Origin of the sequence: Lacrimispora sp., from assembly GCF_046972725.1 — a bacterium.
Taxonomy (GTDB): Bacteria; Bacillota; Clostridia; order Lachnospirales; family Lachnospiraceae; genus Lacrimispora.
This window is the reverse complement of record NZ_JBKVXF010000007.1, coordinates 114,397-172,067: the sequence shown is the minus strand read 5'-3', so window position 1 is coordinate 172,067 and position 57,671 is coordinate 114,397. Positions and strand designations below refer to the sequence as shown.

Genomic DNA, 57,671 nt, shown 5'->3' with positions numbered 1-57,671 from the left:
TATGGAGAAGCCGATGTGATGGTAGCCGGAGGTGCGGAAGCCAGTATCACTCCCATTGGAGTCGCTGGTTTTACAGCTCTTACAGCACTTTCAACGGCAGAAGATCCTCTGCGTGCTTCCATTCCCTTTGATAAGGACAGAAGCGGTTTTGTAATGGGCGAGGGTGCCGGTGTGGTTATTTTAGAAGAGCTTGAGCATGCCCTGAAAAGAGGAGCCACGATCTATGGGGAAGTTGCAGGATATGGAACTACCTGTGATGCATATCACATCACGTCTCCGGCAGAAGACGGAAGCGGTGCGGCAAGAGCCATGGTTGAAGCAATAAAGGATGGGGGTATCACTCCGGAGGATGTGGATTATGTCAATGCCCACGGTACCAGCACCCATCACAATGATTTATTCGAGACTCTGGCAATCAAAGCTGCTTTGGGAGATCATGCGAAGAAGGTCAAAATTAATTCAACCAAATCCATGGTGGGCCATCTTCTTGGAGGAGCCGGAGGTGTGGAATTTATTGTTTGTGTAAAATCCATTGAAGAGGGATTTATTCATGCCACTGCCGGACTTTTAGAAGAAGGCGAAGGCTGCGATCTGGATTATACAAAGGGCGAGGGAGTTGCCTGTGATGTGAAATATGCCATCAGCAATTCACTTGGGTTTGGCGGGCATAATGCCAGCATTCTTGTGAAGAAATATCAGGCTTAGGAGGCAGTCAATGGAAATCAATGATATCATAAGGCTGATGCAGGCTGTTTCAGAACATGACCTGACCAGCTTTCGGTTGGAAGAGGGAGATGTAAAGCTCTCCATAAAGAAGGAAAAAGAGATTGTGACCGTAACCGGTAATACGGGCGCAGCAGCCCAGGTGACAACCGGCGGGCTCTGTCAGCAGGACGCAAAACCGGAAGGGGCGGCAGACGGAAGAATAGAAGGTCCGGAAGCGGAGATATGCTCGGATAAGGTGATCTTTTCTCCGTTGGTAGGAACCTTTTATAACGCATCGACTCCTGACGGGGAGCCTTTTGTAAAAGCAGGGGATTGTGTGAAAAAGGGCCAGGTCCTTGGAATCATCGAAGCCATGAAGCTGATGAATGAGATTGAATGTGATTACGACGGTGTGGTGGAAGCGGTTCTGGTCGGAAATGAAAGTGTGGTAGAGTACGGCCAGCCTCTGTTCCGAATCCGGTAAATGAATGTGAAAACCAGGAGAGGTCCAGAAGGGTTGGCCTCTCTTTTCAAACATAAGGAGAGATTATGATGTTGGGAATCAAAGAAATTCAGGAAATCATACCTCACAGACATCCGTTTTTGCTCGTGGACTGCATCGAGGAGTTTGTGCCGGGGGAAAAAGCAGCCGGGTATAAATGTGTGACGTACGATGAGTCCTTTTTTAGGGGGCATTTTCCGGAGGAGCCGGTTATGCCGGGAGTACTTATTATCGAGGCGCTGGCTCAGGTAGGAGCTGTTGCAATTTTAAGCCTGGAGGAAAATAAGGGGAAGATCGCTTTTTTCGGTGGAATCGACAAAGCGAAATTCAGGCGTAAGGTCATTCCTGGTGATAAGCTGAAACTGGAATGTGAGATTATCAAGCGCAAAGGACCTGTGGGCATTGGAAAAGCGGTTGCTACTGTGGATGGAAAAGTTGCAGCCAGCGCAGAACTGACATTTATGATTGGATAGGTGCATGGGATGTTTGATAAAATTTTAATTGCCAACCGGGGTGAGATTGCAGTGCGTATCATCAGAGCCTGCCGGGAAATGGGCATTAAAACGGTTGCTGTATACTCTGAGGCAGACCGTGAGAGCCTCCATACCCTGTTAGCGGATGAAGCCATCTGTATCGGCCCGGCGACCTCTACCCAGAGTTATCTGAATATGGAACGTATTCTTACGGCAACGGTTGCCATGAAAGCGGATGCCATTCATCCGGGATTTGGCTTTCTGTCGGAGAATGCCAGGTTTGCAGAACTTTGTGAAAAATGTAACATTACTTTTATCGGTCCTTCTGCGGAAATTATCAATAAGATGGGAAATAAATCAGAAGCCAGAAAGACCATGATGGAAGCCGGTGTTCCGGTGGTTCCGGGGGGAAAAGAAGCGGTACGCCAGGTCAAAGAGGCGAAAGCCATGGCAGAAAAGATCGGTTTTCCGGTGATGATCAAGGCTTCCTCCGGAGGCGGAGGAAAAGGAATGAGAATCTCCAGAGGGCCAGAGGATTTTGAAGCAAATTTTCAAAATGCACAGATGGAGTCTGTAAAGGGATTTTCCGATGATACCATGTACATCGAAAAATATATTGAGAGACCCCGTCATATTGAATTTCAGATCATGGCGGATAAATTCGGCAATGTAGTCCATCTTGGGGAACGTGACTGTTCCATTCAGAGACGTCATCAGAAGGTGCTTGAGGAATCTCCCTCTGCGGCCATCTCAGGGGAACTCCGCCATCAGATGGGGGAGGTGGCAGTCCGGGCTGCAAAGGCAGTTGGCTATGAAAATGCCGGTACCATTGAGTTTCTTCTTGATTTGCATAAGAACTTTTATTTTATGGAGATGAATACCCGGGTCCAGGTAGAGCATCCGGTGACGGAAATGGTCACGGGCCTTGACATTATTAAGGAGCAGATCCGCGTTGCAGCAGGAGAACCTTTAAGTGTGAAACAAAAAGATATCTGCATTTCCGGTCATGCCATTGAATGCAGGATCAATGCGGAGAATCCGGCAAAGAATTTTATGCCTTGTCCGGGACTGATTAAGAATGTTCATGTTCCGGGAGGAAATGGTGTCCGCATTGATACCCACATTTACAACGATTATAAGGTTCCTGCCAATTATGATTCCATGCTGATGAAGCTCATTGTTCATGGAAAGGACCGTATGGAGGCCATCTCTAAGATGAGAAGTGCTCTTGGAGAACTGATTATTGAAGGGATCGAGACCAACGTGGATTTCCAGTTTGATATTTTAAGTCATGAGGCTTACCGCAATGGAGATGTGGATACGGACTTTATCCCGAAATATTTTCCGGATTATGTGCGGTAAGCAAATAAAGGAGTGTGTCTTATGTTAAGAAACATGTTTAAGAAGACCTATACAGTGCTCGACAGCAAATATAAAACTCCGGATAAAGCAGAGGAACCAAACATCCCGGCAGGGCTTTGGAAAAAGTGCAACAAATGCAGCCAGCCTGTTTATGCGGAGGATGTAAGAAGTAATTTTTACGTCTGCCCGAAGTGCAGCGGATATTTCCGGCTTCATGCATTTCAGAGAATTGAAATGACTGCAGATCCCGGAACCTTTATGGAATGGGATAAGGAAATCGAATTTCAAAATCCATTGGATTTTCCCGGATATGAGAAAAAGGTAGCGGCGACCCAGGAAAAAACCGGGCTTTCCGAGGCTATTATTACCGGGCTCTGTGAAATCGGAGGACAGAAAGCAGTACTTGGGGTGATGGATGCCCGTTTTATCATGAGCAGCATGGGCCGTGCGGTGGGAGAAAAGATCACAAGAGCAGTGGAAGAAGCAACGAGACAGAAGCTGCCGGTGGTACTTTTTGCCTGTTCCGGCGGAGCCAGGATGCAGGAGGGGATCGTATCTCTCATGCAGATGGCCAAGACCTCGGCGGCGTTAAAGCGTCATCATGAGGCTGGCCAGCTCTATATCAGCGTACTTACGGATCCGACCACAGGCGGTGTTACTGCCAGCTTTGCCATGCTTGGGGATGTAATCCTTGCGGAGCCGGGAGCTTTAATCGGTTTTGCCGGTCCCCGTGTCATTGAGCAGACCATCGGTCAAAAGCTGCCGGAAGGTTTTCAAAGATCAGAGTTTCTTCTTGAACATGGTTTTATTGATAAGATCGTTCCCAGAAATGAAATGAAGGAAACCTTATCCCGGATAATAAGATTCCACAACCCTGACACGCAGAAGGACTTTTATGTGGATAACCAGCCGACGGCAGAAGAGGAGGGTGGAAAAAAGAAGCATTTCCGCCTGAAGAAGAACAAAAGAAGTGCCTGGGATACGGTTCTTTTATCCAGACGGGGAGACCGTCCGGTGGCATCGGATTATATTCATGAGATTTTTGATGATTTTATGGAATTTTCCGGGGACCGTTATTATAAAGATGACGGGGCCATCGTGGGAGGTATTGCCACTTTTCATGGGATGCCGGTTACGGTCATCGGACAGGAAAAGGGGAAAAATACAAAAGATAACATTAAACGCAATTTTGGAATGCCTTCTCCGGAAGGATACAGAAAAGCTTTGCGGCTCATGAAACAGGCAGAAGCCTTTCACAGGCCGGTTGTCTGCTTTGTGGATACACCGGGTGCATTCTGCGGTCTGGAGGCAGAGGAACGGGGACAGGGAGAAGCCATTGCCAGGAATCTGTTTGAAATGGCAGGATTAACGGTGCCGGTCTTATCCATTGTGATCGGAGAAGGCGGCAGCGGAGGCGCCCTTGCCATGGCGGTAGGCAATGAAGTTTGGATGATGGAAAATGCCATCTACTCCATTCTCTCCCCCGAAGGTTTTGCATCCATCCTTTATAAGGACAGTAAAAAGGCGAGTGATGCTGCCAGAGTCATGAAGATCACGGCAAAGGATTTGCTGGATCTTTTCCTGATAGAACGGATCATTCCGGAGGAAGAGCCTGTGACCGGAGAAAATATTTCCGTTGTTGCAGAGGAAATGGATAAGGCAATGGGAGAATTTTTTATCAAATACCTTGCCATGAGTAAAGAAGAGCTTGTAAATCAGCGATATGAAAGATTTAGGAGAATGTAATGGGAACATTAAAACCTTTGGTAATAGGAGATCTTGTGGCAAGGAATCCGGTGATCCAGGGCGGGATGGGAGTGGGCATAAGCCTTTCCTCTTTAGCTGGAGCAGTGGCAAAGTCCGGAGGGATCGGAATTATTTCAACGGCCCAGATTGGTTTCCGGGAACCGGATTTTATGAAAAATCCCCTGGAAGCAAATTTGCGGGCCATTGGTACGGAAATGAAAAAGGCAAGAGAGATCGCACAGGATGGAATCGTTGGATTTAATATCATGGTTGCGACAAAGAATTATGCAAGTTATGTGAAACATGCGGTAAAGGCCGGGGCGGATCTTATTATATCCGGAGCCGGACTTCCGGTAAGCCTGCCGTTGTATGTGGCAGAGGCTGCAGAAGAGGCCGGAATCAAGCTAAAGACGAAGATAGCGTCCATTGTTTCAACGGTAAAATCCGCTATGGTTATCTGTAAACTGTGGGACAGAAAGTATCATCAGGCCCCGGATCTGATTGTAATAGAAGGTCCTCTGGCCGGTGGTCATCTGGGCTTTTCAAAGGAAGATTTAACGGAATTCGGTGCAGATTCCGAGGATGTAGACCGCACCTATCAGCGGGAAAAATATGAAGAAGAAATCAAAGGAATCATAAGTCTGGCAAAGGGATATGGAGAAAAATACAATAAGGTCATTCCGGTGGTGACTGCTGGAGGTATTTATACCCATGAAGATGTGATGCATCAGATCGGCCTTGGGGCGGATGGGGTCCAGGTTGCGACCCGTTTTGTGACCACCTATGAATGCGATGCTCCAATGGAATATAAGCAGGCTTATATCAATGCCAGAAAAGAGGATATTATAATTACCAAAAGCCCCGTAGGAATGCCAGGAAGAGCCATTGTGAATCCGTTCTTAAAGGATGTAGGCAAGGTTCCGTTTAAACTGGAGCATTGCTATCAGTGTCTGGAAAAATGTGATCATAAAACCATTCCTTACTGCATTACCAAGGCTCTGGTAGACTCTGCACAAGGGCGGACTGACCAGGGGCTGCTGTTTTGCGGAAGCAATGCCTACCGGGCGGAAAAGCTGGAGTCCGTGGATTCCGTCATGAGAGAGCTGGTTGGAGAAGTATAAGAATTAATTTCATAAAATTGGCTGCAAAAAAGAGAGGTGCTTAATGTCCTCTCTTTTTTGTATGCAGAGGGATATGTAAATTGTGTTTAAAAAGTGAAAAATATTGAATTTATTTTTATTAAAAACAACGGAAAAAGTATGTTAAAAATTTCATTTATAAGAATAAAATAAGGTGATTTCTTCATATAAAAAAGAACAGAGAGATTTAACCGGCTGGGTTTTAATATAAGGTGGGCGCAGTTGACCGGAGCCTTCCGGGCCGGATAATAAAGAACAGGGAGGATTAAGCAAATGGAATTCAAACGCTTACCGGGTCTTACACCGGATGGAACCATCTACCGTAATGACAATATGGGAACTTTGGAGGCTCTGATCCCTTCAGGCTCTTATCCGTTTGTCCTGGCGCCGTCTCTTTTGGAGCTTCCGGGAGGCGATCTTTTGTGTGCGTGGTCTGCCGGATCTTATGAAGGAAGTGCCGATGAGAGTATTTTTTGTGCGCGCCTTAAAAAGGGGGAGGATCACTGGAAAAAGCCTGTTAAGGTTTCCAGGGATTCCAGACGCAGTGAGCAGAATCCGTCTCTGTTTCTTGGTCCGGATAATACGATATGGATTGTCTATACGGCCCAGTCAGAGAAGGCTTCCAAAACGGGCAGTGCGAATCACACTTCCATAATCCGCTATCAGAAAAGCTTTGACGGAGGGCGGACCTGGGAAGAAGCAAGAGGAATGTTTCCGGATGCAGGAAGTCTGTGCAGCCAGCCTATAAAAATTCTTCAAAACGGAAGACTTATCTTTTCCAACTGGATTTCAAAGGAATTAAAGACAGGGCTGACAGGAGAACCGACGGTTTTCCGGATTTCTGATGACGAAGGAGCCACCTGGAAAACGGTATTTGTACCGGAAAGCCAGGGGCGCATACAGGCCAATGTAGTAGAATTGGAGCAGGGCCACCTGATTGCTTTTATGAGGAGCCGTTTTGCTGACTTCATTTATCAAAGTGAATCCTTTGACTGGGGAAGCAGCTGGTCTTCTCCGGTTCAGACGATTCTGCCCAATAACAACTCCGGAATCAGCGCAGTCCGCTTAGCCAGCGGACGGATTGCAATTGCCTGTAACGGGCACGAGTGTCCGGTAACTGTAGCCTTATCCGGAGATGGCGGGATTACATGGCCTTACGTGCGCAACATGGAGTTCGGAGAAGGATTTAGTGGTGAGAGGAACCGGTACAGCAACGGTCAGTATGAAAATCCGTTTCTTCTGCAAGGGGAAGATGAAGAGATCCATCTGGTTTTTACCTATAAAGGGCATACATGTATAAAATACATACGTTTTACGGAAAATGATATTATTGGAGACGATAAAGCCGAAGGAAAATGATTGGTATTAAGATTATGTATTAAGAAGAAATTAGTATATTAAGGCGCCGGATACTGCTCTGGCGTCTTTTTTTTGAAAAATATAAAGAGAAAATATAAAAAAATGATAACATTTGATATCATTTTATAAAAAAGATTTACATTGTTATCATTTTGCTTTATAATAAGTCTTAAGGAAGGTGTGAGGATTATGATAGGGAAGCGTATTAAGACTCTCCGGGAGGAGAGACACTTAAGTCAGGAAAGGCTGGCGGCGGAATTAGGGGTCAGCCGAATGACAGTCAATAACTATGAAAATGAAAAGCGGGCACCGGATATTGATTTTGCCAGACATGTGGCGGATTATTTTGGAGTGACTGTGGAATTTCTTATGGGGGGAACGGAATACCGGTATAAGCGGGATGAGATCATTGCTCTTAAAAGATCGGAAACCCTGTTCCGTATCATGGAAAAACTGCCCCAGCCGGAGATTCAGGAGATGGTTTCCTCTCTGATTGAGACACTGGAAAAGTCGGTGGAGCTTGATATGGCTGATGACGTTGTGCATGTGATGAACCATTGCTGTGTGCAGGTTCGCAGATTGCTTTATAACTACGAGAATCTGAAAAGTGATATCGAAGCACCGGTAAAAGAGCTGAAAAAGCTTTCAGTACCGGAGGAATCCATCCGGCAGGTGGTGAGCTATAAGCCGAGGGTCGTCTATGATGCTGTATTCCATGCAACAAAACGGATCGAAGAGGAAGTGAACCGCTGCGGGGAAACCATGGAGCGGAGGCTTGAAAAGCTAGTTGAAGAAAAACTTAAGGAACCAGTAAATGAAACATCTTGACTTGAAAGGAGGCGGATAGAGTGGAAAATTGGTATGAAGCTAATATAGCGAAAACACTTGAACACTTTAACACCAACCAGAACACAGGATTATCAGAACAGGAGGCCGCAAGCCGGCAAACCAAATATGGAAAGAATGAATTTGAGCAGCAGGAAAAAACCAGCCTGATCAAAGATATTCTGCATCAGCTTAAGGATATTTCTACAATTATCCTGCTATTAGCTGCCCTTCTTTCCTTATGCATGGCAATAAAGGATGGTCACGGATTTATTGAACCTGTTGTAATCGTTTCAATTGTCATATTAAACCTGATACTGGCAATCACTCAGGAGCGAAGTGCGGAAAAGGCCTTAGAGGCCCTGACCAGCTTAAACTCTCCCAGATGTATCGTTTTGCGGGACGGCGTGCAAAAGGAGATTGATACTTCCGAGCTGGTTCCCGGAGATGTGATCCTTCTGCAGCTTGGAAGTATTGTTCCTGCCGATGCCCGTCTGATCGCCAGCACCAATCTGCAGGTGGATGAATCAGCACTGACGGGTGAGAGTGAGCCATCTGAGAAAAATTCCGAGCTTGTGCTTCAGGGAAGTGTCCCTCTGGGAGATCAGTTTAACATGGTATTCTCCGGCTGTCATGTAATCTCAGGTCATGGAGTCGGTGTTGTTACGGCAACCGGAATGCACAGTGAGATGGGAAAAATTGCAGGATACTTAAACAATTCACAGAAAATCAAAACACCTTTGCAGCGGCGTCTGGAACGGGTTGCAAAGTCCATCAGCATGGTGGCAATCATTGCCGCCATAGTACTTCTTGTTATCGGTCTTTTGCAGGGGGAAGAGTTCTGGTCGATGGTAACCCTTGCAGCGACTCTTGCGGTAGCAGCAGTGCCCGAAACCTTAAACCTGATCGTAACCTTATCTCTTTCCCAGGGCGTTAAGAACATGGTTCATAAAAATGCCCTGATCCGTAAGATCTCTGCGGTAGAAACTCTTGGCAATACCTCGGTCATCTGCTCGGATAAGACGGGTACCCTGACACAGAATCAAATGACCATTGAAAAACTCTGGATTCCGGGACAGGAACCGTTTGATGCCGTGAATGAGTTTGGAGAAGAACAAAAGGAGCTGCTGTCTAAATTTGCTCTTGCAAGCAACGCTTCTGTCCAGACCGAAGAGGATGGCACATTAACCATTATGGGCAATCCTACAGAGAAAGCGATTATGCGGCTTCTGCATGAAAAGGGCTTATCCAAAGAAATCATTTCCAGCCAGTATAAAATGGTGGGAGAAATTCCGTTTTCTTCTGAACGTAAGATGATGACCATTGTTTTAGAGGATATTTCCGGAGGGTACCTGATTTTGACAAAGGGTGCTCTTGACCGGCTTCCATTACAGCCATTTGATGAAGCAATGGAAGAAGAGGTTGACCGTGTGCATGAGCTTTTTGCCAAGGAAGCGCTGCGGGTGCTTGCCCTTGGATTCCGAAGGACAGAAAAAGCACCATCCCTTGATAAACCGGAGGAAGTGGAACGGGATCTGTCTTTATTCGGACTGATCGGTCTGATTGATCCGGCCCGTCCGGAGGCTGCGCAGGCGGTGGCACGTGCAAAGAAGGCAGGCATCCGAACCATCATGATCACCGGAGACCATGCAGTTACGGCAAGCGCCATCGCTAAAAACATCGGAATCCTTGGGGAGAATGAAAAAGTTCTTACGGGGCCGCAGCTGAAAGATATTTCAGATGAAGAGCTTTGCAGGGATATCCACCACTATTCTGTCTATGCCCGTGTCTCCCCGGAAGATAAGATCCGTATCGTGGAAGCATGGCAGGAGAACGGAGAAGTGGTATCCATGACCGGTGACGGTGTGAATGATACTCCTGCACTGAAGGCAGCGGACGTGGGAGTAGCCATGGGACGAAGCGGAACGGAAGTGGCAAAAAGTGCTTCTGATATGGTGCTGACGGATGATAACTTTGCCACCATTATTGATGCGGTTTCTGAAGGACGTAATGTTTATTCTAATATCAGAAAGACCATTTATTTCCTTCTTGTCTGCAATATTTCCGAAATTGTTATTATGCTGGTGGCCCAGTTAAGAGGCTGGGGTATGCCGGTAACTCCGATTATGCTGCTTTTAGTGAACGTACTTGGAGATGGTATTCCCGGTCTTTACTTAGCAAGGGAACGATCAGATCCCCGTCTGATGGACCGTGAACCCATAAGAAGAGAGGAAGGCTTTTTAAGCGGCGGCCTGTTACCCGTAATCATCCAGCAGACCATCGCCTGCTCTGTAGTTGTTTTGATCGGCTATTTTATCGGTGCTTTCCGTCCGCTTCCCGGAATGCCGGAACCATCTCAGGCCATTGGCCAGACGGTTGCATTCCTGGTTCTGGGCTGGACTTCTATCCTTCACTTATATACGGTCCGCAGCAGAAAATCTATCTTTAAGAGAACCCTTAGAGATAATCCACCTGTCGTTTACAGTACCCTTGCCATGATTGTTGTATTCAGTCTTTTGGTGGCATTCCCATCTGTGGGAAGAATCTTTGATCTGACTGCCATTGGAACCTCTCACTGGCTGCTTGCAGCAGGACTTTCAATAATACCTACGGTAGTGGCTGAAATCGGTAAGCTTATCGATAACCAGACAAATATCAGAGAACTCCGTGAATACAGGAATCGTATCATTCGTCATAAAATCAAAAAAGACGATAGTTTTTAAATAAATTTTCTTAAATGTTCCGGCCCTTAATCAGGGCCGGATTTTTTCGTATCGGGCAGTATGTCCTGTGCGAGAAGTAAGATTTATAATACATAAGGCTGAGGCGTAGAGAATAAGATAAACCAAAGACGAAGAAAATGGAATGGCGGATGTTAAATTATCTTTGGGCGTTTATGATTCTGGCAGGAATTCTGTGGGGAGCATTCCATGGGAACTTGAGTGCGGTAACAGACGGAGCTTTAAATTCAGCAAAAGAAGCAGTTATGTTAAGCATTACAATGCTGGGAATCATGTCATTTTGGACCGGAATCATGGAGATCGGGCAAAAATCAGGTCTTATTGAACGGCTGTCAAAGAAGATGGGGCCTGTGCTGCATTATCTTTTCCCCAGGATTCCCAAAAACCATAAATCCCTGACCTATATTGCGACCAATATCATAGCCAATATTCTGGGGTTAGGCTGGGCGGCGACTCCAGCGGGATTAAAAGCTATGGAATCTTTGAAGGAACTGGAGGATGACAGGCGAAAGGAGGAGAGCCAGGGGAGAATTACCGGAAAAAGAAAAGCTGTGGCAGAGGGAACTGCAAACAATGAGATGTGCAACTTTCTCATTATTAATACTTCCTCTTTACAGCTGATTCCTGTTACAATGATTGCTTACAGAAGCCAGTACGGAAGTGTGAATCCTACGGCGATTGTGGGGCCGGCACTGTTGGCGACCCTGGTCTCCACTGTGGTGGGGGTAGCGGCCTGTAAGCTGCTGGACCGCTAGAAAACAAAAAACAAGGGGGTGTCGCAAAATCACTAAAAGGAAGTGATGGAGTGGCACCCTCATTCTGTGCAGGTAAAATAAGGAAAGCTTTTTTTGGATTTTTTCCAGTTCCTGGCCTACTTTAATCGTCCGTTTGATTTCATTTTGTTTTTTATGCCGTATTCAAAGGGAAACAGATAACGTCGTCTATTGAGTATGTATACTATAGATTGGAAATAAAGATATGAGTATGATCGAGGGGTATTAGATATAAAACTGTATTTGGGGAGACAAAAATCCATTGCATATGTTTACTATATTTATAAAAAGTGTAAATGCAGATACTTTTTCTGAAAAGGATTTTAATAATAAGGTCAATTCAAGGGAAGAAATTTCCAGATATGCCTGCCGTAGAATAAAAAGGTTAAGATTAATTTAATGAAAAGTCTCAAAGAGTTTCAATAAATGTGTGGTGTTGAACCAAATGAAGCCGGTTCTGCTTTCACATATCTAACAAGATTTAATTCCTTTCAGTACATAAATCACTCCCCTGTGGTATTAAATTCAATATAAAAATGCTTGATATTTATATTAATTAAATTAAAGCACAGGTAAAAACATCTAAATATACTTATTTAAAGAGATTTGATAAAGTATTAATATCAAACAGGGAGGGGATTGGTAAAACTATGAATTATGAAGATGAATTTCAAATGAAGGAACAGAAATACCGTAGCAGTACTTTGACAAACGGGCTCGGCAGATCAGGACAGAGAGCATTGCTGTACGCAACCGGCATGGATGAGGAGGATATGAAGAAGCCGTTTGTAGCAGTCATCGGATCTTTTAGCGAAATGGTTCCGGGACATACCCATTTGCGGGAATTAGCGGATTATGTAAAGCAGGGAGTCATTGAGGCTGGCGGTGTTCCCAGGCTTTCCGAGACTATTGCCATTTGTGACGGACTCTGCCAGGGACACGAGGGGATGCGTTATCCACTTCCAAGCAGGGACTTGATTGCAGATTCCGTGGAGATGGTAGCAGAGGCTCACCATTTTGATGCTATGGTTTTGCTGGCGGGCTGCGATAAGATTATTCCAGGCATGTTGATGGCTGCGGCGAGGCTTGATATTCCCACGGTTATTGTGACGGGCGGGCCCATGCTGCCAGGAAATGTGAGTGGAAATCCTCTGTTTTGCTCCTGCGAATTAAGGGAATACCCGGGACGAGTGGAAGCTGGCACGTGTTCGGTGGAGGAGATAAAGCGGGTCGAAAAGATCACACTTCCCACAGCTGGCAGCTGTGCACATCTGGGGACTGCAAATTCTATGTGTATGCTGACTGAGGCACTTGGTATGTCTTTGCCAGGGTCAGGTACAGCTTCAGCAGTATCAAATAAAAGAAAGCGCATTGCCAAGGCATCGGGAAGAGCGGTACTTCAGCTTTTAAAGGACGGAATTACACCAAGAAAAATCCTTACAAGAGAAACCTTTTTAAACGGAATCGTCGCTGCAATGGCAACAGGCTCTTCCACGAACCTGGTGCTGCATCTGATGGCTATTGCCCACGAGGCTGGGGTGGAATTAAGACTGGAGGACTTTGATAAAATTAGCAGAGAGGTACCTTTTATTTGTAATCTGTTACCTTCAGGGAAATATCCGATTGTCTCTCTGGATGATAATGGCGGTGTACTTGGAGTTCTGAAAACTGTAAAATATGCACTGAATACGGAAAGCCTTACCGTGTCAGGCAGAACATTGGAAGAACTGGTGGATGAGGCGGAAGTGATATATGGAGATGTAATCAGAACTTTGAAACATCCTCAAAAGCCAGAAGGCGGTATTGCCGTATTAAGGGGAACGCTTGCGCCCGATGGAGCAGTGGTAAAGCAATCGGGCGTGGAGGAATCCATGTATAAGTTCTGTGGCAGAGCCAGGGTCTTTGATTCCATGGAAGAGGCTGATAAGGCGATCAGCCAAGACACCATTGAAAAAGGCACAGTGATTGTGGTCAGATATGAAGGCCCCAAAGGAGGGCCCGGAATGAGAGAGATGTTGTCCACAACAGCATTACTCATGGGAAGAGGAATGGATAAGGACTGTGCGTTGGTAACAGACGGAAGGTTTTCGGGGGCAACTCATGGTCCGTGTATCGGTCATATATCACCGGAAGCGGCTGCAGGAGGGCCCATCGCTTTTGTACAGGATGGTGATATGATTGAAATTGACATCACTGAAAGAAGATTGGAACTGAAAGTAAGCGATGAGGAACTGGAACGGAGGAAAAATGGATGGAAGCCGTTAGTGAAACCAATGAAGACCGCACTAAAAAAGTATTCGGCGTTGGTAGGCTCTGCGGATAAGGGGGCAATTGTTGATATTAAAAATCTAATGTAGGGGAGCCGATGTTGCATATTGCGAATGCCTGTAAATTCTTGATTTTTGAAAATACAGGTGTTATAGTAAGGAGGAAAGTATTTTTTCTACCCATCATAGTGACTCAGCTTATGAGTGATACAGCAACTGCGAATATTTTTAGGCTCTTGGAATTGGGCGGGTATGCAGATTGAAGTGAAGCCCCCATCCTGATATGTGAAGCAGGCTGAAAACAACTTATGACAGGGTTGCGGCGATATTGGAGTAACATACGTAAAAATATGGTCTAAGAAGGGCAAAATGAATCTGAAAGAGTTGGAATATATTATAGCGCTCAATGAGGAACAAAATTTTACGAGAGCAGCGGAAAAACTTTATATAACGCCTTCTGCATTGACACAGCGGATCACGAAGTTGGAAGAAGAGATCGGTATCCCGCTTTTTATCAGATCGAGAAAAGGGGTTGAGCCAACGGAGGCGGGGAAAATATATATTCAGGCGACCCGCAAGATGCTTCAGCTGAAAAAGGATACGTATAAGGAACTGCATGATCTGGCGAGCCTGAACATCGGAACGCTGTCAATCGGAATCCCCCCGGAGCGCGGATCGGCTATTTTTTCTGATATATATCCCAAATTTCATGAGAAGTATCCCAGCATTAGCATAATCCTCAAAGAAACCGGCGTATATAATCAACAAAAAATGATAGAGGAAGGCAATCTGGATATTGGTTTTATGACTCTCAGCAGTGAGCAGCAATCGGATGACGAATATATGCTTATCCGCAGGGAGGAAATTCTGGTTGCAATACCGGAAACATTTCCGGTGGAGCATTATCTGAGAAATGATTTTTATACCAGGTATCCAGTGATATCCCTCAGTGATCTTCGGTATGAGCCGTTTGCTGTGATGAGCAAATCCTCTACGTTGAGAGAATTGCAGGAACTCATTTTTAGACGTAATCATATGGAGCCCCAGATATTGTTTGAGACGTCGAGGCAGAATTCGTTTCTTGACATGGTAGCCTGTAAGATGTGTTGCGCTTTGGTAAGTGAAAATTATGTATATTCTCCTCATGCAAAAAATGTGAGGTTTGTTTCTTTGAAGGAACATCCCACCTGGAATATTATGGCTTGCTACAGAAAGGGCAGCTATCTTTCGGAAGCTGAAGAGTATCTGATCAGGCTTTTTGCGGAAAGTCTGAACAGGGATGAGGATCAAAAGGAACGGATGGGCATTTGATAACAATTGTCAATCGTGTAACAGTATAACATAAAGAGGGTGTCGCAAAATTACTAACATAAAGTGATGGAGTGACACCCTCCTTCTTTTTTTAAGTATAAAAAGGGGGCGATTGCTCCAATAGATTATCTATCTATTTTTGCAACAGCCCCCTGTTTTTTATGAATCCTGCTAATTTAAGTTAGAAATTAAAGGAACAGTTGACAATGGTTGCGCCTTTAATGACATCTTTCTTTTTACCGCCGTTGGAGATGCAGCCATTAAAGTTATGTTTGCCGGAAGCCGGTGCTTTTGGGAAATTGAAGTTCACGTTATTGTTCGTACCGGTACAGTTCTTTAATGTAACAGCCCCTGTATTGTTATTCTGGTCATAACCTCTTGCTTTGTTGCCGATCGCAACGCAGCCTTCCAGATAATGGTTGTCAGCGGTAAAATTCCCTCCTACTTTAAAGCCCTGGCCGTTTCCGCTGTTCTTGCCGTTATAGGAAGCTTCTGAGTTATATATCTTTACCGCATTTCCGGCAGAGTAAAAATCAAAACCGTCATCGGAATTATTTAAAGCGGTGCAGTTTTCAAATACATTGCCAGGTCCAATGCTTAATTTGGCAGCAAAACCGTCTGCATTCTCACCATCGGTCTTGGGATCATAGTTCCAGGTGGAGGTGACCTTTATAATGCGGTTATTGGAGGCACCATTGCTCATCTGAAGGCCCGTATCCCTGCATTTAGTGATAAAGCAGTCTTTGATCTGATTGTTGCTTCCGCTGATGTAGATGCCGTTGTCTCCGGCATTCTGAATATTAAGACCTTCCAGGTACCAGTAATTACCGGAAATCTGGAAGCCCCGGGAGCTGTCTGCATAGGGCTGGCCGGAGAAGTCAATCACAGGCTTTTGGTCGTTGTAATTTAAGATTTTAATGGGAGAACTGGAGCTGCCGTTTTCTTTCAATTTAAAGGTGGATGATGATTTGTAGGTACCTCCCATGAGGTAGATGGTGGTGCCGGCCTTTGCTTTGTCAAGGGCTTTGTCAATGGTCTTAAAGGGCTTGTCTTTTGACTGGCCGTTGTTGGAATCGTTTCCGCTTGTGGAAACATAATACGTTGTGGTTGCTGCGTTTGCCGGCAGTGGACTGAAATACCCCGAACCAGCTACCAGAAAACAAGCTGCCATGATACTGATGATTCTTTTTCCTCTTCTCATATAATAACCCCTTTCTATATATCTAGATACCGGGACAGTTATTTGCTCCGGAATTTCTAGCAGAAACATAAGTGGAGACCATACAGGTCTTAAGGAATATCTTTTGTGCTGTTTGTGCAATGTTTATAGTTTCATACTATAATAATTGGAAAGTATTGTCAATAATTATTTAGATAATTTACATTCACATTCTCTTTTGGAATAATGTTAGTGGATTGTGCTTAAAATAAACAAAAAAAGGGCCGCAGAAATAACTGTTGTATACAGTATTCCTGCAGCCCACGGCTCATTGAATCTACGGTCTATCAGTGAACGCCCTGCTTGTATTCCTTTAATGCCATGGATAGCTGATCCGGGCAGGAGGTGGGTCTAAAGCCGCATTGAATTCCCTCCAGACGTCTAATGGCCTCGTCAACATCCATTCCTTCCACCAGCCGGGATACGCCCTGGGTATTGCCGGAACAGCCGCCGACGAACTGAACCTTAACGACTTTATTGTCTTCTACTTCAAAGCTGATTTCTTTTGAGCAAACGCCGCGTGTTTTATAATTCATGATTGGTACCTCCAACTCCTGAAACATCTTCTTGTGAACAAGTTAAATTATAGTCAAACCTTTCAGAGGTGTCAATAGCGCTTTTCAAACCTGGAGAAAGACGCTATAATAAGGGAAGATGTGATCATAAAGGAGGAAATTTATGTTAGGAATAATCGGAGCTATGGATGTAGAAGTGGCGGAAGTAAAAAAGACCATGGAACATGTGACCGTGGAGACCATTGCAAATATGGAATTTTATAGAGGCGTTTTAAAAGGAAAGGAAGCAGTAGTAGTCCGTTCCGGGATCGGAAAGGTCAATGCAGCCATCTGCACCCAGATTCTGGCAGACCATTACCGGGTAAGCGGGGTGATCAACACCGGAATTGCCGGTTCCCTGAAAAATGAAATCAATATTGGGGATATCGTTCTGTCTACGGATGCGGTGCAGCATGATATGGATGCCACTGGCTTTGGATATCCGGTGGGACAGATCCCTCAGATGAAAGAATTCTCTTTTCCGGCCGATGAGACCTTGCGGAAACTGGCTTATGACTGCTGTAAAAAAGTGAATCCTGAGATCGGAGTTTTTATCGGAAGGGTAGTTTCGGGGGATCAGTTTATATCTGACAGGGTTAAAAAAGACTGGATTTCCAAAACATTTGGCGGAGCCTGCACCGAAATGGAGGGGGCTGCCATCGCTCAGGCGGCATACTTAAACCACATACCATTTCTTATTATCCGAGCTATCTCAGATAAGGCGGATGACAGCGCAAATATGGACTACAGCGAGTTTGAAGCAAAGGCAGTAAAGCATTCTGTGAACCTTATTTTAGCCATAGCAGAACAGTATTCATATTAAGTTCAGAATCGAATCATGGCAGGATTTGACGAACGATTCTAGGCTCTCTCATCTTCCCAAAGCCGGTCCGGGTGTTTATAATAAACCTATCACCCGGAGAGGCCGGGCAAGAAAGGGGAGCTATTATTATGCTGGAAATTTTACAGACAGGCAAAGCGTTATACGTGCTGGCAGCTTTTTGCGGCATCGGAGTTATTACCAGATGGCTGACACGTAACCTCTACAAAAGATTAATTAAAGAATCCAATAACATGACATTGACCAAAAACAAATGTCTCCGATCCTTCAAACAAAAAACAGAATCAACCTATCAGATGAACCAGGGAATTCCAAGAATCAAGCCGTACCTGGAACGGCAGATGTATGAGTTTAAATATATGGGGATTACTCTCCACGGCTGGAACATATTCGCCAATCAGATGACACTCTGGTGCTTTCTCGCAGGAGGCGGTGCAGCGTTTGCTTCCTATTGGTTCCGTACCGATCCATATTACATAGTATTATACGGTTCCGTGGGAATCATGGCCGGACTGTTTACCATTCTGGTGGATCACGGGGCGGGTATTTCGGAGAAGCGGCAGCAACTGTTTGCTGTTCTTGATGATTATCTGGAAAATGTTCTCATCTACCGGCTGGATCAGGCCAGGGATGAGTTTGATGGAGTCTCCGGTCCCCATTTGGAACCCCGTGAAAATATAAGAGCTATTTATCCCGCCGCATCAAGAGGCACAGCAGAAATTGAAGAAGCGCCTGATAAAAAATCGGAGCGGCGCAGTGCAAGACAGAGGCTGAAAGCAGAACGGCCGGAAAAGCCTTTAAGAAACCGGATTCAGTCCCAGCAGGCCGAGGAGTACCCGGATGAAGCGGATGTGAAATCCGAACGGGCCGAAAAGAGGGCGTCTCCGGAGGCCGTCGGTTCCAGGAGGGATGTGGATTACTTAAAACGGAGTCTGGAGCAGATTGCAGCAAGCCGGGAAAAAGAACGGAGCAGCCGGGCGGGAGAAGACTGGCTGAAGGATTTGAATCCGGAAGAATTAAAGCTGATCGGTGAGATTCTCCAGGAATATCTGACCTGAACCTTTGGGAGTCAGAAGAAAATCATGTCGCAATCAGCCGAATTATATGATATAATTTTCCTTAACAGGCAGTCAGCAACTTAAGCAAACAGAAAAAAGGAGAATATAAGCAATGGGAAATATAGTTTTTGATTATTCCAAGGCGTCCGGCTTTGTTTCAGCAGAAGAAATGGAGAATATGAAAGCCTCAGTAATGTGTGCAAGAGACACCCTGGTGAACAAGTCTGGTGCAGGCAATGATTTTCTGGGTTGGATCGACCTTCCGACGGATTATGATAAGGAAGAGTTTCATAGAATAAAGACAGCTGCAGAGAAGATTCAAAAAGACTCTGACGTACTGTTAGTCGTTGGCATTGGCGGTTCCTATCTCGGTGCAAGGGCAGCCATTGAATTTTTATCCCATAGTTTCTATAATATATTGCCGAAAGGATTACGTAAAACACCGGAGATTTACTTTGTGGGCAACAGCATCAGCAGCAAATACATCCATGATTTAAGGGATGTGCTGGAAGGAAAGGACTTCTCCGTTAATATTATATCAAAATCAGGAACCACCACGGAACCAGCGATCGCGTTCCGCGTATTTAAGGATATGCTGATAGAAAAATATGGCCGTGAGGAGGCAAATAAAAGGATTTATGCCACCACGGACAAAGCAAAAGGCGCGCTTAAGAATCTGGCGGATCAGGAAGGGTATGAAACCTTTGTGGTACCCGATGATGTTGGCGGACGTTTCTCCGTACTTACTGCAGTTGGGCTTCTTCCCATCGCAGTATCCGGCGCAGATATCGAAAAGCTGATGGAAGGCGCACAGGCAGCCAGAACGGCAGCCCTTGAAACTCCATACGAATCAAACGGAGCACTTCAATATGCAGCAGTACGCAACATTCTTCTCCGTAAAGGCAAGACGGTTGAGATCGTTGCCAATTATGAGCCAAGCCTGCATTACGTTTCTGAATGGTGGAAGCAGTTATTCGGGGAGAGTGAAGGAAAAGACCAAAAAGGAATCCTCCCGGCAGCGGTGGATTTAACCACAGACCTTCACTCTATGGGACAGTTTATTCAGGATGGTGCCCGGATTATGTTTGAAACTGTTTTAAATGTGGTGGAATCTCCCGCAGAGATTCTTCTTAAGGCGGAAGAAGTTGATACCGACGGTATGAACTATCTGGCAGGGAAAAGCGTTGACTTTGTCAATAAGAGTGCCATGAACGGAACCATTTTAGCCCACAGTGACGGGAATGTGCCAAATCTGCTCGTTGGAATTCCAAAGCAGGATGAATACAGCTTGGGACAGCTGTTCTACTTCTTTGAATTCGCATGCGGGGTCAGCGGATATATTTTAGGTGTGAATCCATTTAATCAGCCTGGTGTGGAAAGCTATAAGAAGAACATGTTCGCTCTGCTGGGAAAACCAGGTTATGAAAAGGAAAGAGAAGAACTGTTAAAGAGATTATAAGTTTTTAAAATAAAATGCCGGCGTTTTGTCCTGGATATGTGAAAATCCTGGTCAGGGCGCCGGTTACTTTTTTGTTAATAAATCAAGGAATATTTAACAAAACTTAATTAGGAAACGGCATCTGGTTATAGTATACTGATAAGGTAGTAAAAAGAAATGTCTATATTTAGGAGGAAGCTATGAAAAAAAGTTTAACAATTTTCCTTGCTGCAGCAATGGCGCTTACAATGACCGCCTGTGCAGGAGGAGCGGACGCAAAGGCCACTTACGACAACGCAACCAAGAAAACCTCGGAATTGACATCCATGGATGTGACATCTGCAGTTAATATGCAGATGACGCAAGGGGAAAACAAGACCGATATGAAGATGGATTTAGACATGAAGATAGCAGATATCAACACAGATAAGATGAAATATCTGGCTGAGGGAACTACTTCTGTTATGGGACAGAACATTGATCTTTCCATGTATTATGAAGATGGATATTATTATATGGATTCCATGGGACAGAAAATCAAATATGCCATGGATCTTGATGAGATGATGAAGCAGATCAAGCAGGGCACAGAAAGCTCCAGCGTGGATTCTTCCTATTTGAAAGATATCACAGCAAAAGAAGATGGAGATAATAAAGTACTCGTCTTTACGGTGGATGCTGAGAAGATGGATGCCTATGTAAAGGATTTAATGGCCCAGGTGGGAACTGATTTAGAGGGTGTTACCTACACCATTAAAGAAGCAAAGGGAGAGGCAACTGTTAATAAAGATGGATATTTCTCATCCCAGAAGATCAGTTTAAGCTTAGATATGACCTCTCAGGGCGAGACGGTATCCTTGGTTATGGATACGGATTCTACCTACAACAATCCGGGCCAGACCGTAGAAGTGACCGCACCGGACTTAAATGGCTATACTGAAGTTGACCCGGCCACTCTGCAGGCCCAGTAACAGGCCGTAAGCATTTACAGAATAAAAAAGGCTCTTCCAAGGCAAGAATATTGCATGGAAGAGTTTTTTTATTCTTCAATTACCTGAATTTCCAGAAAATCAAACTCAATGTGCTCGATGAAATTATCCTGGTTAAATCTGGCCTTGGAGTGCTTTTGAAACTCCTGGACAGTGGCATCAAGCCATAAGGGTTTTCCCAAATCAAACTGGTAGCAGATGTCCTCCAGTGCGTGAAAAACCATGTTTGTTCTGGAAAGGCTGTAATCTGATATGCAGATAACGGTGTCTTTCATGATTTTCGTGTCTTTGATTATTTTTGCCCACATGCGAAACATAATGAATTTTCCCTTCTAAAGTAAGCGGTTAATAACATCGGTCTGGTGATGCAACGATTATATCACCGGCAAAGGATGATGCGCAAGCAGGAAAATGACGGTCATTGTAAAACCATGAAAAATATGATAGAATCGTGGTAGGAAAAACCCAAGGAGGAACACTTAAGATGGCACAACCCATAACGGATCAGGTTGGTTTTCTTGGAGAGGCCTGCAGAGCTGTCCAGGAGTTATCGGCAAGCAGAAATCTGCTGGATAAGTTCCATCAGGAAAAGAAACGTCTGGAAAAGGAGCTGGAGGCAGAAAAAAAGGCTGTGGCAGACGCCATTAACCTTACGGTCAAAAAGCGAATGGAAGAGATCGAAAGCACCTATGATAAGGAAATTGCCAGGGAACAGGACTCTTTAAAGCGGATGAGGAGCAAACGGGAAAAGGCAAAAAACCAGGGGATCAAGGAGCGGATCGAAGAGGAAACGGCAGAATTAAAGGAAAATAACAGGGAGTTAAGACGGCAGATGAAGGATCTTTTCCGGCAGGAGGGAGTTCCCGGATTTTGCAGCAGCAGGCTGTATTATGCGCTGTATATGCCTGACAGCTTTAAGGAATGGATGCTTTTGCTTGTTTTTATTTTGTTATGTTTTCTTGCCATTCCCTGCGGAGTCTATTTCCTGATTCCTCAGAGAACCCCTTATTATTTGGCTGGAATCTATTTTTTTACCATCCTTATCTTTGGCGGCAGTTACGTCCTTATCAATAACCGGACCAAGGTAAGGCATCAGAATGCGCTGAGAAAAGGCAGATCCATCAGGGATTTTATTAAATCCAACGACCGGAAGATAAAGGTTATCATTCGTTCCGTTAAGAGGGACCGTAATGAAGCGGTTTATAACCTGGAAAAATATGATGATGAGATCGCCCGTATGGAACAGGACTTAATGGATATAACCGAAAAAAAGCGGGAAGCATTAAATACGTTTGACAAGGTCACAAAGACCATCATATCCGATGAGATCGCAAGCAGCAGCAGGGAAAGGCTTGACAGGCTTTTAAAGGAATATGAAGAGGCCTCCGCCAATGTGAAGGAGGCTGAGGTCCGGGTGAAGGAACAGACTCTTTTTATCAACGATAATTACGCTTCTTATGTGGGCAGGGAGTATATGGCTCCGGAACGGCTTGATGAGCTGGCTGATATGATCCGAATGGGGAAGGCTTCTACCATAAGTGAGGCCAAGGCTATTTATAAGAGTCTTAAGGAATAGAATGAAGGTGCAGAAAGAACACGCAGAGACGGGTTTTTCCTGCGCCTGTTTTTTTCGTGATTTTCCCGAACGGTGTGGTGAATAATTCCATAAACTGCGGCTTATAATAGAACAGAGAAAATAAGGACAGCAAGGCAGGATATTATGAAATTATGGGAAAGAATTGCGATCCGGGGAAACCGGGACGTTTTTTATTATGACACAAAGCATACCTTTGAAGCAGAGGACTTTGCTTCCAGACTTTACGATATGATAAGTACGGAGCTGGAGAGTAAAAAAGCAGCTGGAGTACTTTTTTTGTGCATCGGTACCGACCGTTCCACGGGAGACAGCCTTGGGCCCTTAATCGGTTACAAGCTAAAAGACAAAGGACTGGAGCATCTGGAGGTCGTGGGGACCCTGGAGCGTCCGGTCCATGCGATGAATCTAGAGACGTATCAGACTATTTTACGGATTCGTTATCCGAATTATGTAGTGGTTGCAGTGGATGCTTCTGTTGGAAATATGGAGCATATCGGCTACGTGACCCTGGGAAGGGGCGCATTAAAGCCGGGCCTTGGGGTGAGTAAGGAACTGCGGGCCGTAGGGGATATTTTTATTACCGGAATCGTAGGAAGCTGTGGAAACTATGATCCGCTTATGCTGCAGAGCATAAGGCTTTCTGTTGTAATGCGTATGGCTGACTGCATCAGCCACAGTATTTATCTTGTCGAAAAGTTATGGGAAAACACGTCCATGCTTTGACATGATTTTCGCCTGTTGTATGCTATGATTCATTGGATTAAAAAAATAGCGGGGTGAGCCAATGGGTGAATTATACAATCCCTACCCGAAGCTGCCAAAGAATATCAGGCAGATCGGGGAGCGGGATCAGATCGTAAAGTTATATGTAGAGGATTATGTAAACACGTATTTGAAACGCCTGTATCCTGTAGGAGGACAAGGACTGCGGGTAGGCTTATTGCTTGGCAGTATGGAAATGAACGACGGAACGCCTTATATCTTTATTGACGGAGCTTTGGAGATGGAGGGTGTGACGGATTCCGGCGGAAGGGTGGCTTTTACAGAGCTTTCCTGGAAAAAAGCCTATCAGAACATGGAACAGCTTTTTCCAAAGAGATCCATTCAGGGCTGGTTTTTATGTGGCAGTCCCGGAGATGATCTGACGCCTTTAAATTATTGGAAACAGCATATCCAGTATTTTGAGGGCCCCAATAAACTGATGTATCTAAGCAACGGAGTGGAAGGAGATGAAACGGTCTACATAACGTCGGAGGACGGATTTTACAGGCTTCAGGGCTACAGCATTTATTATGAGCGAAACCAGATGATGCAGGATTACATGGTTCTGCGAAAAGATGTAAAACGTATCGAAACCGATACAAATGATAAGGTAATTGAAGAATTCCGCAAGCGAATGGACGAGCGCAAAGAGGAAGTTACGGACAGGCATCAGACCACCGGGCTCCTTAGAGGCATGTGTACTGCCATGGCAGTCGTCATATTAGCTGGCGGAATTGTTCTGTTTAACAACTTTGAACAGATGCAGAGCATGGAAAGTGTCATTGTTTCCGCCATTCCGGCAAAGGCAGAACAGCTTTTAGGAGGAAGCCGGAAAAAGAGCGGCAAGGAAGAATCAAAAGTTGTGGTGGAGGATGCAGAAGCAGGTATTTCTCCAACGACTGCGGTGAATAAGGAAACCATGTCGAAAACCGTACCGGAAACGAAACCTGGGGAGAGCCAGGCATCGGCAAAAACACCTGCAAACCAGGAATCCTCAGGGACGGAGGCGCAGACAAGCGCGGCTTCTGCGGAGACAAAAGGCACGGAGGCACAGACAAGCGTGGCTTCTGCGGAGACCAATGGCACCAGGGAGCAGACAAGTGCGGCTTCTGCAGAGACCAATGGCACCAAAGAGCAGACAAGCGCGGCTTCTGCAGAAACCGGACAGGCTCCGGCAGAGACCAGCCAGGCACCGGCGGAAACAGAAGCAGCCGCGTCATCGGGACAGCGGGTCCATGTGGTGCAGGAAGGGGAGACGCTATACGGGATCAGCATAGCAGAATACCATACGGTGAATAAGCTGAAGGAAATCTGTGAGCTTAATGGATTGGAGGATGAGAATAAGATCGTAGCAGGCCAGAAATTACTGCTTCCGTAGAAAAAAATAATGCGTTTCTTCTGAAAATGATGTATACTACAACTATATATGGGCACTTTTAGGAGAAAACTGCATGAGCGAATTGAACTCTATGAACAGAGAGATTAAAAAAAACCAGCTGAGGCGGCAGATTGTTCCAGCTTCTGTGGACAAGAGTGAGTCCAGCGAAGAAATCATAAAGAAAGCCCGCGTCAAGGTGAGAAAAAAGAGGCTCAGGATTTTCCTTATTCTGTTTTTGGTGCTTGCAGCAGGGGGAATCGGTGCATTTCAATATTTCAGACTCTATCATTATACCAGGTACGGGGTCGTCTGGGCAAAGGAGATGAATGAGGGAAGCTATGAAGGATACATGGATTTTGGCTCCAATGTACTGAAATACAGCAAGGATGGTGCCTCTTATCTGGATTCTCAGGGAAAAGAAGTATGGATTCAAAGCTATGAGATGAAATCTCCGAAGGCTTATGTGAGCGGAGATTATGCAGCCATTGTGGACCAGCAGGGGAATTCCATTTATATTTTTGACAAGGCGGGAAATACAGGGGTGGCAACTACGGTTCTTCCGATCGTGAAGGCATCAGTATCCTCTTTTGGAGTAGTAGCTGCCATATTAGAGGATTCCACGTCCAATTATATATACTTTTTTAAACAGGATGGATCGGCTCTTGATGTAAAGATCAAAGCGCTTTTAGGGAATTCCGGCTATCCTGTGGATATCAGTTTATCTCCTGACGGTACCCAGCTGATAGGGGCTTATGCCTATTTAAAGAATGGCACGTTAAACGGTAGAGTCGCGTTCCATAACTTCGCTGAAATCGGAAAAAGCATTCCGGACAGGCTGGTGGGCGGCTTTGATGAGCCGTATGATGGGGCGCTTGTGGCCCAGGTCCGGTTTCTTGACGATACATATTCCTGTGCATTTGCAGACAACAGCGTTTCGTTTTATTCCACAAAGAACGCCTTGTCTCCGGAGCTTTTAAAGCAGATTCCGGTACCGGAGGATATTAAAAGCGTATGTTATTCCAGTAAATATGTAGGACTTATCGTGGACAACCCGGAAGGGGAGAACCCATACCGGCTGGACATTTATAAAGCCAATGGGGATCACGTTTTTTCCAGGGACTTCCAATATCAGTATACCCATGCGGATATTGACGGAGATCATGTATTTTTGTATAATGAAGATTCGTGCAGAGTCTATAATATGTCCGGCAGGCTTAAATTTTCCGGTACATTCGATTTTTCGGTATCTAAGATCCGTAACGGCAGGTTTCCTAATACTCTGATCGTGACGGGTCCTCAAAATATGAAAGAAATCAGATTACAAATAGGAGGGCAATACCAATGAGCAACGTCGAAACCATGTCAATTAACGCAATCCGCATCCTGTCCGCAGATGCGATTCAGAAAGCCAATTCCGGGCATCCGGGGCTTCCCTTAGGCTGTGCGTCCGCCGCTTATGAATTATGGGCGAACCACTTAAATCACAATCCGGCAGATCCGGACTGGGCAAACAGAGACCGCTTTATTTTATCCGGGGGTCATGGTTCCATGCTTTTGTATTCTCTTCTCCATTTGTTTGGATACGGAAATTTATCCAAAGAGGATTTGATGAATTTCAGACAGTTAGGCTCTAAGACACCGGGACATCCGGAGTACGGCCATACTGTAGGGGTTGAGGCGACCACAGGACCTCTTGGTGCGGGTATGGGAATGGCAGTTGGTATGGCCATTGCAGAGAGTCATCTGGCATCTGTATTCAATAAAGAGAATTTTCCGGTTGTGGATCACTACACCTATGTGCTGGGCGGAGACGGCTGTATGATGGAGGGAATCTCTTCCGAAGTATTTTCTCTTGCAGGAACACTTTCACTTGGAAAACTGATCGTTCTTTATGATTCCAACCAGATATCCATTGAGGGAAGCACAGATATCGCATTTACAGAGGACGTTCAAAAACGTATGGAGGCTTTCCATTTCCAGACCATAACCGTAGAAGACGGCAATGACTTAAATGCTATCGCACGTGCCATTGAAGAAGCCAAGGCAGACACAGAGCATCCTTCCTTTATCACCATCAAGACCCAGATCGGTTACGGCTGCCCGGCAAAACAGGGAAAAGCCAGTGCCCATGGAGAGCCTTTGGGGGCAGATAATATCACTGCATTAAAGGAGAACTTAGGCTGGCCATCCACAGAACCGTTTTTTGTTCCGGAAGAGGTATACAGCCATTACCGCAAGCTGGCTGAGGAAAAAGCGGAGGTGGAAGCTGCCTGGAAGGTAATGTTTGCAGCTTACTGTGAGGAATATCCGGAGATGGAAGCCTTATGGAATGCCTACCATGATCCTGACGGAGCAAAAAAAGCGATTGATGCCTGTGCTGATTTCTGGAAGAAGCCGGAAAAAGCAGATGCTACCAGAAATTTATCGGGACAGATATTGAACCGCATCAAAAACCATATGCCGAATCTGATCGGCGGTTCTGCAGACCTTGCTCCTTCCAACAAGACCAACATGTCTGAAGCGGGAGATTATTCAAAGGAAAACAGAAGCGGCCGCAATATGCATTTTGGCGTCAGAGAACTTGGTATGACTGCAATTGGTAACGGGATGCTGCTTCACGGCGGACTTCGTACCTTTATAGCTACGTTCTTTGTATTCAGTGATTATACAAAGCCTATGGCACGTCTGGCTTCCCTGATGGGAATTCCGCAGACCTTTATCTTCACCCATGACAGCATCGGTGTTGGAGAAGACGGCCCGACCCATGAGCCGGTGGAACAGCTTGCCATGCTTCGTGCCATGCCGAATTTCCATGTGTTCCGTCCCTGTGATGAGACAGAGACCGAAGCCGCCTGGTATTCTGCACTGACATCCAAAAAGACACCTACCGGCCTTGTTCTTACCAGACAGAACTTGACTCCAATGCCTGGCAGCAGCAAGGAAGCGTTAAAGGGCGGTTATGTCATTGACGACTGCGAAGGGACACCGGATATCATTCTGATTGCAAGCGGTTCTGAGGTGGAGCTTGCAGTAAAGGCAAAGGCGCTTCTTTCTGACCGTAAGGTCCGGGTCGTTTCCATGCCTTGTATGGATTTGTTTGAAGAGCAGAGTGAGGAGTACAAAGAGTCTGTTCTTCCAAAGGCTGTTCGCAGGCGTGTGGCTGTGGAAGCATTAAGTGATTTTGGATGGGGCAGATACGTAGGTCTTGACGGAGCTTATGTGACCATGACAGGCTTTGGCGCCAGCGGTCCTGCCGGTCAGTTATTTGAGCATTTTGGATTTACGGCGGAGCGTGTGGCAGAAGTTGCGAAATCCTTATAAAAGATGTCTGACATCTTGATACAAAAGGAAAAGGAGCGTAAGCAGTCATGGGAATGAAGTGTATTGGTGTTGACGTTGGCGGCACTTCCGTAAAGATCGGCCTGTTTGAATCATCGGGGGAACTTCTGCAGAAATGGGAAGTGATGACCAGAAAGGAGGAGGGCGGCAGATACATTCTTGATGATACCGCTGACTCCATATTAAAAAAACTTGAAGAACTGGGGATATCTGAGGAAGAGATCGCCGGAGTCGGGCTGGGGATCCCCGGTCCGGTCCTTCCAAACGGATATGTGGAGGTCTGTGTCAATTTAGGCTGGCGTGACCGGTATCCGGAGCGGGAGTTAAGTGAAAGGATTCACGGACTTCCTGTGAAAAGTGCCAATGATGCCAATGCAGCAGCTCTCGGAGAGATGTGGCAGGGCGGCGGTAAAGGCTATCATGACATCGTTATGGTCACTCTGGGCACCGGTGTGGGTGGAGGTGTGATCATTGACCAGAAGATCGTAGCCGGAAGGCACGGACTGGGGGGAGAGATCGGTCACATCCACATCCGTGAGGATGAAACGGAAACCTGCAACTGCGGCGGCGTAGGCTGTGTGGAGCAGGTCGCAAGTGCTACCGGCATTGCAAGGGAAGCAAGAAGACAGATGGCTTCTAAGGATATACCGTCGGTACTGAGAGCCTTTGGTGATAAGGTGACGGCAAAGGACGTGCTTGACGGGGCCAAGGCAGGGGATGGGCTTGCCCTTGAGGTCATGGATGTGGTAGGTCATTATCTGGGGCTTGCTCTGGCCCAGATCTCCATGACTACAGACCCGGAAGTCTTTGTTCTGGGGGGCGGTGTGTCAAGAGCCGGCCAGTTCCTTATTGATGTAATTTATCGGAATTATGAAAAATTCACACCTATTTCTAAAAATAAGGGCGGAATCGTTTTGGCCACCCTTGGGAATGATGCCGGTATTTATGGAGCTGCCAGGCTGATTTTAAATTAGATAGAAAAAATACCAGGTATTGGCAAAGGAGATTTCTTCCTCAGCCATATCTGGTATTTTATTTGGGGTTTATTTACAATTTACTAAATTATGATATAATGGGAATACTTCACAAAGCAGGAGAGTTTTGAACATGAGGAGGCCCCGGCTGATGGACAACCGGGGCAATTATGAAAAATCTATGTGCAACTTGACTGATTAACTTGTTTGTATTACTTATTTTCTATACATTTAGTATAAAAAACGGATATGAACACAATATGAACGGCCTGTAAACAGATTATGAAAAAGGAGAGACTATGGGAAACAGCCTTAAAAATAGAAAGACCATTGTTATTGGTCATAAAAATCCGGATACGGATTCCATCTGCTCAGCAGTCTGTTATGCGAATCTAAAGCGGATCATTACCGGTGAAGATTATCAGCCGGGACGTGCCGGACGTGTGAATGAAGAAACCCAGTTCGTGTTAAATTACTTTGGTGTGGAAGCCCCGGTGCTTGTGGAAAATGTAAAGACCCAGGTTCTGGATATAGAGATCCGGGCAACAAAGGGAGTAGAGAAGAACCTATCCTTAAAAAAAGCCTGGAATCTGATGCAGGAAGCCAATGCAGTGACCATTCCGGCTGTGACCGGGGATGGGATGCTGGAAGGGCTTATTACGGTCGGTGATATTGCAAAGTCATACATGAACGTATATGACAGCAGCATTCTGTCAAAAGCCTGTACCCAGTACTCCAACATCGTAGAGACTTTGGAAGGTGATGTGGTGGTTGGAGATAAGGCGGCCTATTTTGATAATGGAAAGGTGCTGATTGCAGCGGCCAATCCGGATATGATGGAGTATTACATCTCAAAAGGGGATCTGGTGATACTGGGGAACCGGTATGAATCCCAGCTTTGTGCCATTGAGATGGAGGCGGCCTGTATTGTTGTATGTGAAGGAGCCGCAGTTTCCATGACCATTAAAAAGCTGGCTCAGGAACGGGGCTGTACGGTCATAACGACCCCATATGATACGTATACAGCGGCCCGTCTGGTGAACCAGAGCATACCTATCAGTTATTTCATGAAGACGGAAGGGCTGATAACCTTTGAAGAGGAAGATTACATCGATGAGATCAAGGATGTGATGGCAAGCAAGCGCCACCGGGATTTCCCCATCCTTGATAAGAACGGAAAATACAAGGGAATGATTTCCCGCCGTAATCTGCTTGGGGCAAAGGGGAAACGCCTGATTCTTGTGGATCACAACGAAAGGTCCCAGGCGGTGGAAGGTATGGAAAGTGCAGAGATTCTGGAAATCATCGATCATCACCGGCTGGGAACTGTGGAAACCATAGCGCCTGTATTCTTCCGCAATCAGCCGGTAGGGTGTACGGCTACCATTGTCTATCAGATGTATCAGGAAAACCATGTTTCCATTGAGCCTCAGATCGCCGGACTTTTATGCAGCGCCATCATTTCCGACACGCTTCTGTTCCGTTCGCCTACCTGTACGGAGGTGGATAAAAAGGCTGCCCTTGCTCTTGCAGCTATCGCAGGAATCGATGCGGAAAAGTATGCGTCCTCCATGTTTGCCGCGGCCAGCAACTTAAAGGGAAAGACAGATGCAGAGATCTTTTATCAGGACTTTAAAAAGTTTACCGTTGGAAAGGTGACTTTTGGTGTGGGTCAGATCAGTTCTTTAAATTCCGAGGAACTGGGAGAGCTGGAAGTCCGTCTGCTTCCATACATGAAAAAGGCGAGAGAAGAGCATGGCGTTGACATGATGTTCTTTATGCTTACCAATATCCTTACGGAATCCACAGAGCTGCTCTGCGAAGGCCAGGGAGCAAAACAACTGATCGCCGGAGCTTTCCGGGCAGAGGATGATAAAACCAGTTCCCAGGATCATGTGGTCAGTTTACCGGGGGTGGTATCCAGAAAGAAACAGTTGATTCCAAGCATTATGTTAGCCGTTCAGGGATAAGGAGGCCCTTCCCATGAAAAAACAGCAGATGAACGAAAAGAAACTTCCTCTCAGGAGGGAAAAGGTGGACTGGAAGCCGGGCAACATGCTTTATCCGGTTCCGGCGGTTATGGTCAGTTGTAAGCGGGAGGGAGAAAAGCCGAATATTATTACGGTTGCATGGGCAGGAACCATATGTTCCACGCCTGCCATGCTCTCTATTTCTGTACGAAAGGAGCGGCATTCCTATGATATTATTAAAGAGACCGGGGAATTTGCAGTGAATCTGGTCTCAAAGGAACTGGTGCGGGCAGCGGATTACTGCGGGGTAAAATCCGGAAAGGATGTTGATAAGTTTGCAGATATGAAGCTGACGCCCTGCACTCTTAAGCATATCAAGGTACCTGGAATAGAAGAAAGTCCGGTATGTTTATCCTGCCGGGTGGTGGATATCAGGCATCTGGGAAGCCATGACATGTTTTTGGCTGAGATTCTGGGAGTGACCGTTGACAGCCGGTACATGGATGAGAAAAACAAATTTCATTTAAATCAGGCTGGACTGGTGGCTTATTCTCACGGAGAGTATTTTGAACTTGGAAAGAAAATCGGAAGCTTTGGTTATTCGGTAAGAAAGACTGACAAAAAATCAACCGGCAGGAGGAAGAAAAGATGATGCGCAAGCAGGAGAACATTACACTGATTGGGATGCCCGGTTCGGGAAAGAGTACCATTGGTGTGCTACTGGCAAAGCGTCTTGGATATTCATTTGTAGACGTGGATATTATAATTCAGGAAAAGGAAAACCGGCTTTTAAAAGAGATCATTGCTGATGAAGGAGATGACGGGTTCTTGGAAATTGAAAACAGGATCAACAAAGAGCTTTCGGTTTCCCGCAGTGTCATTGCACCAGGCGGAAGTGTGATTTATGGAAAAGAAGCCATGGAACATTTGAAGGAGATCAGTATTGTAGTCTATTTAAAGCTCAGTTATGAAAGTCTCAAGGAGCGTTTGGGCGATCTGGCAGACCGGGGAGTCGTCCTTAAAAACGGAATGACCTTAAAGGACTTATATGACGAGCGGATTCCGTATTATGAGAAATATGCGGATATTACCATTGATGAGAATGGGCTGGAAGCTGGAGACGTGGTGGATGAACTGCGGGCCATGATGGAAGAACGGTTCGGACTTCATACATAAGGATTTGTTTGTATCAGGAATACAGGCGGCGAAATGACTTACATTTCTCCGTCTTTTTTTATTGACTGGGACAAATTTTGAACAAATGGAATATTTGGTTCTCATAAAACATCAGAAAGCATATTCATTAGAAAAAGACGCCCTTGGTTTAAGTGTGGAAAAACTTCTTTCATCGTTTTGTTTTGGTTGATAAAGAATTAATAAATTTTGGGAAGCGGTATAATGTTATGAAATATTTTTGACAATGGTGTCTGAACAGAGGTGGATTCTGTCAGGCACTATTTTTGTCTCAGCTGGCTGGGGCCTGTGGGATAAAAAATAAGAATGATTATAAGGAGGAAATCGGATGAAGAAAAAGTTAAAGCGGCTGGCTGCCGTCGGTATGGCAGGAATCATGGCATGGTCTTTGAGTGCATGTGGGAGCGCAAAGACAGAGACCGGGGAGACTAAGACCTCCCTGGCCGAGACAGAAGCAACGGAAAGCGGAAACGGTGGGGAACGTGTTTTAAATGTACATATTGATGTGGAAGTGGCTTCATTAGATCCACAGATTGCCACTGACGGAACCTCTTTTGAGGTCATTGCTGACATTACCGATGGTTTATATGAACTGGATGCCGGTGGAAAACCAGTGCCCGGACTGGCTGAGAGTGTGGATAAAAGTTCTGATGGATTAACTCTGACCTATCATTTGAGAGATGTAAAATGGTCCAATGGAACGCCGGTCACAGCCAATGATTTCGTATTTGCCTGGAGACGGGCGGTAGACCCGAAAACAGCCAGTGAGTATGCGTTTATCGTTGGAATTGCAGGGATAAAGAATGCGGATGCAGTGGCAGCGGGAGAGCTGCCTTTGGAGGAGTTAGGCGTTACGGCTGTGGATGAAAAGACTTTAAAGGTAGAGCTTGATGTTCCGGTTCCGTATTTTGAATCTTTGATGGCATTCCCTACTTTTTATCCGGTCAATCAGGAGTTTTTTGAGTCCTGCGGTGATCAGTATGCCAGTACGCCGGACACCCTTTTATCCAACGGACCTTTTAAGATCACATCTTACGAACCGGCGGCAACCACCATTACCCTGGAGAAAAATCCGGATTACTGGGATGCGGATAAGGTAAAACTTGACGGGATGAAATATCAGGTGATCAAGGATTCCCAACAGGCCATACTGGCGTATCAGAATGGAGATCTTGATGTGGTGACTTTATCGGGAGAGCAGGTAGAGCAGTTTCAGGCTGACCCGGAATTTAAAAATATTATGGCGGGGTATCTGTGGTATATATCACCCAATTTAAAGGTGGCTGGTCTTGAAAACTTAAACTTAAGAAAAGCCCTGTCTCTCTGCTTTGACAAGGAAGCGGTCTGCAACAATATTTTAAAGGATGGTTCCATTCCTGCTTACTTTGCAGTTCCCACTCTTTTGGCAGCAGGGCCTGACGGAAAAGATTACAGAGAGAGTGCGGGAAGCGATTATTTTAAGACCGATAAGGCGAAGGCATTAAGCTATTGGGAAGAAGCAAAAAAAGAGCTGGGGGTTGAGAGTCTGACCTTTAACATGATCGTGGAGGACACAGAATCTGCCATTAATGTGGCTCAGTTTTTACAGTCTGAGATTCAGACCACACTTCCGGGAATCACCATCAATCTGGAACAGATGCCAAAGAAAAACCGTGTGGAACGGATGCAGCAGGGCCAGTTTGAGCTGGGTCTTACCCGCTGGGGACCGGACTATGCAGATCCTATGACATATCTTGATATGTGGACCACAGACAGTCCCAATAACTATGGATTTTGGTCTGATCCGGAGTATGACAGCATCATTGAATCCAGCAAAAAGGGAGAGCTGGCTCTTGATCCGGAAAAACGGTGGAACGCTCTGATCGAGGCGGAGAAAATCGTATGCGAGGATGCGGTGATTCTTCCGGTGTACCAAAAGGGGAATGCAGTGATGCAGAAAGCAAATGTAGAGGGCATCGAGTTCCATTCCATAGCAATTAACCGGTATTTTAAACATGCAGTCAAGAATTAGCGGTTCAATGAGATAGGAGAGATATTTTTGAAGAGATATGTTGCAAAGCGGGTATGCATTTCGGCGGCCACCTTACTGGCAATTCTTTTTATTCTGTTTTTGATGCTGGAGCTGATGCCGGGATCGCCCTTTAATGACGAGAAACTGACCCAGTCCCAGGTGGCTCTTTTAAATGAAAAATATGGCCTTGATCAACCGGTGTATTTCCGCTTCCTGCAATATATCAGACATATGGTAACCGGTGATTTCGGAGTGTCTTATACCATATCAAAGAATACGTCTATTACAACGCTTTTGGCCTCCAGACTCCCTGTGTCTGTACGGATCGGAGGCCAGGCGGTGCTTCTTGGAACGGTTGCGGGGCTGATTCTGGGGCTTTTTGCGGCACTGAAGCACAATACCATCGTTGACACCATGACTACGGTTATATCCGTACTTGGAGTCAGCCTTCCGTCTTATGTATTTGCACTGGTTCTGTCTTACACGCTGGGATACCGGTTTCACTTGCTTCCTCTTTTGTACCAGCAGGAGGCAGCGGTAAAGTCTTCGGTCCTGCCAACCATTTCCCTGGCAATGTTTACGGTGGCTACGGTGGCCCGTTTTACAAGAACGGAGATGCTGGAGGTGCTGGGGTCGGATTATATGCTGTTTTCCGAAAGCAAGGGACTGCCGGAGTGGAGGCTGATACTGGTTCATGGATTAAGAAACGCCCTGATTCCCATTGTAACGGTCCTGGCGCCTCTTGTGGTAAGCCTGATGACCGGTTCGTTGGTGGTGGAGAAGATATTTTCCATTCCGGGCATTGGAAGCCTTCTGGTTACTGCCATACAGTCCAATGATTATAACGTCATTGTTACCCTGGCTTTTATTTACAGTGCAATGTATATCGGGATCATGTTGTTCGTGGATATCCTCTACGGAATCATTGATCCCAGAATCAGGCTGGCAAAGGAGGGGAATCATGAGCAGTCGTAGGGAAAAGGAAGAGGATTATGTATTTCTTCCCGATGATTTTCTTCCGGCAGAGAACAGGAATCTGGGAATGGATCAGGTGTATCCGGCACAGCCTTACTGGAAGGATGTTTTGACGGCATTTTATAAGAATAAAGGAGCCGTGGTTGGTTTATTTGCCATCTTGATCATCGTGGGGTTAGCGGTCCTTGGGCCCCATATGAACGGCTATACCTATGACGGACAGATCATAACACACCAGAATCTGGCACCGAGAATTCCGGTTCTGGAACGATGGGGAGTGTTTGACGGGTCTGAACGAATGGTCACATCCACCGGTGTGACTGTGGTCAATAAATATGTGGACCCCAATAAGACGACTGGTCTTGAGGATACCTATTACTGGTTTGGTACGGATGTCCTTGGGCGGGATATATTCACCCGAACATTTATGGGAACCCGGATATCCTTATACATCGCTTTGGTGGCGGTGATTGTGGACCTGTGTTTTGGTATGAGCTATGGTCTGGTCAGCGGGTACTTTGGGGGTATGGTGGATAATGGGATGCAGAGGTTTGCAGAAATCTTAAACGGCATTCCCACACTGGTCATAGTGACTCTTCTCATGCTGGTCTTAAAGCCGGGGCTATCGACCATTACTCTGGCACTTGCCATCACCGGCTGGATCGGAATGAACCGGATCGCAAGGGCACAGGTGTTAAAGCTGAAGGAGCAGGAGTTTGTCCTTGCCTCAAAGACACTGGGGGCAGGAGATTTTTACGTTATATTCAAGGAAATTCTTCCAAACATATTCGGACAGCTTATTATCATGTCCATGTTTTCCATACCAAACGCCATTTTTACGGAGGCATTTCTGGCATTTATCGGATTGGGGGTACCGGCGCCGCTGGCGTCTTTGGGGTCTTTGATTAGTGATTCCTTTAAATCATTTACCACTCATCCCTATATGATTATCTCACCGGTGTTTGTTCTGGCCGTCATCATGTTAAGTTTTAATATGCTGGCAGACGGACTTCGGGATGCATTTGATCCGAAAATGAAAGAGCTGTAGGAGGCGGATTATGAACAGGGAAAAAGTATTGTCAATCAGGGATTTGTCCATCTCCTTTCAGACTGCGGCCGGAGCGGTCAATGCCATTCGGGGAGTAAAGCTTGATTTGTACAAGGGAGAGACCCTGGCTATCGTAGGTGAATCCGGTTCAGGAAAATCGGTTACGGTCAAAGCGATTATGGGAATCTTAAGCGGAAATGGACAGGTAACAAGCGGAACCATTGATTTTACCTACAAAAGAGGGGAAGAAACCGTACATCAGGATTTATTGAAGCTGACCAAAAGGGAAATGCGCCGCCGCATCAACGGAAAGCGGATTGCCATGGTCTTTCAGGACCCCATGACTTCTTTAAATCCTACCATGCCCATTGGAAAACAGATCATGGAAGGGATGCGCTGCCACTATAAGACACCAAAAGAAGAGGCTTATAAAAAGGCGGTCAATTTACTGACAATGGTGGGAATCACGGAGCCGGAAAAAAGAATGAGATGTTATCCTCACCAGCTTTCCGGCGGGATGCGCCAGAGAGTGGTCATTGCCATCGCACTGTCCTGTGATCCGGAGGTGCTGATCTGTGATGAGCCGACCACAGCACTTGACGTTACCATTCAGGCCAGGATTCTGGAGCTGATCAGGGAAATACAGAAAAACACAGGCATTTCCGTCATCTATATCACCCATGATCTTGGTGTGGTGGCAAAGGTGGCTGACTATGTGGCGGTGATGTATGCGGGAAAGATCGTGGAAAAGGGGCTTGCAGAGGAGATCTTTTATGATCCCAGACATCCTTACACCTGGGGGTTATTATCCGCCATGCCGGATTTGGATGCCTCGGATGAGGTGCTCTATACCATTCCCGGAAGCCCGTTCAATCTTTTAAATAAGGGAAAGGGGGATGCTTTTGCAGACAGAAATGCCTATGCCTTAGCCATTGATTACCGTCTGGAGCCGCCCATGTTCCAGGTGACGGATACCCATTATGCTGCCACCTGGCTGCTTCATAAGAATGCGCCTCCCACTCCCATGCCAAAGGAACTGAAAGCCAGGATTTTGAGAATGCGGAAGGAGGCGGATTGATATGGACCAGGAGCGGAGTCCTCTTTTGGAAGTAAAGGATTTAAAGCAGTATTTCAGGATCAGCAGAAAGTATCAGGTGAAAGCAGTTGACGGAGTGTCCTTTCAGATCTATCCGGGTGAAACTTACGGTCTTGTGGGGGAATCGGGAAGCGGAAAATCCACCATTGGCCGTTCTCTTATCCGTCTTTATGAACCGACATCCGGTGAGATGATATTTAAGGGGGTAAGGATTTCTGGAAAGCTTAACAGAGACCAGACAAAACACCTGCGCACCAGAATGCAGATGATTTTCCAGGATCCTATGGCATGTTTGAATCCAAGGAAAAAGGTCATGGATATCGTGGCACAGGGGCTGGATATTCATGGAATGTATCCGTCTTTTAAAGAGAGAGAAGAAAGGGTATACCGGATTCTTCAGATGGTAGGACTTTCCAAGGAACATGCAAGCCGGTATCCGCACCAGTTTTCCGGCGGACAAAGACAGCGGATCGGGATTGCAAGGGCCCTTATTATGGATCCGGATCTGATTATTGCAGATGAAGCCATCAGTGCGCTTGATGTATCCATCCAGGCGCAGGTGGTCAACTTGATGAAGGATATCCAGGCACAGACCGGAACCTCTATACTCTTTATTGCCCATGATTTATCCATGGTGAAATACATCTCAGACCGGATCGGCGTCTTGCATCTGGGGCATCTGGTAGAAACAGGAACCACGGAGGAGATCTTTGGCAATCCCATTCATCCCTATACAAGGTCCCTGCTTTCCGCCATTCCAAAGCCGGACCCGATGGAGGAAAAGCGGCGGGTGGCTCTGCCTTATGACAAGGAAGCGATGGGAGTTGATTATGGGGCAGGAACGGGACATTATATGGACGGACAGCATTATGTCCTGGGGACGGAAGAGGAGATTGTTCGATGGAAACGTAAGAAATAAAAAGAGGTGCTGCAAATTTACAGCACCTTCTTTCGGTTATTCTTTGATTTTAAATCTCTGCATCAGAACTTTCATTATATTGGCCTGGCTGGATAATTCCTGGCTGGCAGCAGCGCTTTCCTCTGAGGTGGCAGAGTTTGTCTGTACCACGCTGGATATCTGATCGATTCCCAGAGTAACCTGGGCGACCGCCTGAGCCTGCTGTTCAGAAGCGGTGGAAATCTGATGGACAAGAATGGCCATGGCCTGAGAGGATTCCACGATATGATCCATGGAATCTGCTGTTTCTTTGGCGATGCGGTTGCCGGTTTCAATGGAGCTTAGTGCATCCTCGATTAAGACGGCAGTGTTCTTTGACGCTTCCTGACTCTTATTGGCAAGGTTTCTTACTTCATCGGCAACGACTGCAAACCCCTTTCCGGCTTCTCCTGCCCTTGCAGCTTCGACTGCGGCATTAAGTGCCAGTATATTGGTCTGGAAGGCGATGTCTTCAATGGTTTTAATGACTTTATTGATTTCCGCAGAGGCGTTGCTGACGGCTTCCATGGCATCGGTTAAGTTCTTCATTTTCGTTTTGCCGGTTTTCAGTTCCAGGGTAGTATTGTTTACCTGCACATTAGTCTCTTTTGCATTCTTGGCATTTAAGTTGATGTTGTTGGAAATATCATTGATGGTGGCTGCCAGCTCCTCGATGGAGGAAGCCTGTTCCGTAGCACCCTGGCTTAGGGCCTGGGCGCTGTATGCAACCTGTTCGGCACCGGAAGCAACCTGCTCGGAAGCCTGTGAGATTTTTCCCAGGACCTTATTCAGTGAATCGATAAGGCGCTGGAGGGAAAGCTGTACCGGCCGGAATTCTCCCTTAAACTCTTCGGTGTCCCGTTCAATTTCTAAATCCCCTTTGGCCATACGGTCTGTGGCTGAGGATATGTAATCCATATAGTAGGAGATTCTTGCCATCATGGTTCGCATACTGTCAGCAAGGCTTCCAAATTCGTCTTCCGATTGATACTCGAGAGTACATTTTAATTCTCCCTGTGCCATGCGGTCCGCAACCTCTTTCAATTCGTCCAGAGGTCTGGTAATTCTCTTTGTGATGCGGAGGGCAAAAACTATGGAAACGGTAATGGAGAGAAGGATAATGCTGACCATAGCTGCAGTGAATATGGTTGACTGTCTGGCAAGCTGGGCGGACTTAGTCTCACCGGAGGAAGACTTATCAGCCAGTATCTGGTTGATGATATCTCCGATTTCAGTGGCAAGGGGAGCTGCTTTGGTACGGAAATATGTCATGGAATCCTTGGAAGATTTATCTGCCAGCGCAATGGTTTCACTGCGCACCTGATCGTAAGTCTTCATTTTTTCTGTCAGGTTGTTATAAAGCTCTTTTTCGGAAGGGGTATTCATGCTGGTTCCTACAAGCTCCATCTTTGAATGGATCGCATCGATCTGCTTTGTGAGCGTGTCTTTCTGCTTCTTGGCTTCGGATGCATTATCCGCATAGATAATGTATAAAACCGTGGCGCGGTGCGCCTGAAAAGCCTGTCCAAGGCTTCCGATATCCCCCTGGGCAAAACCATAATCCTCCAGTTCCTTATTATATTCTTTGTCAATGGTGCGGATAAGACTGATCCCGATGACTCCGGCCAGGCTTGACAATAGTACTACAATAAGAAAGGTAATCAATAGCCTTTTTTTTACTTTTAATCTGTTTATCATTCGTTTTCCTCCCTGTAATGCCCTGAATTTCATAAAATTCTTTTTATAAATCGATTATAAGCATTTGATTAATGAATTGTACGACAACTTACCGGTACTTACAAATCCAGTTATTGGTTAATTATAATTTTTTTGTCAAAAATAGTCAATGATTATACTGTACTATTTTTGTAAAGTATTTGAATAAATTAATGCCTTTTTCCACAAGGAACCAATCGACGGGGACTTCTTTCATAAGCGGGGATACCTGGCAGTGGGCTGGGTCCCGTAGAATGAAAAACAATATTATTGTAATACGAAAACAGGAAAATTGCTTGTAAACGGTATGGCATTTGATAAGGGGAAAGCCAATGGTTATAATTGGAATAATCAGACATTGGTTACAAATATTATACTTTGTAATAAAAGGTAATAGAATGTGTTACATTTGTGCGATTATATTGACTTTAATACTCCTCGATTGTACTATAGCAGTAGTTTCATAAGGACAAGATATTGCAAGGAAGTATCTTATGGAGAAAATCAGGTAAAATAATACAAACATTATTACTTCATAGAGTATATCGGTAAAATACGGTAAAAGAGGGGATGCGGATGAAAAAGCTTTGTATTGTAGTACCTTGCTATAATGAAGAAGAAGCTCTGGCATATACGAATACGGAATTAACAGGCATCATACGGAGACTGACAGAAAAAGGAAAGCTGAAAAAAGGGAGTTTCATTCTTTATGTAGACGACGGAAGCAGTGACCACACCTGGGAGCTGATTCAGGAATACCGGAAGGAATGTCCCTGTGTTTTCGGTCTGAAGCTTGCCAGGAATACGGGGCATCAAAATGCGCTCACTGCAGGACTTCTTGAAGCCGTGGATTATGCGGATATGATCATCTCCATTGATGCGGATCTGCAGGATGACAGTTCGGTCATAGAGGATATGATCGATAAATTTGAACAGGGGTATGATATTGTCTATGGAGTAAGGAACCGGAGGGATACCGATACCTTTTTTAAGAAGTTCACGGCTCTTGGCTTTTATAAGCTGATGCAGGCCATGAAGATTGACATTATTTATAATCATGCAGATTACAGATTAATGTCCAAACGGGCAGTGGAGCAGTTTTCCGGCTACACAGAAAGAAATCTGTTCCTAAGAGGCATTATCCCCTTGATCGGGTACCGTTCTGCCATTGTAAAATATGACAGAAAGTCCCGGGTAGCCGGCGAGTCCAAATATTCTTTAAGTAAGATGGTTTCCATGGCGTTTGAAGGAATCACTTCTTTCAGCATACAGCCGATCCGCATGATAACAGGTCTTGGCCTTGTTATTGTGGTTTGCAGCATCCTGGCAGCCATCTATGCGCTTTACTCCTTTATAACGGGAAAGGTTGTCGCAGGCTGGACCTCTACCATCCTGTCCATCTGGTTTATTGGGGGAGTTCAGCTTTTGTCCGTAGGTCTGATCGGCACTTATATCGGAAAAATATATATAGAAGTAAAGCACCGCCCAAGGTATAACATTGAAATAAACAATCTTATGGAGATACCTCATGAAGAATCGTGAAGAGTCAAATGCAGCCAGACAGATGAGCAGACTGCTGACGTATGTTAGCGGGATCCGGGCATTTTTAAGAAAACTCAATAGGAGAATGGAAGGGAAATACTCTCCCTCCCTCCTGGCTCTGGCAGTTACCTTCCTAACGGCACTGATTGCTTCTTCCATTCTGTTTTGGCCCAAATATCTGGGAGTGGCCGGGGACGGCTCGACGGATGAGATCATGAAATCTGCCGGCATCTATTATATGGATAAGGAACCGGAGAGAATCTATAACAATTATTTTGTAAGAATCTATTCCACCATTGCATCAGACAATGATCTGCCGGGTAAGACTATAAACAGTCAGGTGTTTTTTATAAAAATGGCAAAAGGGCTGGATTACCTGTTTACACGGGATAATTATTTTGATATACGTTTTCTGGGTTTCATCTATCTGCTTTTGTATCTTCCGGCAGTCTATCTGCTGGTAAAACAGGTGTGCCAAAGAGTGCGGCAGTTTTCCGAAGGGGTTTTTATAGCGGCAGCAGGCTTATTCATCTTTTCCGATATCGGATATGTCACTTACTTTAACTCCTTTTATCCGGAAGCTGTCTGGTTTATCACCATGTTGTACTGTGTGGGCGCTTCCATGTCCTTTCAAAAGGAGCGGAGCGTTCATTGGGATTTTCTCAGCCTGATGCTGTTTTTATTCTCTGCCGCTGTTTTGGTCAGTTCCAGACGGCAGTGTGCGGTGATTGGTTTTCTCTTGGCTGTATATGTGATCCGCCTTATCTATGTGCGGAGGAGCTTTCTTTGGGGAATGAGCTGTGTTGCAGCCGCATTTTTGCTTAGTATGCTTGCAATCTTTAATATCTTCTTATCACCGACGGACTTTACGGAAACAAGTAAATTCCATGCCATGACAAGAGGCGTGCTCTTTGGTTCCTCTAACCCGGCACAGACTCTTGGGGAGTTTGGAATCGATCCGTCCTATGAGCTTTTGACTGACGCATCGGCTTATGATGATCTTCCCTTTGTAAGGGCAGGGGATGAATCCTTGTATCACGGCTTTATGGATCAGTACACGGTATCAGACGTGGCTGTCTATTATCTGCGTCATCCGGGAAGTCTGCTTGGAATGATTGATGTTTCTATCGGGGCCGGAATGGATATCCGGCGAAGCAGCTGCGGCAATTATGAGATGTCTGCAGGGCTTCCCGAGAAGGCCAAAAGTCTTTTCTGGTCAGGCTGGAGCACCTTTAAGATGACGTCAGCACCAAGAACCATCGGATATCTGGTTCTGCTTACGGGAGCGGTTTTCTTCCTGTTTTACAAAGGGTATTCCATAAGGCCCGCAAAGGACCGGAGAAACACCATATTTCTGGACCTGCTCATGACGGTCTTAGGTGTGCTTCTTTCCCAGTCTGTTGTAGTGATCATTAACAGCGGGGATGCGGAAATGGTGCAGCGTATGTTCCTTGTGGGACTTTCCCTGGACATTATGACGTATTGTGTATTTGCGGAGCTGCAGCATAAGATAAAAATTGTTTAAAGAGTGCAGAATAGGAGGAATAGAGGAAAATGACGAATAAAAAGTCTTTTGGCTATTTGTTTCAGGATATCGGTCTGGTGCTTTTGCTGGCCTGTCTGTTTACAGGAGCCATCACCGTAAGCTATACGCCAAAGCCCCTGCTTTTTGAAGCGGTGGTCATGCTGCTTCTAACCTTTACCGCCCTTTTGTTTGCAGGCTTTAAAATGTTTGGAGCCGCCTGTCTGCTGTCCGGCCTTGAGGTGACTGTTTACACCGCTTACCGTTTGTATCTCTATCTTTCTTATGATACGCAGATACCGCTCCTTAGCTTTGTCTGGATATTCCTTCCCATTGCTGCTGTGGCAGTCATGTATCTGTTTGTATCCGGCAATCACAGGCTGGAGCTGGAAAATGATATCTTAAGGGAGCAGGTGGAGGAGCTTGTGATGGTCAACCCTCTGACAAAGCTCTATAACCTGAGAAGTTTATATTACGACTTAAATGTCCAGAAGTCCTATGCTGAGCGAAATAAACTGCCGCTCTCCTTAATGGTGATCGAGCTGAAATACGAAGCGGAGCTGGCAAGCATTTTATCACGGCAGAATTATGAACGGGTGATTCAGCGTCTGGCTCAGATCGTGGTGGACACCGTGCGGGTGGAGGACAAAACGTATTCCATTGATAACAAAGGAAGTCTGGCAATTATTATGACCTGTGATAAGGTGGGCAGTGATATCGCTATGAGAAGACTGAAAAGCCGCATTTCAGAAAAAGATGCTTTTTCCGGTATTACGGAGGATGCGATAAAAATTGATGTGAAAATAGCCTGCCTGGAATATGACAAGGAAGCGTTTGGAGATAACATGATGTTATTTAAGCAAAGGGTAGAAAATGAACTTCAATATGATGTTTAGAAGAGTTCTCGCCGGAATGGCCGTATTTTTATTATCAAATATCTTTGATCCGTCTGCGGCATGGGCTTTGAACCGTAAGCAGATAGAACCGGGGGATATCCTGATTATCTATAGCGATGGCTCTGATAAGGATACTCTTGACACGGTTTATGATATGGTTGAACTTCTGACCTATCAGGGCTTTAAGCTCAGCTATGGCTCTGCGTCTGAAAGTAAGGACCAGCTGGATAAGTTTTCTTATATCATTTGCTATGACCTGACCTCATATCCTGAGGACTTTACGGAAAAACTGAACCGGTATGAGAAGCAGGGCAGCGGTTTGGACCAAGGAGGTTCTCCCCATATATTATTTGTTGGCAACGGATTTTTGAAACATTATCTGGATGCTGCAGACAGAGGGGATGAATATGAACGAATCACCAGTACCACCGGAATCATCCATTATACCTTTGACGGTCTGGACCGTCAGACAGGGCTTGTAAAAGATGAGTTTTTTCTGTTTTTAAAGGATGCAGGTTCCCGGAGGGGAAGCCTGCTGGTCGACGGAAAAAGCGGATATATGTGCGGGTCCAGCGGGGCGCTCACCCACATACCGGCGGCAGATTTAAACAACCGTCTGGTGAAGGCCATATTCATAAAAGAAGCGGCCCGGTGGAAGTGGCCGTTTCATGGGGAACCCAATATATTCGCCCAGTATATCGTGATCAATAAGGTCTATCCCTATCAAGACCCGGACAAGCTGCTGGAGGTAGTGAAGCTTCTGGCAGATAAAAAGACACCTTTTGTAATTTCGGTCATGCCCATGTACGTCAACGGAGATTATCCGGCTATGACTAGGTTTTGCGAGATTCTTCGTTACGCCCAGGCCCATGGAGGCGCTGTGATTATAAACGCGCCAATCAATCAAATGACATCGTTTCAAAAAGATACGGTGGTGGAATATCTTGGACAGGCATTGGAGATATACAATAAACAGGGGGTCTACCCCCTGGCCCTGGAAGTGCCCCGCAACTGGCTGTTCAACGAAGATACCATTGAGGTCATGAGCCACTTTAAGACCATTGTGACCTCTGAGGAAAAGGATTCTTATATAGAGCCGTCGGATAGGATGGTCAATGAGGTTTATAAAGACGGCCACCAGTGGATCGGCAGTTCGGTGGCTCTTGATGATCTTGGCACCAGCTATGTGTCCGCTTATTCTACGGCAGTTCCTGTTTCCTTAGAAGAGGATATGGCAGAGATTCTCAAGGTGGTGAATGCCTGCCGCAATTCCTCCATTCCGTTAAAAAGCCTGTGGGACATGGACCACAGCTATTGGACGGAAAAGGATCTGATGACCTATAACGGTCACAGCCTTGTGCTGAATGGCAAAAAGAAGGATTTAAGCTTTGTTCCCGGCACGTATGGGGAGAAATATAATTACCGCCGGAACATGCTCCAGCGGTTTTCCAGAGATTTGACATCGCAAAACCGAATGCTGATCGTCATGGTTGGCATCACCTCACTTCTCTTTCTGCTGTTTATCTTTTTGGCCAGATATAATAACCGGAGAAATTATTTTTTGGGGAGAAGCAAAGAGGAGAATGACAAGCCATAAAAGGGCTTGCCTTTTGTAAAAGATAAAAAAAGTGGGAGGGTATATGTCAATTGTTGATGTACTGGCATTATATTCCATCTTTGCGATATGGGGCCTGATGTTTCTTAATATAGTGCTTTCCATAGGAGGGTTTATCTATATTATGAGGATGTACCGCACGGATGGTCATAAGCCGATTTCGGAATATCCAATGGTAACCGTTATGGTTCCGGCTCATAATGAAAGCATTGTCATTCAAAAAACAATGGAAGCATTATTAAAATTTGATTATCCAAAGGATAAATATGAAATAATAGTGGTAAATGATAATTCTACGGATCAATCCGCCCAGGTGCTTAAGAGAATCCAGCATAACAATCCGGATTCCAGGATCATTGTTATCAACACGGACCATGTGGTAGGAGGAAAAGGGAAGTCCAATGCTTTGAATATCGCCTTGTCTGTTGCTTCGGGAACGGTGATCGCAATCTACGATGCGGATAATACTCCTGAACGGCAGGCATTAAAGCTTCTGGTAGAGAATCTGATGTCAGATGATCAATTAGGTGCAGTCATCGGAAAGTTCCGGACAAGAAACAAGTACGCGTCTCTCCTTACCAGATTTGTAAACATTGAGACTCTGGCTTACCAGTGCATGAATCAGGCCGGACGGTTTTTCTTCTTTAAGCTGTGCACCATTCCTGGCACCAATTACGTGATCCGGCGGGAATTGATCGACAGAATGGGAGGCTGGGATGTGAATGCTCTGGCCGAAGATACGGAAATCAGTTTCCGCTTGTACCGGATGGGGTATTACATTAAGTTTATTCCTCAAGCGGTTACCTGGGAGCAGGAGCCTCAGATGCTCAAGCAGTGGTTTAAGCAGAGAACGCGGTGGGTGAAAGGAAATCTGTATGTATTAAAAAGTAATTTTAAATATGCATTTGACCCAAAGGCAGGAAGAATGAGACTGGACGTGGTATATTATGCCATGGTTTACCTGCTGATGTTCACTTCCCTTGTTTTTTCAGATATGATTTTCATGCTGGGGATTCTGGGGTTCTGGTATGTGACCCTGGGCGGGTTTTCTTCTCTTTTATGGGAAATGGCCATTCTTCTCTTTGTATTGAACGTAGCCATTACCTTGTCGGTGGAAAAAAATGAGTTTAATTTCAGCAATCTGGTACTTACCTTTTTCATGCTCTTTACCTATGCAAAGCTATGGGTGCTGGTGGTCTTAAACGGAATCATTCAGGGTATTAAGGATGCAGTATACAAAAGGGAAGTGGTTTGGGATAAGACGGAGCGCTTTGACGAAGCAGGTATGAAGAAAAAAGAAGGAAAACCAAAAGAAACAGAGAAATAAGCCAGAGATTATGCCGCCGCTGGCGGAGAAATAGAGGATGATGATTATGAAAATACAGAAAAAGATTGGAGTATATCTGGGTCTCGTCCTTTTCATCATGCAAGGACTGACCGGTACGGCATATGGAGTAAATACAGGAGCTCCCACGTCTGCGGAAACGCAGGCACCGCCCCCAATGAACAATGATCCGGAGGGCGGTGCTGGGGATGAGATTGATTTTCTGCCTGTTACGGACCCGGCAAATGCCCCGGAGCCGGATGTTACCGAGCCTGTTTATGACCCTGTCAGCCATACCCAGGATGAATTTTTTACCCCGACGACATTAAAAGGGATTTATTCTTCTGCCGATCTGTATTTTTATGTTCAGGATTACTGGGATGTGAAGTATGTATATGCTCAGATCCAGTACGATGTCAGCCAGCTTCTTGAAGGCAGGCTGTCCTCCATGACCCTGTCGGTCAATGATGTTCCCATTCAGTCTTACCGGCTGGAGTATAAAAACGGCAGTTCCCAGATTCTATATGTGAAGATTCCCATGAGTGAAGTCCGCAGCGGTTACAATTCGCTCAAGCTGTCAGCCTATGCAAGGCTTTTTGATGAAGAGGGCTGTGTGGATGATTATTCCGATGCCAACTGGCTTAGGATCGATGGAACTTCTTTTGTCCGGTGCGGGTATGAGAGCAAAGATCCGGAACACAGGATTTCGTACTTTCCGTATCCGTTTATGTCAACCTATAATCCCACCGGAGAGGGGCTTGCAATTGCCGTATCCGATCAGGCGGCCAACGGGGAGATCGCTGCGGCCATGAACCTGATGGCAGACTTAAGTACGGATACGAAAGATAGAAATGACATTCAGGTATGTCTTCTTTCTGATCTGGCAAATATAAATCCCAACCGCACCATACTGATCTCTGGTTATGAGAATCTTCCCCAGGAGTATAAAGACCGGGTGGCGAAAGCTCCTGATTCTTCAGAAAATGCCACCGTGACCTTTACCGATGATTCAAATGGAAATCCGCTGCTGATCATAACCTCAATGGCCGATGACAGTCTGCTGGAAGCCGCCTATATGCTTATGGATGGGAACCGGACCGCTCAGGAAGGTTCTAATACTGCCACCGTGGAAAAAGGAAGCGCACAGATTGCAATCGATGGGTCCAGGCAGAATGATATGATTGCGGGAAATTATACCTTTGAAGATATTATGGGCAGCGGAATGTCGTTTGTAGGCCCGTTTCACCAGGAAAATTATCTTTATCTTCCCGTTTCCAGGGATTTTGTCCTTTCTGAAAGCGGAAAGGTTGCTTTAAAGTTCCGCTACAGTGAGAATCTTGATTTTACCCGTTCTCTGATCACTGTTTTTTGGGGAGATGTGCCAATTGCCAGCAAGCGCCTGAGTAAGGAATACGCCTCCGGAGATGAGCTTAACTTTGAGATTCCCCGTGACGTCATTGGAACGGCTGCAAGCAGCATTAAGATTTCCTTTGATTTGGAGATTGCGGATATGATCTGTACACCAAGGCAGAGCGATATGCCATGGGCTTACATTTCAAAGGAATCTACTGTATTTTTACCATCGTCGGCGGATGTTACCCTGTCTTTTGATTTAAAAGCATCTCCGTTCCGTAAGGAAGGGAAATTCAACGATGTGATGCTGGTGGTTTCCGATGCACCGTCTTCTGATGAATTGAATCTGCTGGGACAGGTGGTAGCCATGTATGGCAATGGAGTGGAGCCTTATGGAAGCCTTTTGGTAAAAAGAGCCGGAGCATTTACGAAGGAAGACGGAGATCACAATCTCATTACTGCCGGCACCTATGGGAGCAATGGGCTGATACCTCAAATCAACAATGAGCTGAGCTTCCGGTATTCTCCGGATGGAACGGGATTTGAAAGCAATGAACAGTTGATTTTATCCGAGGAGTATGCAAAAACCATCGGAGTGCTGCAGCTGATAAAATCTCCCTATGCCCTTAACCGGGGGCTGCTTGCCGTTACCGGCAGCAGCAGCGAGGCTCTTTTAAAGGTTGAGGAATTTTTAAGGCAGAGCAGGCAGCGGGATAAGATTACAAAGGATTGTGTCATTGTCGCTCCCGATTCCAGTGTCACAGCGTTTCAATTCATTCAGAATACGGCGGTCATGGAAGAACCCACCCCCATGGAAAAGCTGGTCCGGAATAAACGGTCTGTAATCTTTACGGCAATCGCCACTTCCGCCATGTCCATGATGCTGATTGCCATTATCATTATACTGCTTCGGATGCGCACCTACCGGAAAATGGATGAGAAATAAATCTGCCTGTTTTCTGGTACTGCCTGAAAAAAAATGAGGGAAAGTATGAAATTAGAAAAAAACTGGTTCTATAAGTTTTGTATCGCTTTATCCGTAGCGGGTATTGCCTATATCCTGATCTGCGGCGTCTCCAATATGGGAGGAAATCAGAAATATCCTTATGTGATGAAAGGAATGCTGATCCTTGTCTTTTTCCTGGCATGGGTCGGTGTCCATTTCTTTGCCCTGCTTTCCGCCAGGTTTTATGTGGCATCCAGACTATTAAAAAGAAAAAGGCTGTCCCTGGGAATGGAGAGCATTTATGTAATACTCATTATGGGAGCCGCATTTGCAATTCGTTATGCAGTGATTCTCCATTTTCCCATGGAGCCGGCGTCAGATTATAAAACCTATTATGAAATTGCGGAGATGATGAAGAACGGGACGCTTCAGGAAAAGGGAGAAGGGTACTGCAATTATATTGCCATGTTTCCTCATATCATAGGCTATTGCTACATTTTGAAGCATGTGTTCCTTCTGTTCGGCACAAGTGTATGGAATGGTCAGATGGCGAATGTTCTGTTTTCTGTGGGAACTGTATTTCTGGTTTACCGGATCGCCAGGAAGCTGGGAGGAAGACTTTCGGGAGTGATTGCCTTGACAGCGGCCGCATTCTGGCCGTCTGTAGTCCTTTACGGGAACATGCTGGCGGCAGAATATTCCTTTACGTTCTTTCTTTACTTGTCCCTTCTGCTTTTTCTCCACCTTGCGATGGATTACGATGCAGCAACCAGACATGCGGTACGGGGCGTTCTTCTCCATATCCTTTTGGGCTGTCTCCTTGCGGTTACGTCTGCCATCCGTCCCATGGCCTTAATTCTTCTGATTGCCATTATTCTTTGCATGGTTCCTCAGAACATGAAGCTGCCCAATATTCCTAAGAACAGCCTCTCTGTCTGGGTGCGCTTTATGGGAAAGGGCTGGCTTAGAAGCTGTCTTATTCTGGTTTCCTATTTGATTCTCTCCAGTGTGATTACCACCAATATCGAGGTGACCATCAATAAGACCCTTCCCTCTCTCAGCGAATCCTTTGGCTACAATCTGCTGGTAGGGTTAAATACGGAATCAAAGGGAGGCTGGAACGAAGCGGACTCCAGCTTTTTATATGAAAATCTCGATATTACCGGATCGCCCATACAAGCCCAGATTGCCTGCCGCAACCGGGCCATGGAACGGCTGACCAATGATCCCAGGGCAATCTTTGATCTGTTTGTCAACAAATATGAGCTCCTTTGGGGGAATGATGATTATGGTGTGACCTGGAATCAGGCATTTTTAAAAGAACAGAACCAACTGACGCCGGAGCGGGCAGGCCTCCTTGCATCGGCGAAAGAGACCAATCATATGGTCTACATGGTATCGGTTTTGTTTTCCTTAATGACTCTGATCTATCTGCTGCAGCGTAAAGCCTCCTACGTTTATGTACCGGTTCTGCTTTATCTTGGAACCGCAGCCATGCATCTGTTCGTGGAAAGCCAGAACCGATACCATTATCATGTTCTTCCGGTTTTCATGATCATTGCTTCCGTGGGAGTAGGGTATATTTTTGAAAATGCCATTGCTTTTGTGAAATCCGCCGATCTGCAAAGACAGGAAAAGGAGAAACGGAAGATCAAAGAGGAGCAGGCACTGAAACAGTTTGAGGAAGAAGAGCACCGGGCCATTGAGACTCGTTATAAGAGTATGACCAATGCGTTTGATATGGACTCGGCTATTAAAAATGGCAATGTAATCGTGACGGTTACGGAAAAGTATATGGAAAAGGAAGAAAAAGCAGCCGAAAATGAAAACCGCCAGGAACAAAAAGAGGAGCTGAGAGATACTGTCATTCAGGAAATGAAAGAGCTTGAGCGGACAGAATTGTTAAATAAAGTGGAGCAATTGGAGAATGAAAATAAGAAATTGACCGTCAGATACGAGGAACTGAAAGAGGAACTGGAGCTGGCCAGGTTACGGAATAAGGAGCTTCGAGATTATTATGAGGCCAGGAAGGAACAGGCTGCGAAAAATAACAAGAAGAAAAATAATAAGCAACGCATCTGGAGAAAAGAAAAATGAGACCAGTTTTTCCATTATCAAAAATAGAAAAAGTTTTAATTATAATTCTCTGTTTATTGGCTGCCATTATCTTAGGGGGAGGCATTCTTCTGATGGTTTATGCCCCGGATGATAAGGATATGCCGGACCTGGCCAGCAAAAATGCTGCTGAGCCGGGACAGGAGGAGGAAATGGCGCAGGAGGCTTCTCTTGATGACATCACAAGCATTCTTCCGGATCATGTCAATCTGAATCAGAAGATACCGGATATTGCCTTTGAAGATGAGAATGGAAGAGAAGTATCGGTGAGGGCGTTGGAAGGAAAGGTAACGGTCATTACCTTCTGGGCCAGCTGGTGCCCGGATTGCCGGAAAGAGCTTCCCCTTATAAATAAGTTCCTTGCGGCTGCCAAAGGATATGGTGATATCAATTATATTCTGGTAAACAAACTGGATCACGGGAAAGAAACAAAAGAGAAAGCCAGCCAATATTTATCGGAACTGAAAGTTCCTGTAAATGCTTATTATGACAATGGTTTGACCGCTTATAAAAAGCTGGGACTGCATAACATACCCACCACATTGTTTCTTGACAAACAGGGAACCGTCAGGGCTTTAAGTCCCGGACCGATCACAGAAGCATCAGTATTTGAGGGATTTTTAAAGGATACTGTAGAGGGAAGCGGAAAGGTAACCTGTGATTTTGTCACCAGTCAGATGATGGATTCCAAAGGAGGCATCCACACGATTTATGATACCTCCAGAGAAAAGACGGAAGCAAGTGATGTATTAAGTGAGACTCAGGGTGCCATGCTTGAATATGCAGTGTTAAGAAATGACCGGGAACTATTTGAAAAGGTGTTCCGTTACGTGAACTCCGTTATGAGATCCCATGGTCTTACCGCCTGGAAGGTTACTGGAAATAAGCCGGACAAAGCGAATTCTCTTCTGGATGATTTCCGGATCTACAATGCCTTAATGGCAGCAAACCGTTTATGGGGCGGCTATGATAGGGCCATGGACAACTACAGAAACGCTTTTGTCCGGTATGGAGTTACCGATGGGTCTTATGTGGACTTTTTTGACAGCAAATACAAGCAATACGGAAAACGCTTCACGCTCTGCTACGGGGATTTAGAGACGATGAAAGAATTATCCGTTCAGGATGAACGGCTGAAAGAGCCTTATGAGAAAGCCAGAACATTGATTGTGGAAGGGAAAATAAGCCAGGACTTTCCTCTGTATTACAGTTGGTATAACTACAAGACGAATGAATATGAAAAAGACGATCTAAACATGGCGGAGGCAATGGTCACTCTTCTTCATCTGGCAGAAGCAGATCTGCTGCAGGAGGATACCATTGCCTGGCTGAAGGAACAAATGGACAAAGAAGGAATCAAAGCCCGTTATTCCGTGGAAGGAAAGGTTTTGGATGGCTATCATTACGAATCAACGGCGGTCTATGCTCTGGCAGCCATGATTGCAGAAAGAATCGGCGATGAGGATTTAGAGGGAAAGGCTCTTAAAAAGATGGAAAAAATGAGAATCGTAAACACCGCCTATCCCTATCATGGAGCCTTTGGAATGGAGGACGGAACCGGCATCACTTCCTTTGATCAGGTGATGGCAATGCTGGCTTACGAATATACCAATTGACCCTTTTAGAAGATGAAAGAAACCAATGAGGTGCCTGAGAATGAAAAACATAATGGTGGTATTTGGGACAAGGCCGGAGGCAATAAAAATGTGCCCTCTGGTAAAAGAATTAAAATTAAGAAAGAATGTCAGGATTAAGGTCTGCGTGACCGGCCAGCACAGGACCATGCTGGATCAGGTTCTGGATGTCTTTGAGGTGATTCCGGATTATGATCTTTCCATTATGAAGGAAAATCAAACGCTGTTTGAAATCACCATCAATATCTTAACGGCTATCAGAGAAATTCTTGAAAAAGAACGCCCGGATATTGTATTGGTTCACGGTGATACAACCACGACCTTTGCAACGGCACTGGCCTGCTTTTATCTAAAGATCCCCATTGGTCATGTGGAGGCTGGACTGAGAACCTATGATATTCATTCTCCCTATCCCGAAGAATTCAACCGGCAGGCCGTTGGTATCGCAGCAAGCTATCATTTTGCACCGACGGAGCAGGCGAAACAGAATCTGGTCAAAGAGGGAAAACTGCCGGAGAGAATCTATGTGACCGGAAATACCGCAATTGATGCATTAAAGACAACCATTCGGAAGGATTACCATCATAAGGAGCTTGAATGGGCGGCTGGGAGCCGGTTGATTTTATTAACGGCCCACCGGAGAGAAAACATGGGAATTCCCATGCAGCAGATGTTTTCTGCAATCAAGCGGATCATGGCGGAGCATCCGGATGTAAAGGTCATCTACCCCATTCATTTAAATCCTCTGGTCAGGCAGATCGCCTATTCTGTCTTTAACGGGGAAGAAAGAATCCATCTGATCGAACCGCTGGATGTGATTGATTTTCACAACTTTCTGGCAAGGTCTTATCTGGTCTTAACGGACAGCGGAGGCATTCAGGAAGAAGCCCCAAGCCTTGGAAAGCCGGTCCTTGTTATGCGGGATACGACAGAGCGGCCCGAAGGAATCGCAGCCGGTACCCTGCGTCTGGTGGGAACCGAAGAGGAGACGATCTACCTGTCGGTAAAAAAACTGTTAAAAGATAAAGCGGAATACGATAAAATGTGCAAAGCCAGCAATCCTTATGGCGATGGATTTGCCAGTAAACGAATTGCAGATATCCTGTTGGGAGAGGAAGGGACAAAGCTGCAATAGAATAATAACTTTCATTTAATAAACCAATGAGTTTGTTATTTAATCTGATTCGCATTAATTTCCATACATTATAAGCCGATTCCCTTTTATTTGAAAAGAATTATAAAATTGATTGACGCTTCGGATATTTGATGCTATTGTAATACAAACAAAGACGTTTTGGTAAAAACCAGAGCGTTTTTTTTTACCCATTCATGAATGAAACCATTAAAACTGATTGGAAATATAATGAAAATATTAATTTGGAGGTAAAGTATGGCTCCATTGATTTGGATTATTGACGAAGAATGGCCAGACTATGACGAAGAGAAAAAAATCCTTGCCAGGAGATACCCTAAGGCGGATATCCGCTTTTCCGGATATGATTTTGAGAATGATCTTAAGGAGTTCGGATATCAGGCAGACGTCATTTTGACTCAGATCTATACATCTATAACCGCTGAAACCATTGACAAACTAAAAAAATGCAAAGGCATCGCTGTCTATGGAGGCGGATATGACCGTGTGGATATAAAAGCAGCAAGGGAAAAAGGAATCAAGGTTACGAATGTGCAGGGGTATTGCGCAGAGGATATTGCAGACTATATCATAGCTGCCATGTACACCTTTAACAAATGTCTGACCGAATATAAGGAATCCTTAAAAGATGGAAAGTGGGGAGCACAGGCAATCAGAAAGATCGCACCCAGAATTTCTGAAACCACTCTTTTCATCATCGGATGCGGAACAATAGGAAGAAGGATAGCAGAGCGGGTGCGTTTACTTGGAATCAAGGTGACAGGCTATGACCCGTTTCTTACAAAGGAACAGTTTGAAGCAGCTTCCATTCATCCGGTCAGTCTGGAAGAAGGCTTAAAGACCGCGGATTATGTCAGTATGAATGTAAAATACACCAGGGAGACGAAACATCTGTTAAAAAAGGAACATTTTGAGATGATGAAACCGTCGGCTTATTTTATAAATACATCCAGAGGGGGTACGGTTGCAGAACAGGATTTGATTGATGCGGTCAGAGAAAAGAGGATAGCAGGTGCCTGCCTTGACGTAATCACCAATGAGCCTCCAACGCTATCAGAAACCATACTATCGGTTGAAAATATAATTGTAACACCTCATATCTCTTACTTATCCAGAGAATCCTACGCAGATTTAAAACGGCGGACCGTAGAAAACGGGTTATGTATGTATGAAGGAAAAGAACCGGCCGATTGGGTAAATCCCTGATCATAAAAAGCAGACAAAACAGCAGACACGAGGAGGAAAAAGATGAAAAAATTTTTAAAAGTATTTTTCGCACTTACAATGACAGCGGCTTTTTTAGGAGGCTGCAGCAGCAGTCCAGCCACATCGGAAGGAGGGGCAGCTTCCACAGAAGCACCGTCAAGTCAGGCAGAAACAACGAAAACCGCTGAAACCACAAAAGAGGCAGCAGCAGAGGGAGATCCGGCATTTTATGAAGGAAATACCATTATCGGACAGTCTTCCTGGATCGGATTCGCACCCTTATATCTGGCAGAGCAAAAAGGATTCTTCAAAGACCATGGTGCTGATGTGACCATTCAGTTGTTTGAAAGCAAAACAGACAGTAAAAGTGCATTGGTAGCAAAGAGAATCCAGGGAATGTCAACCACCGTAGACACCCATGTTTTAAATAAGGCCAGCGGGATGGATATTTCGATTGTATTGGCACTTGACACTTCAGCAGGCGGTGACGGTCTGATTGCAAAGTCTGATTTAAAGGATGTGAAATCCCTGGCAGGCCATACCGTAGCACTTGATACCACTGGCGGCGCTTCCTTCTTCTGGTTCCAGTACCTGCTTCAAAAAGAAGGAATGACATTGGATGATGTCCAGGCAGTTAATATGAGCTCCGGTGATGCAGGAGCGGCATTTATTGCAGGAGAAGTGGATGCGGCCGTAACCTGGGAACCATGGCTTTCAAAAGCAAAAGAGACAGAAGGCGAATCCGTTATGATCGACAGTTCTGAGACTCCGGGAGTGATTGTAGATGCTTTGGCTATGGACAATGAATTTATGAAGGCCTATCCCGGAACGGTAAAAGCCATCATAAGCGGCTGGTACGATGCGCTGGATTACATAAAGAGCAATCCGGAAGATGCCTACAAAATTATGGCCCAATATACAGGCAATGATTCCGGAGACAGTCTGAAAGCGGCAATGGAATCGGAGATGGATTTATACGATGAAGAAAAGAATCTTTCCTATTTTCAAACGGAAATCTTTGATATTGCCGATATGGCGGCTAAATTATGGGTTGATATGGGACTGATCGATCAGGTACCGGATTCTAAGGAAATGATTACAGGTGATTATCTGGAACGGTTAAAATAAGTAACAGGAAGCTATGGCGGGAATCAGATAGAACGGTCTCATTCCCGCAGTCATCTCTGAATGTTTAGGAAGGAATCAACGGAATCCATGAAAGAAATGAAAATGGGATTTTTAAAGAGATTATCAGATTCATTTACGCCAAAAGGGGCTATCAGCAAAACCGCATATGTGACATTGTCAGCCGTTGCATTTCTTTTGATCTTTTTGCTGTGGGGGATTGCATCGTATATTATAAAGGTAGATCAAATGTTTTTGCCCACTCCGGTAAAGACAGTCACCACTGCTTTTACCATGTTCACAAAAGGAAAGTTTCTGCTTGATATACAAATGTCCGTACAGAGAGTTTTGATCGGTTTTTTGATCTCTTCGGCGGTAGGAATCCCTTTGGGCATTTTAATTGGAACTTATGCCCCATGCTCGGCATTTTTAGAACCAATGTTTTCCTTTGTCCGGTATTTACCGGCTTCCGCATTTATCCAGCTTTTCATCTTATGGATCGGAATTGGGGAAGAAGCAAAGGTTGCGATTATTATAGTAGGAAGTTTTGCCCAGATCATACTTATGGTAGCCAATAATGTGCGGAATGTCAGTGGAGAATTGATTGAAGTGTCCTATACCCTGGGGGTTTCAAAGCTGGAGGTTCTATGGAAAATCATCCTGCCAAAATGCCTTCCGGATGTAATCGATACACTCCGGGTGGTGTTGGGCTGGGCCTGGACCTACATTATTGTTGCTGAAATGGTGGGTGCTTCCAAAGGAATCGGATTTATGATCTCACAGGCAGGAAGACAATTCTGGGTAGATAAGATATTTGTAGGAATCATCACCATCGGGTTTATCGGGTTATTTTTGGATATGCTGGGATTGTATTTAAAAAGGTTATTATTTCCATGGAACGAATCGTAGGGAAGGAGCTTATTGGTATGGATAAGGATCTG

General features: G+C 45.4%; 47 protein-coding genes (2 of these 47 only partly in view). 43 read left to right on the top strand and 4 right to left on the bottom strand.

Translation table 11 applies throughout. The features are described from left to right. The 12 genes from fabF to ACLTWA_RS18870 form a co-directional block, all read left to right on the top strand. Positions 1-705, top strand: partial view of a beta-ketoacyl-ACP synthase II gene (fabF, locus tag ACLTWA_RS18925; protein ID WP_412329467.1) — the 3' portion only. Its footprint begins 534 nt before the window's first position; only the last 705 of its 1,239 coding nucleotides appear in the window; its start codon lies beyond the left edge, outside the window; its stop codon occupies positions 703-705. Positions 706-715: 10 nt separating this feature from the next. Beyond that, on the top strand, positions 716-1,189 hold the full coding sequence (gene accB / locus ACLTWA_RS18920) for an acetyl-CoA carboxylase biotin carboxyl carrier protein (protein ID WP_412329466.1): 474 nt from the start codon (positions 716-718) through the stop codon (positions 1,187-1,189). A 65-nt stretch (positions 1,190-1,254) separates the two neighbouring features. Further along, positions 1,255-1,680, top strand: coding sequence for a 3-hydroxyacyl-ACP dehydratase FabZ (gene fabZ, locus ACLTWA_RS18915; RefSeq protein ID WP_412329465.1), 426 nt, complete (start codon positions 1,255-1,257; stop codon positions 1,678-1,680). Between the two features lie 9 nt (positions 1,681-1,689). Then, positions 1,690-3,042: an acetyl-CoA carboxylase biotin carboxylase subunit gene (locus ACLTWA_RS18910; protein ID WP_412329464.1), complete on the top strand. Its 1,353-nt coding sequence runs from the start codon at positions 1,690-1,692 to the stop codon at positions 3,040-3,042. A gap of 21 nt (positions 3,043-3,063) precedes the next feature. After that, positions 3,064-4,788: an acetyl-CoA carboxylase carboxyltransferase subunit alpha gene (locus ACLTWA_RS18905; protein WP_412329463.1), complete on the top strand. Its 1,725-nt coding sequence runs from the start codon at positions 3,064-3,066 to the stop codon at positions 4,786-4,788. Beyond that, a complete protein-coding gene (locus ACLTWA_RS18900) occupies positions 4,788-5,909 on the top strand; it encodes an NAD(P)H-dependent flavin oxidoreductase (RefSeq protein ID WP_412329462.1) in 1,122 nt (373 codons plus the stop codon). The genes ACLTWA_RS18905 and ACLTWA_RS18900 overlap by 1 nt, the downstream gene beginning before the upstream one ends. 291 nt (positions 5,910-6,200) lie before the next feature. Next, positions 6,201-7,286: a sialidase family protein gene (locus ACLTWA_RS18895; protein WP_412329461.1), complete on the top strand. Its 1,086-nt coding sequence runs from the start codon at positions 6,201-6,203 to the stop codon at positions 7,284-7,286. A gap of 189 nt (positions 7,287-7,475) precedes the next feature. Next, entirely contained in the window at positions 7,476-8,114 is a 639-nt protein-coding gene (locus tag ACLTWA_RS18890) for a helix-turn-helix domain-containing protein (RefSeq protein ID WP_412329460.1), read from the top strand. Between the two features lie 20 nt (positions 8,115-8,134). Continuing rightward, positions 8,135-10,834: a cation-translocating P-type ATPase gene (locus ACLTWA_RS18885; RefSeq protein WP_412329459.1), complete on the top strand. Its 2,700-nt coding sequence runs from the start codon at positions 8,135-8,137 to the stop codon at positions 10,832-10,834. A gap of 149 nt (positions 10,835-10,983) precedes the next feature. Further along, the gene (locus ACLTWA_RS18880; protein WP_412329458.1) at positions 10,984-11,607 is read left to right on the top strand and encodes a nucleoside recognition domain-containing protein; all 624 of its coding nucleotides are present in this window, start codon (positions 10,984-10,986) and stop codon (positions 11,605-11,607) included. Positions 11,608-12,275: 668 nt separating this feature from the next. Then, entirely contained in the window at positions 12,276-13,982 is a 1,707-nt protein-coding gene (gene ilvD / locus ACLTWA_RS18875; protein WP_412329457.1) for a dihydroxy-acid dehydratase, read from the top strand. 279 nt (positions 13,983-14,261) lie between these two features. Continuing rightward, positions 14,262-15,203 carry a LysR family transcriptional regulator gene (locus tag ACLTWA_RS18870; protein ID WP_412329456.1) on the top strand — a complete coding sequence of 314 codons (942 nt, stop codon included), beginning with the start codon at positions 14,262-14,264 and terminating at the stop codon, positions 15,201-15,203. A gap of 181 nt (positions 15,204-15,384) precedes the next feature. Here the strand turns inward: ACLTWA_RS18870 and ACLTWA_RS18865 are convergent, their stop codons facing one another. Together ACLTWA_RS18865 and ACLTWA_RS18860 are read right to left on the bottom strand one after the other, a co-directional pair. Beyond that, positions 15,385-16,404, bottom strand: a complete 1,020-nt coding sequence (locus ACLTWA_RS18865) for a right-handed parallel beta-helix repeat-containing protein (protein ID WP_412329455.1) — start codon at positions 16,402-16,404, stop codon at positions 15,385-15,387. A 305-nt stretch (positions 16,405-16,709) separates the two neighbouring features. Further along, complete coding sequence (locus ACLTWA_RS18860) at positions 16,710-16,958, bottom strand: TIGR03905 family TSCPD domain-containing protein (RefSeq protein WP_412329454.1); 249 nt, start codon at positions 16,956-16,958, stop codon at positions 16,710-16,712. Between the two features lie 142 nt (positions 16,959-17,100). Here ACLTWA_RS18860 and ACLTWA_RS18855 point away from each other — a divergent pair, with 142 nt between their 5' ends. From ACLTWA_RS18855 to ACLTWA_RS18840, 4 genes are all read left to right on the top strand, one after another. Continuing rightward, a complete protein-coding gene (locus tag ACLTWA_RS18855; protein WP_412329453.1) occupies positions 17,101-17,799 on the top strand; it encodes a 5'-methylthioadenosine/adenosylhomocysteine nucleosidase in 699 nt (232 codons plus the stop codon). Positions 17,800-17,927: 128 nt separating this feature from the next. Further along, positions 17,928-18,875: a hypothetical protein gene (locus ACLTWA_RS18850; RefSeq protein ID WP_412329452.1), complete on the top strand. Its 948-nt coding sequence runs from the start codon at positions 17,928-17,930 to the stop codon at positions 18,873-18,875. Positions 18,876-18,987: 112 nt separating this feature from the next. Further along, a complete protein-coding gene (locus ACLTWA_RS18845) occupies positions 18,988-20,334 on the top strand; it encodes a glucose-6-phosphate isomerase (protein ID WP_412329451.1) in 1,347 nt (448 codons plus the stop codon). A gap of 179 nt (positions 20,335-20,513) precedes the next feature. Then, entirely contained in the window at positions 20,514-21,284 is a 771-nt protein-coding gene (locus tag ACLTWA_RS18840) for a DUF6612 family protein (protein WP_412329450.1), read from the top strand. Positions 21,285-21,352: 68 nt separating this feature from the next. Here the strand turns inward: ACLTWA_RS18840 and ACLTWA_RS18835 are convergent, their stop codons facing one another. Next, complete coding sequence (locus ACLTWA_RS18835) at positions 21,353-21,619, bottom strand: hypothetical protein (protein WP_412329449.1); 267 nt, start codon at positions 21,617-21,619, stop codon at positions 21,353-21,355. 167 nt (positions 21,620-21,786) lie between these two features. Here ACLTWA_RS18835 and ACLTWA_RS18830 point away from each other — a divergent pair, with 167 nt between their 5' ends. From ACLTWA_RS18830 to ACLTWA_RS18765, 14 genes are all read left to right on the top strand, one after another. Further along, positions 21,787-22,878, top strand: a complete 1,092-nt coding sequence (locus ACLTWA_RS18830) for a hypothetical protein (protein ID WP_412329448.1) — start codon at positions 21,787-21,789, stop codon at positions 22,876-22,878. Between the two features lie 144 nt (positions 22,879-23,022). Beyond that, positions 23,023-23,622, top strand: a complete 600-nt coding sequence (gene yyaC, locus ACLTWA_RS18825; protein WP_412329447.1) for a spore protease YyaC — start codon at positions 23,023-23,025, stop codon at positions 23,620-23,622. 61 nt (positions 23,623-23,683) lie between these two features. Further along, complete coding sequence (locus ACLTWA_RS18820) at positions 23,684-25,039, top strand: LysM peptidoglycan-binding domain-containing protein (RefSeq protein ID WP_412329446.1); 1,356 nt, start codon at positions 23,684-23,686, stop codon at positions 25,037-25,039. A 73-nt stretch (positions 25,040-25,112) separates the two neighbouring features. After that, complete coding sequence (locus ACLTWA_RS18815) at positions 25,113-26,384, top strand: DUF5711 family protein (protein WP_412329445.1); 1,272 nt, start codon at positions 25,113-25,115, stop codon at positions 26,382-26,384. Further along, complete coding sequence (gene tkt / locus ACLTWA_RS18810) at positions 26,381-28,360, top strand: transketolase (protein WP_412329444.1); 1,980 nt, start codon at positions 26,381-26,383, stop codon at positions 28,358-28,360. The genes ACLTWA_RS18815 and tkt overlap by 4 nt, the downstream gene beginning before the upstream one ends. Positions 28,361-28,407: 47 nt before the next feature. Next, the gene (locus tag ACLTWA_RS18805; RefSeq protein WP_412329443.1) at positions 28,408-29,352 is read left to right on the top strand and encodes an ROK family glucokinase; all 945 of its coding nucleotides are present in this window, start codon (positions 28,408-28,410) and stop codon (positions 29,350-29,352) included. Between the two features lie 299 nt (positions 29,353-29,651). Then, positions 29,652-31,322 carry a putative manganese-dependent inorganic diphosphatase gene (locus tag ACLTWA_RS18800; RefSeq protein ID WP_412329442.1) on the top strand — a complete coding sequence of 557 codons (1,671 nt, stop codon included), beginning with the start codon at positions 29,652-29,654 and terminating at the stop codon, positions 31,320-31,322. 13 nt (positions 31,323-31,335) lie between these two features. Next, on the top strand, positions 31,336-31,974 hold the full coding sequence (locus tag ACLTWA_RS18795) for a flavin reductase family protein (protein WP_412329441.1): 639 nt from the start codon (positions 31,336-31,338) through the stop codon (positions 31,972-31,974). Beyond that, positions 31,971-32,498 carry a shikimate kinase gene (locus tag ACLTWA_RS18790; RefSeq protein WP_412329440.1) on the top strand — a complete coding sequence of 176 codons (528 nt, stop codon included), beginning with the start codon at positions 31,971-31,973 and terminating at the stop codon, positions 32,496-32,498. Before ACLTWA_RS18795 ends, ACLTWA_RS18790 begins: the two co-directional genes overlap by 4 nt. A gap of 346 nt (positions 32,499-32,844) precedes the next feature. Next, on the top strand, positions 32,845-34,527 hold the full coding sequence (locus ACLTWA_RS18785; RefSeq protein ID WP_412329439.1) for a peptide ABC transporter substrate-binding protein: 1,683 nt from the start codon (positions 32,845-32,847) through the stop codon (positions 34,525-34,527). Between the two features lie 27 nt (positions 34,528-34,554). Next, positions 34,555-35,502, top strand: a complete 948-nt coding sequence (locus tag ACLTWA_RS18780) for an ABC transporter permease (protein WP_412329438.1) — start codon at positions 34,555-34,557, stop codon at positions 35,500-35,502. Continuing rightward, positions 35,489-36,550: an ABC transporter permease gene (locus tag ACLTWA_RS18775; RefSeq protein WP_412329437.1), complete on the top strand. Its 1,062-nt coding sequence runs from the start codon at positions 35,489-35,491 to the stop codon at positions 36,548-36,550. The genes ACLTWA_RS18780 and ACLTWA_RS18775 overlap by 14 nt, the downstream gene beginning before the upstream one ends. Before the next feature lie 10 nt (positions 36,551-36,560). After that, complete coding sequence (locus ACLTWA_RS18770; protein WP_412329436.1) at positions 36,561-37,628, top strand: ABC transporter ATP-binding protein; 1,068 nt, start codon at positions 36,561-36,563, stop codon at positions 37,626-37,628. A 1-nt stretch (position 37,629) separates the two neighbouring features. Beyond that, positions 37,630-38,565: an ABC transporter ATP-binding protein gene (locus tag ACLTWA_RS18765; protein ID WP_412329435.1), complete on the top strand. Its 936-nt coding sequence runs from the start codon at positions 37,630-37,632 to the stop codon at positions 38,563-38,565. A 36-nt stretch (positions 38,566-38,601) separates the two neighbouring features. Here the strand turns inward: ACLTWA_RS18765 and ACLTWA_RS18760 are convergent, their stop codons facing one another. Continuing rightward, positions 38,602-40,281, bottom strand: a complete 1,680-nt coding sequence (locus tag ACLTWA_RS18760; protein ID WP_412329434.1) for a methyl-accepting chemotaxis protein — start codon at positions 40,279-40,281, stop codon at positions 38,602-38,604. A gap of 594 nt (positions 40,282-40,875) precedes the next feature. Between ACLTWA_RS18760 and ACLTWA_RS18755 the strand changes: the two genes are divergently transcribed. The 13 genes from ACLTWA_RS18755 to ACLTWA_RS18695 all read left to right on the top strand — a co-directional run. Beyond that, positions 40,876-41,841, top strand: coding sequence for a glycosyltransferase family 2 protein (locus tag ACLTWA_RS18755; protein WP_412329433.1), 966 nt, complete (start codon positions 40,876-40,878; stop codon positions 41,839-41,841). Further along, positions 41,828-43,366: a hypothetical protein gene (locus ACLTWA_RS18750; RefSeq protein ID WP_412329432.1), complete on the top strand. Its 1,539-nt coding sequence runs from the start codon at positions 41,828-41,830 to the stop codon at positions 43,364-43,366. Before ACLTWA_RS18755 ends, ACLTWA_RS18750 begins: the two co-directional genes overlap by 14 nt. A gap of 29 nt (positions 43,367-43,395) precedes the next feature. Continuing rightward, on the top strand, positions 43,396-44,259 hold the full coding sequence (locus tag ACLTWA_RS18745) for a diguanylate cyclase domain-containing protein (RefSeq protein ID WP_412329431.1): 864 nt from the start codon (positions 43,396-43,398) through the stop codon (positions 44,257-44,259). Then, complete coding sequence (locus ACLTWA_RS18740) at positions 44,249-45,856, top strand: DUF2334 domain-containing protein (RefSeq protein WP_412329430.1); 1,608 nt, start codon at positions 44,249-44,251, stop codon at positions 45,854-45,856. Before ACLTWA_RS18745 ends, ACLTWA_RS18740 begins: the two co-directional genes overlap by 11 nt. Positions 45,857-45,899: 43 nt before the next feature. After that, complete coding sequence (locus ACLTWA_RS18735; protein ID WP_412329429.1) at positions 45,900-47,201, top strand: glycosyltransferase; 1,302 nt, start codon at positions 45,900-45,902, stop codon at positions 47,199-47,201. A gap of 46 nt (positions 47,202-47,247) precedes the next feature. Continuing rightward, complete coding sequence (locus tag ACLTWA_RS18730; protein ID WP_412329428.1) at positions 47,248-49,497, top strand: cellulose biosynthesis cyclic di-GMP-binding regulatory protein BcsB; 2,250 nt, start codon at positions 47,248-47,250, stop codon at positions 49,495-49,497. Between the two features lie 45 nt (positions 49,498-49,542). Beyond that, on the top strand, positions 49,543-51,594 hold the full coding sequence (locus ACLTWA_RS18725; RefSeq protein WP_412329427.1) for an ArnT family glycosyltransferase: 2,052 nt from the start codon (positions 49,543-49,545) through the stop codon (positions 51,592-51,594). Further along, positions 51,591-53,228, top strand: coding sequence for a TlpA family protein disulfide reductase (locus ACLTWA_RS18720; protein ID WP_412329426.1), 1,638 nt, complete (start codon positions 51,591-51,593; stop codon positions 53,226-53,228). The genes ACLTWA_RS18725 and ACLTWA_RS18720 overlap by 4 nt, the downstream gene beginning before the upstream one ends. 40 nt (positions 53,229-53,268) lie before the next feature. Further along, positions 53,269-54,381 (top strand): non-hydrolyzing UDP-N-acetylglucosamine 2-epimerase, encoded by a 1,113-nt coding sequence (gene wecB / locus ACLTWA_RS18715; protein ID WP_412329425.1) that lies wholly within the window; start codon positions 53,269-53,271, stop codon positions 54,379-54,381. Between the two features lie 255 nt (positions 54,382-54,636). Further along, a complete protein-coding gene (locus ACLTWA_RS18710) occupies positions 54,637-55,605 on the top strand; it encodes a C-terminal binding protein (RefSeq protein WP_412329424.1) in 969 nt (322 codons plus the stop codon). 42 nt (positions 55,606-55,647) lie between these two features. Beyond that, the gene (locus tag ACLTWA_RS18705; RefSeq protein WP_412329423.1) at positions 55,648-56,733 is read left to right on the top strand and encodes an ABC transporter substrate-binding protein; all 1,086 of its coding nucleotides are present in this window, start codon (positions 55,648-55,650) and stop codon (positions 56,731-56,733) included. Positions 56,734-56,820: 87 nt separating this feature from the next. Continuing rightward, positions 56,821-57,639: an ABC transporter permease gene (locus ACLTWA_RS18700; protein WP_412329422.1), complete on the top strand. Its 819-nt coding sequence runs from the start codon at positions 56,821-56,823 to the stop codon at positions 57,637-57,639. Positions 57,640-57,656: 17 nt separating this feature from the next. Next, a protein-coding gene (locus tag ACLTWA_RS18695) for an ABC transporter ATP-binding protein (RefSeq protein WP_412329421.1) crosses the window boundary here: on the top strand, positions 57,657-57,671 show its 5' end (the start). 789 nt of this gene lie beyond the right edge of the window; 15 of the gene's 804 nt are visible here — the first part of the coding sequence; its start codon is at positions 57,657-57,659; its stop codon lies beyond the right edge, outside the window.

What these genes read in the sequence shown, in the direction of transcription:
- ACLTWA_RS18775 (WP_412329437.1), top strand. Translation starts at nt 35,489, where the DNA reads ATGAGCAGTCGTAGGGAAAAGGAAGAGGATTATGTATTTCTTCCCGAT.
- ACLTWA_RS18760 (WP_412329434.1), bottom strand. Translation starts at nt 40,281, where the DNA reads ATGATAAACAGATTAAAAGTAAAAAAAAGGCTATTGATTACCTTTCTT.
- ilvD (WP_412329457.1), top strand. Translation starts at nt 12,276, where the DNA reads ATGAATTATGAAGATGAATTTCAAATGAAGGAACAGAAATACCGTAGC.
- ACLTWA_RS18765 (WP_412329435.1), top strand. Translation starts at nt 37,630, where the DNA reads ATGGACCAGGAGCGGAGTCCTCTTTTGGAAGTAAAGGATTTAAAGCAG.
- ACLTWA_RS18855 (WP_412329453.1), top strand. Translation starts at nt 17,101, where the DNA reads ATGTTAGGAATAATCGGAGCTATGGATGTAGAAGTGGCGGAAGTAAAA.
- ACLTWA_RS18785 (WP_412329439.1), top strand. Translation starts at nt 32,845, where the DNA reads ATGAAGAAAAAGTTAAAGCGGCTGGCTGCCGTCGGTATGGCAGGAATC.
- accB (WP_412329466.1), top strand. Translation starts at nt 716, where the DNA reads ATGGAAATCAATGATATCATAAGGCTGATGCAGGCTGTTTCAGAACAT.
- ACLTWA_RS18840 (WP_412329450.1), top strand. Translation starts at nt 20,514, where the DNA reads ATGAAAAAAAGTTTAACAATTTTCCTTGCTGCAGCAATGGCGCTTACA.
- ACLTWA_RS18830 (WP_412329448.1), top strand. Translation starts at nt 21,787, where the DNA reads ATGGCACAACCCATAACGGATCAGGTTGGTTTTCTTGGAGAGGCCTGC.
- ACLTWA_RS18700 (WP_412329422.1), top strand. Translation starts at nt 56,821, where the DNA reads ATGAAAGAAATGAAAATGGGATTTTTAAAGAGATTATCAGATTCATTT.
- ACLTWA_RS18880 (WP_412329458.1), top strand. Translation starts at nt 10,984, where the DNA reads ATGTTAAATTATCTTTGGGCGTTTATGATTCTGGCAGGAATTCTGTGG.
- ACLTWA_RS18745 (WP_412329431.1), top strand. Translation starts at nt 43,396, where the DNA reads ATGACGAATAAAAAGTCTTTTGGCTATTTGTTTCAGGATATCGGTCTG.
- ACLTWA_RS18860 (WP_412329454.1), bottom strand. Translation starts at nt 16,958, where the DNA reads ATGAATTATAAAACACGCGGCGTTTGCTCAAAAGAAATCAGCTTTGAA.
- ACLTWA_RS18850 (WP_412329452.1), top strand. Translation starts at nt 17,928, where the DNA reads ATGCTGGAAATTTTACAGACAGGCAAAGCGTTATACGTGCTGGCAGCT.
- ACLTWA_RS18910 (WP_412329464.1), top strand. Translation starts at nt 1,690, where the DNA reads ATGTTTGATAAAATTTTAATTGCCAACCGGGGTGAGATTGCAGTGCGT.
- ACLTWA_RS18835 (WP_412329449.1), bottom strand. Translation starts at nt 21,619, where the DNA reads ATGTTTCGCATGTGGGCAAAAATAATCAAAGACACGAAAATCATGAAA.
- ACLTWA_RS18815 (WP_412329445.1), top strand. Translation starts at nt 25,113, where the DNA reads ATGAGCGAATTGAACTCTATGAACAGAGAGATTAAAAAAAACCAGCTG.
- ACLTWA_RS18790 (WP_412329440.1), top strand. Translation starts at nt 31,971, where the DNA reads ATGATGCGCAAGCAGGAGAACATTACACTGATTGGGATGCCCGGTTCG.
- yyaC (WP_412329447.1), top strand. Translation starts at nt 23,023, where the DNA reads ATGAAATTATGGGAAAGAATTGCGATCCGGGGAAACCGGGACGTTTTT.
- ACLTWA_RS18800 (WP_412329442.1), top strand. Translation starts at nt 29,652, where the DNA reads ATGGGAAACAGCCTTAAAAATAGAAAGACCATTGTTATTGGTCATAAA.
- tkt (WP_412329444.1), top strand. Translation starts at nt 26,381, where the DNA reads ATGAGCAACGTCGAAACCATGTCAATTAACGCAATCCGCATCCTGTCC.
- ACLTWA_RS18895 (WP_412329461.1), top strand. Translation starts at nt 6,201, where the DNA reads ATGGAATTCAAACGCTTACCGGGTCTTACACCGGATGGAACCATCTAC.
- ACLTWA_RS18870 (WP_412329456.1), top strand. Translation starts at nt 14,262, where the DNA reads ATGAATCTGAAAGAGTTGGAATATATTATAGCGCTCAATGAGGAACAA.
- ACLTWA_RS18710 (WP_412329424.1), top strand. Translation starts at nt 54,637, where the DNA reads ATGGCTCCATTGATTTGGATTATTGACGAAGAATGGCCAGACTATGAC.
- ACLTWA_RS18705 (WP_412329423.1), top strand. Translation starts at nt 55,648, where the DNA reads ATGAAAAAATTTTTAAAAGTATTTTTCGCACTTACAATGACAGCGGCT.
- fabZ (WP_412329465.1), top strand. Translation starts at nt 1,255, where the DNA reads ATGATGTTGGGAATCAAAGAAATTCAGGAAATCATACCTCACAGACAT.
- ACLTWA_RS18720 (WP_412329426.1), top strand. Translation starts at nt 51,591, where the DNA reads ATGAGACCAGTTTTTCCATTATCAAAAATAGAAAAAGTTTTAATTATA.
- ACLTWA_RS18795 (WP_412329441.1), top strand. Translation starts at nt 31,336, where the DNA reads ATGAAAAAACAGCAGATGAACGAAAAGAAACTTCCTCTCAGGAGGGAA.
- ACLTWA_RS18725 (WP_412329427.1), top strand. Translation starts at nt 49,543, where the DNA reads ATGAAATTAGAAAAAAACTGGTTCTATAAGTTTTGTATCGCTTTATCC.
- ACLTWA_RS18755 (WP_412329433.1), top strand. Translation starts at nt 40,876, where the DNA reads ATGAAAAAGCTTTGTATTGTAGTACCTTGCTATAATGAAGAAGAAGCT.
- wecB (WP_412329425.1), top strand. Translation starts at nt 53,269, where the DNA reads ATGAAAAACATAATGGTGGTATTTGGGACAAGGCCGGAGGCAATAAAA.
- ACLTWA_RS18820 (WP_412329446.1), top strand. Translation starts at nt 23,684, where the DNA reads ATGGGTGAATTATACAATCCCTACCCGAAGCTGCCAAAGAATATCAGG.
- ACLTWA_RS18805 (WP_412329443.1), top strand. Translation starts at nt 28,408, where the DNA reads ATGGGAATGAAGTGTATTGGTGTTGACGTTGGCGGCACTTCCGTAAAG.
- ACLTWA_RS18905 (WP_412329463.1), top strand. Translation starts at nt 3,064, where the DNA reads ATGTTAAGAAACATGTTTAAGAAGACCTATACAGTGCTCGACAGCAAA.
- ACLTWA_RS18900 (WP_412329462.1), top strand. Translation starts at nt 4,788, where the DNA reads ATGGGAACATTAAAACCTTTGGTAATAGGAGATCTTGTGGCAAGGAAT.
- ACLTWA_RS18735 (WP_412329429.1), top strand. Translation starts at nt 45,900, where the DNA reads ATGTCAATTGTTGATGTACTGGCATTATATTCCATCTTTGCGATATGG.
- ACLTWA_RS18730 (WP_412329428.1), top strand. Translation starts at nt 47,248, where the DNA reads ATGAAAATACAGAAAAAGATTGGAGTATATCTGGGTCTCGTCCTTTTC.
- ACLTWA_RS18865 (WP_412329455.1), bottom strand. Translation starts at nt 16,404, where the DNA reads ATGAGAAGAGGAAAAAGAATCATCAGTATCATGGCAGCTTGTTTTCTG.
- ACLTWA_RS18770 (WP_412329436.1), top strand. Translation starts at nt 36,561, where the DNA reads ATGAACAGGGAAAAAGTATTGTCAATCAGGGATTTGTCCATCTCCTTT.
- ACLTWA_RS18845 (WP_412329451.1), top strand. Translation starts at nt 18,988, where the DNA reads ATGGGAAATATAGTTTTTGATTATTCCAAGGCGTCCGGCTTTGTTTCA.
- ACLTWA_RS18740 (WP_412329430.1), top strand. Translation starts at nt 44,249, where the DNA reads ATGATGTTTAGAAGAGTTCTCGCCGGAATGGCCGTATTTTTATTATCA.
- ACLTWA_RS18890 (WP_412329460.1), top strand. Translation starts at nt 7,476, where the DNA reads ATGATAGGGAAGCGTATTAAGACTCTCCGGGAGGAGAGACACTTAAGT.
- ACLTWA_RS18750 (WP_412329432.1), top strand. Translation starts at nt 41,828, where the DNA reads ATGAAGAATCGTGAAGAGTCAAATGCAGCCAGACAGATGAGCAGACTG.